This window comes from Fischerella thermalis PCC 7521 (assembly GCF_000317225.1).
Lineage (GTDB): Bacteria > Cyanobacteriota > Cyanobacteriia > Cyanobacteriales > Nostocaceae > Fischerella > Fischerella thermalis.
Map to the genome: position 1 here is coordinate 57,672 of NZ_AJLL01000036.1, position 46,231 is coordinate 103,902.

General features: G+C 41.6%; 37 protein-coding genes (1 of these 37 running past the window's edge). 16 read left to right on the forward strand and 21 right to left on the reverse strand.

Annotation, left to right across the window (positions count from 1 at the left end):
• Nucleotides 1-1,166, reverse strand: the 5' portion of a protein-coding gene (locus UYK_RS0108775) for a dihydrolipoamide acetyltransferase family protein (protein WP_009456160.1). Its footprint begins 118 nt before the window's first position; 1,166 of the gene's 1,284 nt are visible here — the first part of the coding sequence; it begins with the start codon at nt 1,164-1,166; its stop codon lies off the left edge, out of view.
• A 239-nt stretch (nt 1,167-1,405) separates the two neighbouring features.
• On the opposite strand from UYK_RS0108775, the gene UYK_RS0108780 reads away from it, so the two are divergent.
• Nucleotides 1,406-1,927: a hypothetical protein gene (locus tag UYK_RS0108780; RefSeq protein ID WP_009456158.1), complete on the forward strand. Its 522-nt coding sequence runs from the start codon at nt 1,406-1,408 to the stop codon at nt 1,925-1,927.
• Between the two features lie 160 nt (nt 1,928-2,087).
• Here UYK_RS0108780 and UYK_RS0108785 read toward each other — a convergent pair whose 3' ends face one another.
• From UYK_RS0108785 to recQ, 3 genes are all read right to left on the reverse strand, one after another.
• The gene (locus tag UYK_RS0108785; protein WP_009456156.1) at nt 2,088-2,537 is read right to left on the reverse strand and encodes a YlqD family protein; all 450 of its coding nucleotides are present in this window, start codon (nt 2,535-2,537) and stop codon (nt 2,088-2,090) included.
• A gap of 36 nt (nt 2,538-2,573) precedes the next feature.
• Nucleotides 2,574-4,553: an AMP-dependent synthetase/ligase gene (locus UYK_RS0108790; protein WP_009456154.1), complete on the reverse strand. Its 1,980-nt coding sequence runs from the start codon at nt 4,551-4,553 to the stop codon at nt 2,574-2,576.
• Nucleotides 4,554-6,038: 1,485 nt separating this feature from the next.
• Nucleotides 6,039-8,198 (reverse strand): DNA helicase RecQ, encoded by a 2,160-nt coding sequence (recQ, locus tag UYK_RS0108795; protein ID WP_009456152.1) that lies wholly within the window; start codon nt 8,196-8,198, stop codon nt 6,039-6,041.
• A 182-nt stretch (nt 8,199-8,380) separates the two neighbouring features.
• On the opposite strand from recQ, the gene UYK_RS0108800 reads away from it, so the two are divergent.
• The 3 genes from UYK_RS0108800 to UYK_RS0108810 all read left to right on the forward strand — a co-directional run bounded on the left by UYK_RS0108800 (nt 8,381) and on the right by UYK_RS0108810 (nt 11,609).
• Nucleotides 8,381-9,580: a Coenzyme F420 hydrogenase/dehydrogenase, beta subunit C-terminal domain gene (locus tag UYK_RS0108800; RefSeq protein ID WP_009456151.1), complete on the forward strand. Its 1,200-nt coding sequence runs from the start codon at nt 8,381-8,383 to the stop codon at nt 9,578-9,580.
• Nucleotides 9,581-9,843: 263 nt separating this feature from the next.
• Nucleotides 9,844-10,608, forward strand: a complete 765-nt coding sequence (locus UYK_RS0108805; RefSeq protein ID WP_009456147.1) for an SDR family NAD(P)-dependent oxidoreductase — start codon at nt 9,844-9,846, stop codon at nt 10,606-10,608.
• 398 nt (nt 10,609-11,006) lie between these two features.
• Nucleotides 11,007-11,609, forward strand: a complete 603-nt coding sequence (locus UYK_RS0108810; protein WP_016871273.1) for a hypothetical protein — start codon at nt 11,007-11,009, stop codon at nt 11,607-11,609.
• Between the two features lie 178 nt (nt 11,610-11,787).
• Here the strand turns inward: UYK_RS0108810 and UYK_RS0108815 are convergent, their stop codons facing one another.
• Together UYK_RS0108815 and UYK_RS0108820 are read right to left on the reverse strand one after the other, a co-directional pair.
• Nucleotides 11,788-14,145, reverse strand: a complete 2,358-nt coding sequence (locus UYK_RS0108815; protein WP_016871274.1) for a glycoside hydrolase family 31 protein — start codon at nt 14,143-14,145, stop codon at nt 11,788-11,790.
• A gap of 143 nt (nt 14,146-14,288) precedes the next feature.
• Nucleotides 14,289-15,851, reverse strand: coding sequence for a Na+/H+ antiporter (locus tag UYK_RS0108820; protein WP_009456140.1), 1,563 nt, complete (start codon nt 15,849-15,851; stop codon nt 14,289-14,291).
• Between the two features lie 193 nt (nt 15,852-16,044).
• Here UYK_RS0108820 and UYK_RS0108825 point away from each other — a divergent pair, with 193 nt between their 5' ends.
• From UYK_RS0108825 to UYK_RS0108835, 3 genes are all read left to right on the forward strand, one after another.
• Nucleotides 16,045-17,118, forward strand: coding sequence for a hypothetical protein (locus UYK_RS0108825; RefSeq protein ID WP_026086409.1), 1,074 nt, complete (start codon nt 16,045-16,047; stop codon nt 17,116-17,118).
• Between the two features lie 163 nt (nt 17,119-17,281).
• On the forward strand, nt 17,282-17,842 hold the full coding sequence (locus UYK_RS0108830; protein WP_016871276.1) for a hypothetical protein: 561 nt from the start codon (nt 17,282-17,284) through the stop codon (nt 17,840-17,842).
• Nucleotides 17,843-18,167: 325 nt separating this feature from the next.
• Nucleotides 18,168-18,428 (forward strand): hypothetical protein, encoded by a 261-nt coding sequence (locus tag UYK_RS0108835; RefSeq protein WP_016871277.1) that lies wholly within the window; start codon nt 18,168-18,170, stop codon nt 18,426-18,428.
• A gap of 61 nt (nt 18,429-18,489) precedes the next feature.
• On the opposite strand, the gene lpxB is transcribed toward UYK_RS0108835, so the two are convergent.
• The 6 genes from lpxB to purC form a co-directional block, all read right to left on the reverse strand.
• On the reverse strand, nt 18,490-19,644 hold the full coding sequence (lpxB, locus tag UYK_RS0108840; RefSeq protein ID WP_009456136.1) for a lipid-A-disaccharide synthase: 1,155 nt from the start codon (nt 19,642-19,644) through the stop codon (nt 18,490-18,492).
• Nucleotides 19,645-19,787: 143 nt separating this feature from the next.
• The gene (lpxA, locus tag UYK_RS0108850) at nt 19,788-20,609 is read right to left on the reverse strand and encodes an acyl-ACP--UDP-N-acetylglucosamine O-acyltransferase (RefSeq protein WP_009456135.1); all 822 of its coding nucleotides are present in this window, start codon (nt 20,607-20,609) and stop codon (nt 19,788-19,790) included.
• A gap of 219 nt (nt 20,610-20,828) precedes the next feature.
• Nucleotides 20,829-21,359, reverse strand: coding sequence for a 3-hydroxyacyl-ACP dehydratase FabZ (gene fabZ / locus UYK_RS0108855; RefSeq protein WP_009456134.1), 531 nt, complete (start codon nt 21,357-21,359; stop codon nt 20,829-20,831).
• A gap of 108 nt (nt 21,360-21,467) precedes the next feature.
• Nucleotides 21,468-22,313 (reverse strand): UDP-3-O-acyl-N-acetylglucosamine deacetylase, encoded by an 846-nt coding sequence (lpxC, locus tag UYK_RS0108860; protein ID WP_009456133.1) that lies wholly within the window; start codon nt 22,311-22,313, stop codon nt 21,468-21,470.
• 49 nt (nt 22,314-22,362) lie between these two features.
• Entirely contained in the window at nt 22,363-24,798 is a 2,436-nt protein-coding gene (locus UYK_RS0108865) for a BamA/TamA family outer membrane protein (protein WP_026086410.1), read from the reverse strand.
• A 135-nt stretch (nt 24,799-24,933) separates the two neighbouring features.
• Nucleotides 24,934-25,671 carry a phosphoribosylaminoimidazolesuccinocarboxamide synthase gene (gene purC / locus UYK_RS0108870; protein WP_026086411.1) on the reverse strand — a complete coding sequence of 246 codons (738 nt, stop codon included), beginning with the start codon at nt 25,669-25,671 and terminating at the stop codon, nt 24,934-24,936.
• Between the two features lie 502 nt (nt 25,672-26,173).
• Between purC and UYK_RS0108875 the strand changes: the two genes are divergently transcribed.
• Nucleotides 26,174-26,440 carry a DUF7219 family protein gene (locus UYK_RS0108875; RefSeq protein WP_009456124.1) on the forward strand — a complete coding sequence of 89 codons (267 nt, stop codon included), beginning with the start codon at nt 26,174-26,176 and terminating at the stop codon, nt 26,438-26,440.
• Nucleotides 26,441-26,502: 62 nt separating this feature from the next.
• On the opposite strand, the gene UYK_RS0108880 is transcribed toward UYK_RS0108875, so the two are convergent.
• The 5 genes from UYK_RS0108880 to UYK_RS0108900 form a co-directional block, all read right to left on the reverse strand.
• On the reverse strand, nt 26,503-29,061 hold the full coding sequence (locus UYK_RS0108880; protein WP_009456122.1) for a GAF domain-containing protein: 2,559 nt from the start codon (nt 29,059-29,061) through the stop codon (nt 26,503-26,505).
• A 278-nt stretch (nt 29,062-29,339) separates the two neighbouring features.
• Nucleotides 29,340-30,473, reverse strand: a complete 1,134-nt coding sequence (locus UYK_RS0108885; protein ID WP_009456118.1) for a glycosyltransferase family 4 protein — start codon at nt 30,471-30,473, stop codon at nt 29,340-29,342.
• A 334-nt stretch (nt 30,474-30,807) separates the two neighbouring features.
• Nucleotides 30,808-31,035: a hypothetical protein gene (locus UYK_RS0108890; protein WP_009456117.1), complete on the reverse strand. Its 228-nt coding sequence runs from the start codon at nt 31,033-31,035 to the stop codon at nt 30,808-30,810.
• Nucleotides 31,036-31,047: 12 nt separating this feature from the next.
• Nucleotides 31,048-32,202 (reverse strand): NAD-dependent epimerase/dehydratase family protein, encoded by a 1,155-nt coding sequence (locus tag UYK_RS0108895; protein ID WP_009456116.1) that lies wholly within the window; start codon nt 32,200-32,202, stop codon nt 31,048-31,050.
• Nucleotides 32,203-32,365: 163 nt separating this feature from the next.
• Nucleotides 32,366-32,923, reverse strand: coding sequence for a hypothetical protein (locus tag UYK_RS0108900; RefSeq protein ID WP_009456115.1), 558 nt, complete (start codon nt 32,921-32,923; stop codon nt 32,366-32,368).
• Nucleotides 32,924-33,141: 218 nt separating this feature from the next.
• Between UYK_RS0108900 and UYK_RS0108905 the strand changes: the two genes are divergently transcribed.
• From UYK_RS0108905 to UYK_RS0108930, 6 genes are all read left to right on the forward strand, one after another.
• A complete protein-coding gene (locus tag UYK_RS0108905; protein ID WP_009456114.1) occupies nt 33,142-33,486 on the forward strand; it encodes a slr0373 family blue light stress response protein in 345 nt (114 codons plus the stop codon).
• A gap of 106 nt (nt 33,487-33,592) precedes the next feature.
• A complete protein-coding gene (ycf46, locus tag UYK_RS0108910) occupies nt 33,593-35,104 on the forward strand; it encodes a stress-responsive protein Ycf46 (protein ID WP_009456113.1) in 1,512 nt (503 codons plus the stop codon).
• Between the two features lie 147 nt (nt 35,105-35,251).
• Nucleotides 35,252-35,602: a DUF1257 domain-containing protein gene (locus UYK_RS0108915; protein WP_009456112.1), complete on the forward strand. Its 351-nt coding sequence runs from the start codon at nt 35,252-35,254 to the stop codon at nt 35,600-35,602.
• A gap of 424 nt (nt 35,603-36,026) precedes the next feature.
• Complete coding sequence (gene thrB, locus UYK_RS0108920; RefSeq protein ID WP_009456111.1) at nt 36,027-37,025, forward strand: homoserine kinase; 999 nt, start codon at nt 36,027-36,029, stop codon at nt 37,023-37,025.
• A 76-nt stretch (nt 37,026-37,101) separates the two neighbouring features.
• Nucleotides 37,102-37,614: a hypothetical protein gene (locus tag UYK_RS0108925; RefSeq protein ID WP_009456109.1), complete on the forward strand. Its 513-nt coding sequence runs from the start codon at nt 37,102-37,104 to the stop codon at nt 37,612-37,614.
• 279 nt (nt 37,615-37,893) lie between these two features.
• Nucleotides 37,894-39,504 carry an NAD(P)H-quinone oxidoreductase subunit 4 gene (locus UYK_RS0108930; protein WP_016871282.1) on the forward strand — a complete coding sequence of 537 codons (1,611 nt, stop codon included), beginning with the start codon at nt 37,894-37,896 and terminating at the stop codon, nt 39,502-39,504.
• Between the two features lie 196 nt (nt 39,505-39,700).
• Here the strand turns inward: UYK_RS0108930 and UYK_RS0108935 are convergent, their stop codons facing one another.
• The 3 genes from UYK_RS0108935 to thrS all read right to left on the reverse strand — a co-directional run bounded on the left by UYK_RS0108935 (nt 39,701) and on the right by thrS (nt 42,089).
• Complete coding sequence (locus UYK_RS0108935; protein WP_009456105.1) at nt 39,701-40,000, reverse strand: type II toxin-antitoxin system RelE/ParE family toxin; 300 nt, start codon at nt 39,998-40,000, stop codon at nt 39,701-39,703.
• Complete coding sequence (locus UYK_RS27660; RefSeq protein WP_009456103.1) at nt 39,985-40,173, reverse strand: hypothetical protein; 189 nt, start codon at nt 40,171-40,173, stop codon at nt 39,985-39,987. Before UYK_RS27660 ends, UYK_RS0108935 begins: the two co-directional genes overlap by 16 nt.
• A 65-nt stretch (nt 40,174-40,238) precedes the next feature.
• Nucleotides 40,239-42,089, reverse strand: coding sequence for a threonine--tRNA ligase (gene thrS / locus UYK_RS0108945; protein ID WP_016871284.1), 1,851 nt, complete (start codon nt 42,087-42,089; stop codon nt 40,239-40,241).
• Nucleotides 42,090-42,540: 451 nt separating this feature from the next.
• Between thrS and UYK_RS0108950 the strand changes: the two genes are divergently transcribed.
• Both UYK_RS0108950 and UYK_RS0108955 read left to right on the forward strand, forming a co-directional pair.
• Nucleotides 42,541-42,879: a DUF2605 domain-containing protein gene (locus UYK_RS0108950; protein ID WP_009456099.1), complete on the forward strand. Its 339-nt coding sequence runs from the start codon at nt 42,541-42,543 to the stop codon at nt 42,877-42,879.
• Between the two features lie 211 nt (nt 42,880-43,090).
• The gene (locus UYK_RS0108955) at nt 43,091-43,420 is read left to right on the forward strand and encodes a DUF2973 domain-containing protein (RefSeq protein ID WP_009456096.1); all 330 of its coding nucleotides are present in this window, start codon (nt 43,091-43,093) and stop codon (nt 43,418-43,420) included.
• A gap of 141 nt (nt 43,421-43,561) precedes the next feature.
• Here UYK_RS0108955 and UYK_RS0108960 read toward each other — a convergent pair whose 3' ends face one another.
• A complete protein-coding gene (locus tag UYK_RS0108960; RefSeq protein WP_009456094.1) occupies nt 43,562-45,859 on the reverse strand; it encodes an amylo-alpha-1,6-glucosidase in 2,298 nt (765 codons plus the stop codon).
• Nucleotides 45,860-46,231 lie beyond the last annotated feature (372 nt).

Below are 46,231 nucleotides of genomic sequence, written 5' to 3' on the forward strand. Positions count from 1 at the left end.
TGCTTGATGCCAAACATGCCATCGGCTGTAGCAACGACTTGGGGGCGGGATGCACCGATCGCTAATATTGAACCCTGTCCGGGTGGTAAGATTGCATCAAATCTATCGACGCCAAACATGCCTAAGTTAGACAATGTAAATGTACCGGTGCTGTATTCTTCTGGTTGCAGCTTTTTAACTCTTGCCCTTTCTACCAAAGACTTCCAAGTCCGAGATAAAGAATAGATATCCAGCTGATCGGCGTTTTGCAACACTGGTGTAATTAATCCACCATCATCCATAGCTACTGCTACAGCTACGTTGATGCTAGCAGGATAAACAATGCCTTGATCTGAGTAATTGGCGTTAATCAATGGATGTTTTTGCAGTGTCACCGCTACGGCTTTGGCTAGTAGGGCGGTCATTGTCACACCCTTAGATTTAATTTGTTTATATAATTTGTCCAACGCATCAGTGGTGATTGTGTAACCTACATGGATCACAGGCACTGATAAGCTAGCGACCATATTCCGTGCCACAGCACTTTGTAAGGTATTCAAAGGTACTACTTGACCGGGAACTGCGGCAACTGCTGGTGTGGTTGCAACCGCAGTAACCACTGGTGCTGGGGTGATAGGAGCAGCGCTAGCGGGTGGCTGGCTGGTTTTGCCGATCACGGCTTGCACATCTTCGGCAACAATACGACCGTAAGGACCACTACCAGAGATGTTACTCAAATCCACTTTGAGTTCTTTAGCTAATTTGCGGGCGCGGGGTGAAGCTACAACCCTTCCAGAGCGGTGGTTAGAGCCGTTGTGAGTCGCCAAGGCAGGCTTTTCGGACGCAGCTGTGTCTGCGGTTTTTGTGGGAGCAGCAGTAGCAGTAGTTTCCTGTTTTGCAGCGCCAGCGCCTTGGGCTTGAGACTTGGCTGTTTCAATTTCGGCTTCAGTTTCTGCCAAGAGGGCGATCGCAGCTCCCACTGGTGCGGTTTCACCAGCTTGCACAATAATATGAGCCAGATATCCTTCATAAAAGGATTCCACATCCATATCTGCCTTATCCGACTCGACAACCACCACTGTTTCGCCTTTTTCCACTTTATCCCCAGGCGATTTTTCCCAGGAGACAATTTTTCCTTCAGTCATAGTGGAACTAAGTGCGGGCATGAATACTTCGTAAATGCTCATAGGGGGTTTGGCGAATCGATAAATTTATAGACTTTAACAAAATTAATGCCAGATCGAATTGTATCCTGAGGACCGACGAGAGGAACTATTCTATTACCTACTGGTCTACTAATTTGTATTTCTTATCATGGCTGCTTACATCAGAACAATTACTCAAAAGTCAGAGGAACTTGAGTAATCTCTCAATCTAAAATGCAAAAGTGATAAATAAACAGTTTGAAAGCGCTTTTTAAGTTTATATGTCGGCAAAGTTGAAAATTTTGGTAATTCTGGTACTAAGTATCTTTGCCACCGCTGTTGCTGGAGTATATTTAACTAATCGCCAGCAACATGCTCTGACTGCCAATAGCACCAGATCACAGCAGCACTCTTCTGCGGTAGCCTCGGCTCAAGAGATTGTCACCAATCCAGAACGGGCTAATTACAAAACAGTACCTTTAGACAGTATTAAATCTGTTCTCCAAGGTACTGATCCAGCTGCTTTGGCTCTTGATGCTTTTGACTCTTATCAACTAGAGCAAGGGACACGTAAGGTAGAGGTATATTATCCACACCCCAATCAGGCGTTAGTCACAATCACCCAAACTAACCAAGGAAAGAAAGCAGCTAAAGCCGTCAAATACCGAGTTGAATTGGCAAGCTTTGGGCGATCGCTACTGGCGAGTTCACCTCCTCTGTGGCAAATTGTTTGGGCTGGTTCCCAAGAGAAATGTTTTTCCAACCAAGATCAGGAAAATTTGGTCAAGGTGATTTGCCAGTAGATGCTTACAAGATAATAGGAACTCTCAACAACAGGAGCAAGCAGTAAGGAGAGACTAAGTGTGGTGTGAGGAGTTTACAGTCGTCAGCTAGCAGTTATTAGTTATTAGATTTGTGAGCTCACTGATCACTGTTCACTGTTAACTGAAGTTAGCATCGAGCTTATACATCGCCACGAATTTCTTCTACAACACCATCACGCAACACAACTTCGACCTGCATTTTGCTAATTAAATTATCCCCTGGTTCCACACGGAAAAAACCTTCCATCTGAAATTGATTAACTTCTTGGTCTAAGTCTAAAAGCTGCACTTGCTGGAGGTTTTGCAGACTTTGATTTTTTTGCTCTAGCAGCTCACTTTTCTTTTGATTGACCTGGTATTGAATGCTTTCAATTTGTTGGAGGGTTTGGGGACCAGGCGGTTGCAGATTTTGTTTTTGTACTTCTGCGATCGCCCTTTGTCCTTGGATGTCCAACTGTTGCAATTGCTGGTCAATTTGATTGATTTGCGCTTGTAGTTGCTGCTGCACTTCCTCTTTCCACAAGGGAGTGACAATGGCTTTAATGTTGACGACACGCTTTAAAAGCAGTTGAGGTTTGGAGACATCCATAAAAGAGTTCACGTTTGTTGAGAGTTTGCAGTGGACTTATGAGGCAAACATGCCGTTAATAATATCGTGATAGTGTTGCATCACGACATGCCGCTTGATTTTCAGTGTTTGGGTCATCATGCCATTTTCAATCGAAAATGGCTCGAGAATTAACTTGAACGGGCCAATGCGGTCATCTGGCCGATAGCCTGGACGGTTTTGCACTTCCCGATTCAGTTCTTGCCGAAATAAATCCTGGATTATTTTACTCTCCAGGTTTATTTTTTGACTGGTAGCCGCAGTAACATTTTCATCCTCTATAGTTAGTTGGAGATTCCCAGAAGCTGCCCATTTTTCTAAGGCTTCTAAATTCGGAACAATTAAAGCACCCAGAGATTTACGATCTTGCCCAACCAACATAATCTGATCTATGTAGGGCGATCGCAAACAAGCATCCTCTATCGGTTGTGGTTCGATATTTTCCCCATTCGTTAATACAATCGTATCTTTTGCCCGTCCGGTCAGAATTAAGTCATTTTGGGGTGTTACCCAACCCAAATCACCGCTATCAAACCAACCTTCAGGGTCAATAGCTTTGGCTGTGGCTTCGGGATTTTGGTAATAACCTTGCATAATTTGTGGCCCCCGCAGCAACACTAACCCCCGTTCTCCTGTTGGTAGCTCTTTTTTAGTCTCTGGATCAACTATTTTAGTTTCTGTACCTGGGATTGGTTGCCCAGCTGCACCGCGTAAGTTCCGCCAGTGACGTCGTGCATGGGTGACAGGGGAAGTTTCTGTCAAGCCATAACCCACCAAAATCTCGACACCAAGAATTTCAAAAAAGTCATCTACATGCTTCGGAAGCGCACCACCGCCGCTAATCATTTGCTTGACTCTACCGCCTGTCGCTTCCCTGACTTTGCTATAAACTAGTTTTTCTCCCAAGGCATACAAAGGTGATAAAGCAGCAACTTGTAAACTAGCTGTTAAGCGATCGCCCATACTAGGGTTGAGATTTTCTAAATTCAAACCCGTCAAAGTCCGGCGCGCTTTTATATATTTCTCGCCTATCTCGAAAAAGAAGTTAATTAAGCGTTGTCGAGAAGCTGGCTGTTCACGAAACTGTTTTTGTGCTCCTTCATAAATAGATTCTAAAAGGCGTGGGACTGCTACCATGTAATGAGGTTGATATTCTTTCAAATCTCGTTTGATAGAGCGGAGGTTGGTATAAACCTGAGTACAACCTTGAGAAAGGAGAAAATATTCGCAACTACGTTCATAGCTGTGCCAGGTAGGGAGAATACTCAAAACTATATCTCCAGGACGGGGTTGCACAACTACCGGGATAGCTACGATTTGGTGCATCAAATTGCGATGAGTCAGCATTACTCCTTTCGGTTTTCCCGTAGTGCCAGAGGTATAAATTAGGGTAGCCAAATCACTAAGGTTGCGTTTGACTGGTTGTAGGGAATGCTGAGCGCCAATTTCCATCAACTGGCTGAATGTATACAACTTTAGAGTTTCCGCTTCCGGTAATGCTTCGTTGCTGAGTACAATCACAAATTGAATGGGCAAATCATTCAGGCTACCGCGTAGTTTATTGAGTGTTTTTAAATCTTCCACTACTAGCGCTGTGCTGCCACTGTTAGCCACAATGAAAAGTAATTCTTCTTTGTCGGCTTGGGAACTCCGCACCGCATCCACCCCTCCCGCAGTCATAATTCCCTGATCAGCAATCAACCAACGAGGACTGTTGTCAGCAATCAGGGAAATGCGATCGCCTGCTTGTACACCCAAAGCCTGTAAGCCAGCTGCAAATCGTTGAATTTGCTGACATAATTCAGTATAAGTTAACACTACTTCGGGTTTAGCATGAGGATCGCGCAGAGCAACAATATTACCAAATTTTTGTGCAGCTAAAGGCCAAATTTCTGGTAGCGACTCCACACTAGAATAATCAGCCGAATTCTTGATTGCTTCACGTTCATGGGCAGTGATATTAGCAAGAAAAGCATTTTCTACAAAAGTTTTTGACATAACACTATAGCCTAAGTAATCAACAGTTTATTTTTCCAGCTTATGCTGCAATCAGGATAAAATACCCAATCTCGATAGACACTATTTATTTTGTCTAAAAAATTTTTGAGGATTTGATGTACATATATATAAAAATCTATATTAAAATTAAAGAGTATAAACAAAAAGTAATACCAACTTTGGTTTTTAGTTGGTTTAAATTATTTGTTTGACCAACTAAAAACAGTAGACACCTGTTATCAAGGTTGGGTGACGTGAAAACCTGATTTTTTAAAAGTGATGGATGAAATGGCGCGTCACCCGGTGATGGGTAATCGGTAATTGGTAAGAAATTGTTCTAATTTTTCCAATTACCAATTGACAATTACCAATTACCAGGACAACCCCGCAAATAAATATTGGGTTCCTAATTTTATGCGGCGGTATCCGCTCAACCAAAGCTAATGAAAAGAGAAAAGGTGATTACCTATGGATCGCATAGATGTTACATTGCTGACTTTAATTAGTACAATTGCTTGCCTAACATTTCCCAAGCTTTTAAGTATCATTACCGATCCAAAAATCAAACCTACCAGACTCTTGCAGAAAGTTTCTACTCCAAGGAACACTCAACAGGGAATTACTAGCTTCCCATTCTGTACGTCTTATGCATTAACAGGTAGCCCATCATGTAAATTTAGTCCTCGTTTTTGTGGGAGATGTTCCCCAAATTAATGTTGCATTTGAGTATCAAAATAGATAACTTTTAGTAAAAATTTCAGGGGCATTAATTCTTATTCTCAACTTTAAATTATTAAACCAGACCTTTCAAGGTGACTCGAAAAATCTCTTTTTTCTCTATGCGACCTCTGTGTCTCTGCGACTTAAAAGCAATTAAATTAACCGCAGAGGAACGGAGAGCACAGAGGCAAGAAGTTCAAGAGAGATTGTTTGACTAAAATTTTTATCCACGTTGAAAGGGCTGGCATATTAAATTTTAATATTGCTTTTTTTTAAGTTCGTGAAATACTAAAAGCAACGGCTCTTCAAATTTACACTATTTCATCAGTTTTTACAATCCCCATAGATAGAGTTAGTATCTAAACAAAACTTAAAATTAAAAATAGCTTATACAAATTAGAAGAAATTTCTAACAATCTGCTCTATCAATTTTAGAAATTTAGTTTCAAAATATAGTACGTAGATACAGATAAAAAAAGGGGGATTCTCTATGGGTTTGATGGATGGTTTATTCCTGACTTTGATTAGTACTGTGATTTGTGTTGTCTTCCCCAAAGTTTTATATATAGTTTTGGCAAGAAAGAACAAACCCACCGCATCATCGCCAAGGATTACAAAGACACAGGAGATTCACACAGAAGTGGCGAGTTCTTTGTAATTAGCTCAAAATAAACACAGAGTTTCGCGAGGTTTTCCCATTGCCAATTACCCATTACCAATTACCGACCCCAACAAGTGTCTTTGTGGTTAATTATCCCTATTGAGCTAGCTTTTGTGACTCTTTTTGCGCCACTGACTTCTAACTAAACGAATCTCTTCAAAGCTATAATTATCACCAAGATATTCTTTAATGGGGGTAAGGGCAATATCTCCAAGAATTTCTAATACTTGCAAAATTTTTTGCTGTTTTTCTAGTGGTACTAAGTGATTTATGTCTATAGGTTGATTTTTCTCAATCAAATCGCAGAGGTGGCTAAAAATAGTTGTTGGACGTAGGTTGCGTTTTTCAGCAATTTCGGAAACGCTCAAGCCTTGTTGATATAGCAGCAAAGTTTGTAATGCTGTAGCAGAAACTGAAGTCAGGGAAGATGTAGGATTGAGTTTCGGTTCTTGAGCATTATGTTCTTGACAATAAGCACGGATTTCGGCAATAAATTTATCGCCGTATTGATTTAGTTTATGGCTACCTACCCCGGAAAGTCGGCTAAATGCGTCCTTGGTTTGGGGTTTAACTTGAGCCATTAATTTGAGAGTAGAGTCGGCGAAGATAACATAAGGTGGAACAGATTGTTCATCTGCAAGTTGTTTACGTAGCGATCGCAACCTCTGCAATAGCATTTCTGCTTCTACAGTTTTAGCGTTATCCTCTTTCCAAGTAAGCTTTTGGGTGACAGTGACAGGAATAGAAACGGTACGCTGTCGCCGCATGACTTCCCAACTTAGGGCGTTAAGTTTTAAAACAGCGTAACCATCGGTGCTTTGTTCTATTAAACCTTGATGTAATAAGGAACGTCCCAGCATCCGCCATTCTTCCACACTTTTATCTTTACCGATACCGTAGGTGGATAGTTTGTCGTGTTCGTATTGAGCAATTTTTTGGGTTTTTGCTCCCCGTAGAACATCTATAATGTGTCCCATGCCAAACTTTTCTTTGCAACGGGCGACACAAGATAAAAATTTCATTGCTTCCACTGTCCAATCTTGCACTGGTTTAGGATAGCGACAGTTATCACAATTATCACAATTCCCCAGAAAACGTTCGCCAAAATAACTGAGTTGAATTGTGCGGCGACAGTCTGTACCTTCGGCGTAATCTATCATCTGTCGCAATTGTTGTTTGGCTATTAACTGTTCTTGTGGTTCGCTTTTTTGATTGATGAGAAATTCGATGATTTTGACATCAGCGTAACTGAAAAAAAGTGTACAACGTGAAGCTTCCCCATCTCTACCCGCCCTACCTGATTCTTGATAGTAACTTTCTAAGTTACGGGGTATATCAAAGTGAATCACAAACCGCACATCTGGTTTATTGATACCCATACCAAAGGCGATTGTCGCTACCATAACTCGCACATCATCACGAATAAAGCGAGTTTGATTTTGAGTCCGTTCTTCGTCTGTTAAACCAGCATGGTAGGGGAGAGCAGATACTTGATCATGTTGCAGTTTAAAGGTGATTTCGTCAACTTTTTTGCGAGTTAAACAGTAAATAATTCCCGAACCTTCAGAATCGCGGATCAGTTCTAGGAGTTCGGCGTAAGCATTCTTTTTTTTAGGACGAACTTCGTAGTAAAGATTTTGGCGGTTGAAGCTGGCGATGTGGATGCTAGGGTTTTGTAACCCCAATTGTTGAATGATATCATTACGGACGCGATCAGTAGCGGTAGCTGTAAATGCCCAAGTCGGCACATCAGCGTAACGTTTTCGCAGTAAGATTAACTGGCGATATTCTGGGCGGAAGTCGTGTCCCCACTCAGAAACACAGTGCGCTTCATCAATAGCAAAGGCGGAAATACCAACTTGATGATGGATTAGATCTAGAAATGGGAGAAATCTATCACTGACAAGGCGTTCTGGAGCGACGTAGAGTAACTTAACTTTACCTTGGAGAATGTATTGTTCACGCGATCGCGTTTGGTAAGAGTTCAGACTGCTGTTGAGAAATGTGGCTGCTACACCGTTTTTTCGCAGTGCTTCCACTTGATCTTGCATCAAAGCAATTAAAGGTGAGACTACCACAGTCAAGCCTTTTTTGATCAGTGCTGGTAGTTGAAAGCACAGCGACTTACCACCGCCTGTAGGCATAATAATCAGCAAATCCCGATTAGAAAGCGCATCTTCAACAATTTCTCTTTGTCCGGGGCGAAAATTATCATAACCGAAGTGATATTTCAGCGCTTTTTCTAATTGAGAGTACTGAGACATAGCGATCGCTTTTTTAGGCTTTCTGGGTAGGTAGTGATGAAGATACCAGGATTTTAACAATCCCCCGGCTGGAAGTTGCAATAATCATGATTATTGATTTTGATGTTCTTTGGCACTCGTTTGGTACTAATCTCTGAGATAGTGTGAAATAAAGAATCTGAGTTTTTAAAGAAGAAATTTTAATGACCTCAGTAGATTTTCCCAAACACAAAAAAGCCAAAGCCCTCAAACCCGGTAGCCGTCGCCCTGCTAAAGAACTGTGCAGCGAATGTGGATTGTGTGATACATACTATATTCATTATGTCAAGGAAGCCTGTGCTTTTATTAATCAACAGGTAGACGAACTCGAAGCACAGACACACACTCGTTCTCGCGATTTAGATAATGCTGATGAACTTTATTTTGGTGTTCATCAAAGTATGATGGCGGCGCGGAAACAGCAGCCGATTCCTGGTGCACAATGGACGGGAATTGTGAGTACGATCGCCATTGAAATGCTGAATCGGGGAATGGTAGAAGGCGTGGTCTGTGTGCAAAATACCAAAGAAGACCGCTTCGGACCTATGCCTGTGATTGCCCGGACTCCAGAAGAAATACTAGCAGCGCGGGTAAATAAACCGACACTTTCACCAAATCTTTCTGTTTTGGAACAAGTAGAAAAATCAGGAATGAAGCGGCTGTTGGTGATTGGTGTTGGTTGCCAAATCCAAGCTTTGCGGACTGTGGAAAAGCAATTGGGTCTGGAAAAGCTTTATGTCTTAGGTACACCCTGTGTAGATAATGTGACTCGTGCTGGACTGCAAAAATTCTTGGAAACCACAAGTAGATCGCCTGATACCGTTGTGCATTACGAGTTTATGCAGGACTTCCGGGTTCACTTTAAGCACGAAGATGGATCAACAGAAACAGTTCCTTTTTTTGGCTTGAAAACAAATCAACTCAAGGATGTGTTTGCCCCTTCCTGTATGAGTTGTTTTGACTACGTCAATTCCCTAGCTGATTTGGTAGTTGGATATATGGGCGCACCCTTCGGCTGGCAATGGATTGTAGTCAGAAATGAACGCGGTCGGGAAATGCTGGAATTGGTCAAAGACCAGTTAGAAACTCAGCCAGTCATGTCCAAAGGCGATCGCACAGCAGCAGTCCAACAAAGTATACCAGCTTACGATAAAGGTGTTACCCTACCGATGTGGGCAGCAAAACTTATGGGTGTAGTAATTGAAAAAATCGGCCCCAAAGGTTTGGAATACGCCCGTTTCTCGATAGATTCCCACTTCACCCGCAATTATCTCTATGTCAAACGGAATCATCCTGAGAAATTAGAGGAACATGTTCCAGAGTATGCCAAGCGTATTGTAGGGCAGTATAAATTGCCGGAATAATGTTGTTGGTTGTTGGTTGTTTGTTGGTTGGAACTGAGATATTGCAGCCCACTCCATCGCCCAGAACTAAAGTTCCGGGCTTATAGCTGAAGTCCATTTAAATGGACTGAGGAAAATTTTATTAGTAGCAATTTAGTCCTCTTCAGAGGACTTGCGCTATCAGCCAAGGATTTTAATCCCTGGTTATTGTTGGAATTGATGCAAGATATTAGTTGAAACAAACAACAATCAATAACCAACCACCAACAACCATCACATAAAGCATGTTTACTCATACCAACTCATGTAATGCCTTAATTGTCGGTGCTAGTCAAGGTATCGGTTTAGGATTTGTAAAGAAACTACTACAATTGCAGGGTATTAATAGGGTTTATGCTACCTATCGTCAACCAAAATCAGCTGTTGAGTTAATAGCGTTGTCAGACCAATATCCTGAGAAACTAATTTGTCTGGCGATAGATATTACAGATGAGGCACAAATTTCTCAAGGTGTACAACTCCTGCGAGCAGAGATAGATAAACTACATTTAGTTGTTAACTGTGTTGGGGTTCTCCATGAAGGAACCCTGCAACCGGAAAAAAGCCTCAAACAGATTAACTCTGAGAATTTAATGCGCTATTTTCAGGTTAACAGTATTGGTGCAGTGCTGCTTGCTAAACATCTGTTACCGCTATTTCGTCATAGCGATCGCAGTGTTTTTGCGAGTATTTCTGCCAAAATCGGAAGTATAGGTGATAACCAGCTTGGCGGGTGGTATGGCTATCGCGCTTCTAAAGCAGCGTTGAATATGTTGATGCGAAACGTGGCAATAGAGTATGGCAGAACCAGTCCAAAAACTATAGTTGTAACATTGCATCCCGGTACAACTGATACTCGTCTTTCTAAACCTTTTCAAAAGAATGTACCTCCAGAAAAACTCTTCTCGGTAGAACTTACCGTCAACCAATTGCTTGCTGTTATCGACCAGCTACAGATAGAGGATAGCGGCCAGTTTTTTTCCTGGGATGGTAGTCGTTTACCTTGGTAGGGGTGAGAAATGTAAGGGGTGGGGAGGTGGGGAGTAAGTAGTTTAAAGAATGGGTAACCACTAACCACCAACAACCAACCACCAACAAACAACCAATTCAATAAATCTCTCTAGAGGTAATTTTTTTTGGAAATGATAACCTTTAAGATAATTTTAGATTTACAATCCAGCAAAAAAAACAGCTTGTTTACTTTTATTTTGAGGTGTAAAGTTTTTACCTATATGGATTACGTATAGCCTCTTCGTTGCAGTACATAAAGTGCTTTATAGTGTATGTGGCACTTTGTGCTGTGAATATTAAATTTTTTCTAAACAAGCTTGTTGACATCTTGGCTTTTTTGAATAATTAAAATATTGTCTTACTTAAAGATTAAAGATGCGCTGCCAGAGCAAAATTTATGAATAACACAGTAAAAACATCAAATAATTTAACAAAAGTTTTGGCAGAAAACAATAAAGAAGAAGAACTGATGCAAGAAGTTTTTCTGATTATTGAATATTTGACCAATAAAGAAGAAGCTACTGTCAAGCTCATCTTTGATCGTCTTTATGATGTAGGTTCAGTTCATCTAATTAACAAAAAGTTTCGCTCTCGACCTGTCAAGAAAATATTAAAATTTATAGCGAGAATGTCCAAACCAGCATTTAGAATCTTTGCTTGGCATTGGGTGAAAAAAAACTGTCCTCTATTGATTACTAACTGGTTGCACCAACAAGTTACTTTTAGTAATAAAGTTGTAAAAAATGCAGAAAATATTATTGAGCAAAAACTCCCTCCAGCCGATTATATTTCAGAACTGGATGAGCAGACTAGAGAAGTTAAATTTTTGCGTTCTCAGGTAAAATTGCTGACAAGTGTTTTAATTGGAGTGGTGACTATATTTATTGGTAGTTTAATGTGGCTTAGTCATAACCTCACACCAGGGCGATCGCCACTACAAAATGTAGAACAATTACAGCGAGTTACCACACAAGAAGCTAGCACAGCTACACAAAAGTAGTAAATAGTGGGGAGTCAAATTCTGGCAGAAGTGTTAGAGGAAGTAGTTCGAGATGGCGATCTTACTGTTCTAGTGCTGTTTTGCGGGAAAACGCTATTTCTCTTTATGGAAATAAAGCGAACACAGATGCACACAGATAAACACAGATGAGATGTCGGTGTGGATCTGTGGTCATCGATCAAGAAAAAGTTAGGCGACGTGCAGAACCGTCATCTGGAAATTCTTGTTCTCCTTTACCTACAACCTCAACAATGACGTTGCGTGGGTGGGGAGTCCACTGTCCTTGCCTAGCTTGAATTTCCACTACTACTTGTGTATCTTCTAAGTACACTCGATAGGTTGTAGTTGAGCAAGCGCCATCACGGTAGGCAAAGGAATGTCCGTCATCTTCGTACAGTGTCCACTCGCCTATACCTGGGGTAACTCGCAACCGCAGTTGATTGAAGGGTGACTCGCCTACATACTGCATGACCGGACCAAGGGGAATTATTGATCCAGCACGGATGTACATGGGCATTTTTTCTATCGGTGCATCGGCAAGAATATAGGTTGTACCTTGGTAAGATTCTCCCGTCCACCAGTCATACCAAGTTCCTGCTGGTAGGTAAACCAGACGTTTTTCTACCCCCGGTCGGTAGACGGGCGCTGCCATGAGGGATGAGCCTAAAAGTACTTGGTCGTATAATTCGTAGGTTTTGGGATCCTCTGGATAATGATAAAGCAGAGGTCGCAGAATTGGTGCACCTGTGGTAGCTGCTTCCCAGAACAGAGTGTATATATAAGGTAGTAATCGGTAGCGCAATTCAATGTATTGACGGCAGATTGCTTCGACTTGCGGCCCAAATTCCCAAGGTTCATGGCGCTTGGTGTTAATCATCGAGTGGGCGCGCATAAAAGGATACAACATTCCTGCCTGCATCCAACGGGCAAATAATTCTGGCGTAGCATCACCCGCAAATCCCCCAATATCTGCCCCGACAAATGCTACACCAGATAAACCTAAATTACAGAGCATCGGCAGGGACATTTCTAGGTATTCCCACAGAGAGTGATTATCTCCTGTCCATACCGCCGACCATTTCTGTACACCCGCGTAACCAGAACGGGTCAAGACAAAAGTACGCGATCGCTCTCGCAATTTTTCCACTGCTTGGCGACAAGCACGAGCCATCATTAAGCCGTAGAGGTTATGAGTTTCGGCGTAGGTTGTACGCTCATCGTCAGGGCCACTCGGTGCATCCATCGGGAAAAATATTTTTTGTCCGCCCTCATCTCCAAAGGGGCGATCGTTCATGGCTGGCTCATTCATATCATTCCAAATGCCAGCCACACCAACATCAGTCAGACTACGGTGCAAGTCTCCCCACCACTGACGCACCTCCGGGCGCAGAAAGTCCGGGAAAACAGCCCGACCAGGCCAGACATAACCATGAAAAACCTTACCGTCAGCCCTGCGGATAAAGTAATCCTTTTCTAAACCTTGAGCGTAGACGGTGTAATCTGCTTGGGGTTCAAATTTTACTCCCGGATCGACGATAGTAACTACTTTGATCCCATCCTCTGCTAAGTCACTGAGCAATTTCTGGGGGTCTGGAAACCGCCGGGGATTCCACGTAAACACCCGGTAGCCAAACATATAATCAATATCTAAATGAATGACATCACAGGGAATACGGCGCTGACGCAATTGCTGTACTAATTGCCGGACTTCTGATTCTGAGTCGTAACTCCAACGGCATTGATGATAACCCAAAGCCCACTGTGGCGGTAGTGACATTCGCCCTGTTAATTGGGTGTAAGTCTGAACTATCTCTGCGGGTTCGGGACTGTAAATAATGTAGTAGTCCAGTTCTCCACCAAGGGTTTCTAATCGTAAAATATCTGGTTGGTCAACCCCAACATCAAAACGGCTCCAAAAGGTAGTGTTAAAAAACAAACCATAGCCTACCCCCTGACGCAGCGCCAGAAAAAACGGAATGGCTTGATACATTGCGTCTGTCAGCATTGTGTAATCTAAGCTATCCGTTGTCCAGTTTGTAAAACGCTTACCTTTTTGATTCAGTAATCCTGCCCGTTCCCCAAAGCCATAATAATTTTCTTCTGTCTCGATTCGCTTCCAGCAAGCAACTTGGGATTTATCTGTTCCCAGTTGTCGCCAACCTATACCCAAACCTGTATCTTGGGCAAAGGGACGACCTGCTTTGTCAAAAAACTGGACTCGACAAGGATGACGCTGAACGCATACCCGTATTTTGTCGGTTTCTATTGTTACCTCATTTGCTGTTTCCTGGATATCAAAAGCTACAATAGGCCATTCCTCATCTTTCGGCGTGACAGCCCAGGAACGTCTGGGTCTAAACTCTCCTGTAGGTGAAAAGCGTACACGGATAAGGTTAGGAGCAACTATGTAGAGAGACAGGCGAGCAACACCAATGTTAAAATATATACCTCTATTTTGGCGTTGGATCTGCTCAACAGATGCGATCGCATTCCAAACTGGTTCACGGATGGGTAATTCTCCGGCAAATTCTGGCATATTTAATCAATTTGGCTCTAGATGCGGGCAAGTATAATTATTGGCGTCAGCCACAATTTCATTACCCTAAATAAAAGTAGGTAATTTTTGCATCAACCACGGGAAGTATAAAAAAACTTCCCTTATCCCTTAGTCATTTCTTCTTATTGCCCTTCTTCTAAAACATCCTCAAGCAAAGGCGCAAGTTCTTGATTTAACCGACCTGATCGCACAAATTCTGCATAGGTGTCTGCTTCTACCGAAAGTAATTCCATTCGCAACTGTTCGGCTGTGAAGTCTCGCAGATTAGGATATTCATTATGTAATTTATCAATTTGTTCTTCTAAACGCTGAAGTTCGCCTTTGATTAAAGTCTCTTGATAGCGGTAAAATTCTGGCTCAAGTCCTGGACGTTCTTCTACTTTCCCCAAGTATTCTAATACACGTTTGAGCGCAGTTTGACGAGCAATGAATTCTAAATATTGCTGTCGCAATGGCTGTTCACCCAGAAGTTGGAGCTTTTCTAACAAAGGCTTGGTAGTTAATCCCTGCACTAACAAAGTAAACAAAACAACTCCAAATACGGTGTTGATCAGGTCTTCTCGTTCACTCAGGATACTCGGTACACTCAACGCTAGGGCGATAGAGACAGATCCTCGCAGACCTCCCCACCAGAGTATAGTTTGTTCTGGTAAAGGAATATTGGAATTAGCAAGGCGATTACTGAGAAACCCTAAACCGTAGACTGCGATCGCTCGTGCTAAAACCATTCCCACAATAGTCACGGCTATGATTGTCAGATTTTCTGCCAAGTCAACGAATCTAACTTGATCACCAATCAACAGAAAGACTATTGAATTCACAAAAAAAGCTAAAAATTCCCAAAATTCACTGACTATTATCCGTGTTCGTGGGTTCATGCCAATTCGGGAACCGAAATTTCCCAAAATCAAGCCAATAGTCACAACTGCTATCACACCCGAGCCACCCAAATCTTCGGCAATGATATAAGTTCCGTAAGCAGAAACAAGAGTCAAAGATTGTTCCACCAATGGTAAATCAAATCTTTGGGTGAGATAGGAAATACCAAACCCAATCAAACCACCTACGGCTAAACCAACGCCGACAACCGTAAATAGTTGCACTACCACAGGCTGAATTCCCAGTTGTGCTTTTCCCAAAGATAATGCAACTAAAAAACTGAAGGCAACAACTGCCATACCATCATTAAATAAACTCTCGCCCTCCATCAATGTTGTCAGACGTTTATCTACCCCCAGTTCTCTAAACAAAGCTGTAACTGAAACAGGATCAGTAGCCGATAAACTTGCTCCCACTAACAATGCTGTTGTTAAGGGTATTCCTGCCACGAAATTCAAACCCAGTGCTACACCCGCAATAGAAATTAATACTCCTATGACTGCATACAGACAGATAGGAATAAAATCTTGCTTCAAGTTAGACCACTTTAAATTCCAGGCGGCTTCAAATAATAAAGGTGGCAGAAAAATCGCCAAAATTAATTCTGGAGAAAGATTGACTAATCGTACATCTACTAGGGCTAATCCCAACCCAGCTATCACCAAAAGTAATGTGTAAGGAATATGGCGAAACCAGCTAAATACTTGCGGTAAAGTCGCCACAGTTAGGGAAACCGAGAGTACCAGGAGAAATTGCTTTAAATTTTGTTCGATTGCGACTTCGCCGACAGCAGATTCCAGTTCCATGTCAATATTTCTTTATTTCTGTTTAAGTTAAGATTTTTCCTTACTTTACCGAAGAAAGGCAAAGGGCAGAGGATAAAAGGATTGTTGTATCATCTCATCAAACGAAAAATTTTTGCCTTACTAGCATATAGGTAAACATTTTGGCAATAAAGATGTTAAAGTTACAGCCTATAAGCGTTTATTTCGTCTTTGTATGAACAAGTTCAGATTATGGAAATGGTTACCCCACCCTAATGCATGGCTGAACGCTCTAATCCTATCTGTGCTGATGATTGGGTTTGTAACCATGATCCGGCGCGATCATGACTTATGGCTAAACTTCGCAAAATGGTCAGAAAAACCTGAGTCAGCTACACTATTGGCAATCTTTGTACTGATATTACCCATACCAGCGATCGCTTTTGCGCATCACTTTTTTTTCAGTCGCTTTATTCCTGCTGTTCCAGGAGAAAAAATTAATGTAATTCAAGGGTTTTTCCCGGGATTGATTAGTTGGAGAGAAAGTTTATATGGCTGGTTGGTACTTGTTTTATCTACACTGACGGCTATTTTAATTTGTACCCCTCTTTTACCTTTATTTCAGTTGAACTATAGTCAGGTCATCGCTGAATCTGGTCAACATTACAGTAAACTCAAAGCTGTGTTTGCTGTGATCTGGCTGATTAGTGCTGCGGCTTTTTACCAAATTGAGTATTTATTTAAGTGTCGTTTAGTTTTTGGTAATAATGTTAGTTTTGAAGCTGAAAGTGTAAATACCCCAAGATCAGCAGATACACTCCCAATTAATAACCCACAACCAGAAGCTGATGTCACCGAAATACCAAGAACTGAAGAAGTAACTAAAAAGAAATCAGGCTTATTTAGCTTTAAGAATAAATCTTGCAAAATATCTAGACAAATCTTTACATTTGTTTTGATTCCCTTAGTCGCTTTATGGGTATATTCATTTGCTAAATTACCAGAATTTAGGCAAAGTATCTCAGCAAATGTCTCTGCTCAAAATTCATCAACACTCACCGCGAATGAAGTCCAACCAAAGGACAATTATCTCAAGGCAATTAATCAAGCTAGGCGTACAACAAAACTGGCAAAGTTAGCACAATCTGAAGATGAGTGGAAGATAGTGGTCGAAAATTGGGACGAAGCGATCGCTCTCTTAAAAACTGTACCATACACTAGCTCTAACTATGGCATGGCTCAGCAAAAAATTATACAATACCAAATTCATCGAGAATTTGCTCAGCAATATGCTACGGGTAGTAATTAAAGCATTTATAAAGTTTGTAGAAACTAAAAAAAGTAAATTCAACTATCTGCCTTATATCATCTTTGTATCTAAGTTCTTGGTAAAAACACTGAGGAAATAATTTTAGATATAAGGTTATATTTTATGCAACTGGTATGTTTTTAGCTCTTCACTACAATCATTTATGACACAAGTAAAAATTTTTGAACTTGCAAAACAAGGCGACGTTCAAGCCATTACGTCCTTGATGAACAGCCAACTACAGCTAAAAAATGTCACAGCAAAAGTTAGCATTAAGAATGGTTATTTACGGGTGAGATTGGAATCTAATCAAATACCAGATAAACAAAACTTGGTCAAGTACGTACGTCAAGAAATCATTGGTTTAAAGTCTGAATCTATTAAAAAAGTTAAAGTTGATGGTTTTCAACAAGGAAAAAGTTTTCCTTGTTGGAGTCAAGTACTAAATTTAGAATTACAACAGAAATATACTCCCGCATCTTTAGGTAAGCAACCGACAAGTAATGTTTTATTAGAAACAAAACAACTTAATAATATTAGCCTTAATAAATCTAATTTTAAACAAATGTTATCTTTTTTTCAAACAGAATTTAGTCTAAAATTTATAATTATACCTTTAGTTTTCATTAGTATTTATCTGATTGTAGAAAACTATCTATTTAAAAAAGAAGGATGTGTTGCTCAAAGCAATTTGCAAGATAAAAAAATAAATTATTGTAAATAAGAAGATTGATATAGTCAGGCTTTTTATATATTCAAAATCATCTTATTAACATTTTTTTCACATCATATTTTGATAATGGCAGAAACACAGCTATCATACCGAGTGAAGACAAAAGCCCAAGACAAGGGCTTTTTTAATTTTTGAACCCATGTATTCTCTTTTGCTATAAATATATAATGCTTCTATAGATAGATGAATTTAATATATTAGAGTGTAGTTTTTAATTAATACAAAGATAATAATTGACATCTGGCAGCAATCTTAATAAATTTTTCGAGATTAAACCAATGGAACAATACAAATACTAAATTAAAGAATAATGATTATGAATATTTATAATCAAAAATCACCCTATAACAACTCAAATTATTTAGGACAAAAAACTTTAGAAACCCCGCTACCAAATAGTCAGCAGCAAGATCCACTGATTGCAAAAGGTTTGCAAAAAGAACAGTATATTGGTATTCTTAGCCTTGCGATCGCTGTGATTGCAGCTGTCGGAATAATCAGTCGCCGAGTCGAATATGCTATTTTGTTTGCTATTTTTCTCAGCCTTATTCTTATTGCTGTATTTTTAGTGATATGAAACAAATAAATATCAAACACCCCTCTCCTTACCAAGGAGAGGAGAAAGGGGTGAGGTTTATTCATAGCATTTGCAAAATTTCTTTAGCGGCGCGATCGCACACTCCCAATTCTCCTATAGACCGTTGCATTTGTTGATAATCTGCTTGGATTTGCTGTTTACGTTCCTGGTTGAGCAAAAATTCCATTGCTGCTTCAATAATATTCTCTGGTGACGCTTGTTCTTGGATAAATTCTGGTACGATTCCCTTCATCACCATCAGGTTAACTGGCGAGGCAAAGGGAAAAGTTATTTTGAGGATATGACGAGCAACCCAGTAAGTAAAAGGACTGAGGCGATAAACAACCACCTGTGGCACTTTTAACAGGGCAAGTTCTAAATTTACAGTCCCGCATTTAGTAATTGCTAAATCAGCAGCAGCGAGTACTTCTTGTTGTTGACCAGAAATTACAGTGGCTTGTAAACCATATCGTTGTATTTGTTTTTCTATTCTTTCTCGGTATATTTCTAGAGATAAGGGAATCCAGAAATGTACTTGCGGCAGTTTAGCTTGCATTATTTGTGCCGCTTGGAACATTACAGGTAAAAGATACTTGAGTTCTTGATGACGGGAGGCAGGTAAAAGTGCCACAGCGATCGCATCATCGGCAATTCCCAACTGTCTGCGTGCTGCTTCTCGGCTAGGAAATTGTTCTATTCTGTCTACAAGAGGATGACCTACCCAAGTAACTTTTGCACCTTTGTCTTGAAAGTAACGTGCTTCTTCAGGAAAAATAGCTAATAATTTATCACAAACATGAATAATTCGCTCTGTATTACCAAGAGTAATTGAAGAAACCCAAACTTGGGGAGCAATATAATATACAATCGGGACTTGCGGCATTTGGCGGCGAAGATAATTGCCGATACCAAGATTTGGCCCCATGTAGTCAATCAACACTACCAAATCAGGCGGGTTTTGCTTGAGATAGGCGATCGCCCGGCGCTGGACTTGCAGAGTTGGCAGTACAAAAGGTAGAGATTCTAACAGACCAAAAGAACCAATTTCGCTGGTGTTACCCAGTAAAATTGCTCCTGCTGCTGCCATTTTGTCACCTCCAAGGGCTACAATTTCTAGTTCCAACCCAGCAGCAATCGCTTGCTTTCGCAATGCTGCTACTAATAGCGACCCCTGCAAATCGCCGGACACTTCACCAGTACTAATAAATATTTGCATTTTGGAATTGGGTATGGGGGGAGTGTGGGGTGATGGGGTGATGTAGAGACGCGCTGTTTGAAGCGTCTGGGAGTGGGGGAGGTAAAAATCTCCCTTTGTCTCCTTTGTCCTCCTTATCTTCCCCAGTCCCCACTCCCTTATTTTCAAGACTCATCATCTCTACTGTTTGCTTTTCCTTTTCCAGGAATTAAACCGCGTCTTCCTGGCATTTGCGAAAGTAGGAGAAAACGACGCAAGTGCTGTAAATGTTCTGTATCTCCCAACAGTTCTAGTTCTTCTAAGGCATCTTTGAAAAGTAAATCTGAACGGTAGAGAATACGGAAGGCTTTTTTCAAGATTTGTAAGTCAGTAGCAGACAAACCAGCGCGTTTGAGTCCTACAAGGTTGAGCGATCGCACTCGCGTGGGATTTCCCTCGACCAACATATATGGAGGGACATCCCGGTCAATACGGCTCATTCCTCCTACCATTGCGTGCTTACCAATATGCACAAATTGATGGATACCCAGAACTCCACTGATTGTTGCTCGTGACTCAATATGAACATGACCTGCGATCGCTACCGCATTGGAAATAGTCACAGAGTCTTCAATCACACAGTTATGTGCCACATGGACGTAAGCCATCAGCAGATTACCGTTACCAATCATCGTGGCTTCACCTAAACCAGTAGCACGGTTAATGGTCACGTATTCGCGAATGCGATTGTCGTCACCAATTTTGACCCAGCTAGTTTCACCAGTGTATTTTCGGTCTTGGGGTTCCATACCAATGGCAGCCCCCGGAAAAATTTGATTTCGCGCTCCGATTTCCACAGGCCCGTCCAGCACTACATGAGCGCCAATTGTAGTGTCAGGACCTACTTTCACATGCCCACCAATCACAGCATAGGCACCGACTTCCACTGTCGGGTGCAGCTCCGCGTTAGGATGAATTACAGCAGTTGGATGAATAAGCGTCTTCAAGGGTGCATCTCCAGAACAGTAAGCGTGCTAAGTTTTTTGCCAGACGCGCCATAAAGCGTCTGAGTTCAGTAGCCGAAAGCATCAAATTGGTACAGGTGTGAGGGCAGTGAATATGTGGAAATCAGACTGTAACAGTTGTTGTTTATTGTTGCTGATATCCCTAATACAAAATTTTGTAGAGGCGCTTCACGGTAATGCCTCTACCACGAGAATAAATTTTTAGCTTGCGAGGGAAAACATTAATTCACCTTCAGCAACTAACTGACCGTCAACCTCGGCGCGAGCTTGCATCTTACCGAAACGACGTTGTTTTATCCATAACAGTTCCACAGTCATGAGCAGTTGATCACCGGGAACAACTTGGCGACGGAAACGGACTTTATCTATACCAGCGAATAGAAAGAGTCCGCCTTCCAATTGTGGCACTTGTGTCATTACGACACCACCAACCTGGGCCATTGCTTCTACGATCAGCACACCTGGCATAATTGGACGTCCCGGAAAATGCCCTTGAAAATGGGGTTCGTTAATTGTGACGTTTTTAATGCCAACAGCTCGTTTCCCGGGTGTGTAGTCAATAATTTTGTCTACAAGTGCAAAGGGATAGCGATGTGGTAGAAGTTTTTGAATTTCTTCCGCTGTGAATGAAACTTTTGTTTCACAGTTACTTGTAGTGGAATGAACTGGCTGCTCCTGGGTAGGTGCTGATGTGGGGTTATCGGTAGAATTTACTTCGGTGACAGTAGCCATTGATGGGTGGGGTTGATTTTTAGTTGTGGTCTTGTAGGTAATTGAATTTAATTTAGTTGTTAGTTATTGGTTGTCCAAACAACCACCAACTTTCAACAAAGAACAAAATTAACGCAATTCCCAAATTTTCTGTGCCAGTTGCACGTGTAAATTGTGGCTGGCTTTGTACGCCAAAAAATGAGCATGGGGGAAAGGCCCTATTAAACTCAAATCTCCTACTAGATCCAAAATTTTATGACGTACTGGCTCATTTGCAAATCTTAATGGTGGATTTAGCCAACCATCAGGCCCACACACAAGAGCATTTTCTAAGCTTCCACCCTTAATTAACCCGGATTTTCGCAGGTATTCAATTTGATGTAGTAAACCGAAGGTACGGGCAGGGGCAATTTCTGTGATGAAGCTAGCATCAGACTTTCCTGGTTCAAAACTTGGAGACCAACTGTGCCATTGATTACCAATAGCAGGAAGTTCAAAATCAATGCCGTAGGTAAAGCGAGTACTTGGTGCAGGGAAAGCGCAAACGAAAGCATCATCCTGACGTACCCATATCGGCTCATTGATGAACAAAGCCTGAGATTTTTTAGTAGAGGTTTGCGGTATTAATCCCACTTGGGTAATACTTTCTACCCATACCTTTGCCGAACCATCCAACAGTGGTACTTCTGGACCGTCAATTTCAATACGGGCGTTATCTACACCCACACCCGCCAATGCAGCCAATAAATGCTCTACTGTCCGAACACTTTTCTCATCTTTACCTAGCTGAGTTGACAGAACTGTTTGAGTAACAGCAGGTACTTGGGCTGGAATAATTGGAGTGTTGGGCAAATCTACTCGTACAAAGTAACGTCCACTGTCTACCCCGGCTGGTAGTATCCGTACTTGGGTAGTTACACCACTATGCAGTCCCACTCCGGTGAGAGTAATTTCAGATGCGAGGGTTTGTTGCATAAAATTAGGTCAAGGGTCAATTGTCTGAGAAATCTGGACTATTGACTACTTAGAATCTTTCCCCAATACCAAAATTGATACGGCTATCTCCTTGATCGTTGAAGCCGTAGTCTATGCGGATGGGGCCAAGTGGTGACTGCACACGCACACCAAGACCATAGCCGTAGCCACTACCGCTTTTATCGAGTAAATCTCCAGCCTCTGTTTCCGTTCCCAAGTCAGTAGCAGCATCAAAAAATAGAGCGCCGCTAACTACGGAGAAAACAGGGAAGCGATACTCAACTGTGGCTTGCAAGAAACTACTACTACTAGCTAATGCACCCTCTTCATAGCCCCGAACAGAGTTACTTCCACCCAAAGTAAAAGCTTCGTAGGGAGGTACATCACCAAGTATGGTTCCTCCTTGGACATTGAAAGCAATAGTTTGTGCGCCTTTGGTAAAGTTAGTGAATCTTACGGGAAGATAGTAGCTATAGCTACCCCGTACCTTACTCATGAAGATATTACCTAGTCCTACTGGTACGGACTGTTCCAAGCCTAAGCGGAAGAAGGAACCTCTAGTTGGTTGCAAAGCATTGTCACGTTTGTCGCGCACTGCTGCTAATTGCAATGTCAGCAAGTCATCTTGACCAGTTCCAGATTCGGTCAGTTCAATGATTTTTGTAGGCTGGTCATTTTCATATATTGTTCCTTCCTCTCTGATATTACCGTCAGAATCACGAGTGGAAACTCGTTGATATCTTATACCAGCTGAAGCTGTCCATTCTGCACGTTCATAAGGATTTTTAGACAAAGGACGGCTAAAGTTGATACCACCACCTAAACGTAAAATCCGAGGTGTATCACCATCGTCTTCACCTGGTTGAAAGGTTTCGATGTTATCGTCTTTTCCTTCAAAAATCAATGAAATGGAGCGACTACGGAAAAGGTTTGCCGTATAAGAAGTTCGATATGGGTCTCCAGCTATCCAAGGATCTGTAAAGCGGACATCAAACAGCAATTCCCGTTGACCAACTTCTAACTCAGCCCCCAATTTTTGGTTTCTACCATTCAGGTTTTGCTCTTGATAGCTGATAGTACCAAACAATCCACTCGCAGAACTAATACCTGCACCGGCGGCGATGGAACCGCTGTTACGTTCCACTACGTTGACTTGGACATCCACTTGGCTGGGGTTAGTACCAGGGTTGAGGGAAACATTTACATCTTCAAACAGTCCTAGACCGTAGACCCGTTGTAAGTCTCTTTGTATGATGTTGCGGTTAAATACTTGTCCGGGCTTCAATTGTATTTCCCGTGTAACAATATACGGCTGCGTCCGTCCTCTAATCGGTTTTCCGTCTTTGTCTGTTTCTTGACCTTCTTTATTACGATATTGGACACTAATATCTTCTACGACCCCTTCTGCAACAGTGAGGGTGACAACTCCATCAGGTGATACCTGTGGTGAACCAACTACTTGTGCTAATACGTAGCCTTGGTCTTGATATACCTTAAGTAACTGTTTAATGCCTTCTTGTAACTCACGTAAGTTCAAGATTCTTCCATACTGGTTGCTAAAGATTTGATTAACAGTATTTGGAGGTAGTACGGAAGGTACATTTGTACCAGGATTAGCGTCAATTCTGACTTGACTGAGGGTGGGATTTAACTGAACTAAAAATGTGACTCGTACCCCTAATGGTGTATCTTCTGGCACTGCTTGTACATTGGAGAAAAAGCCAGTAGCAAAGACGGAATTAATATCTTCTTGCAGTTGCGATCGCGTTGTCGTCCGTCCTGGTTGAGTCCGAATTACCCCGTAAACTTGGTTTTCCTGTTCTGCTGGTAGTGGTTGTCCAGTCTCCGTCCTAATCACAACCTCTGATACTAATACGCGAGGTTCTGCTTCTGTTGTTGGTTGTTGTTGGTTGTTGGTTGGTGGTTGATTCGTTGGTGATTGTTGATTCTGGGAAGGTGGTTTTTGATTGTTTGGCGGTTGAGTGTTTTGAGGAATAATCGTGGGAGAATTCTGTGCAGTTTTTGGGGTTGTTGATGTTATGGTCTGGGGTGTTGTTTTTAGTGCTGACGCCCCGGGAGTGCTAACAGAAACTTGTTGATTGGTTGTCTGTGTTCTAAGTGTTGTTGGCTTTGTTTTTGGAGATAATTGTATATTTTTTGACTGATTTTTAGTTAATCTTGTTAACTCTAGTGTCGTCTCTTTTGCTGAAAATACTTCAAAAACTTCTTGTTCTGGACTTGCTGTTGATGTTGTATCTTGAACAGTTTGTGTAGTATTTGGAATAGTAAAAGTTGGGATTGTTACCTCTTGTGTTGTATCAGTAGTTGGCAATCCCGCAACAACTTCTTGGTCTTGATTCGTTGTCGGTACAACAACATCTGCTGTTTTTTTTGAATTATTTGCGGTTTGCGCGTTAGCATGAAGCGAACCGCCCAGAGGTGTGGCGATCGCCACCATTGTCATCAAAACTGGAGATAAGCGCATTTTATTTTGATTTTTCTTCACTTCCACGCACCATCAAAGAAAGATTTTGCTTTATGTCAAAGTTGGTTGTTGGTCAGTAGTTAGTGGTTAGTTGTTCACAACTCCTCACATTCCCCCACCTCCCCACCTCCTCAATTACCCTTTTTCCACTGCTTCTAGCACTCTTGTTAAAACCTCCTGGTAAGCATCCTCAACATTACCTAAGTCCCGACGAAAGCGGTCTTTATCTAGTACACGACGGTTAGGGTCATCCCCTGCGGATACGTCCCATAAACGACAAGTATCGGGACTAATCTCATCTGCTAATAGCAACTGCTGTTGTGAGTCCAAACCAAATTCTAGTTTGAAATCCACTAAGGTAATGCCACACCCCTGGAAAAACTCTTTGAGAAATTCGTTAATTTGCAATGCAAGATGGATTATACTGTCAACTTGTTCCGGAGTTGCTAATTCCATCAGCAGTATGCGATCGCGAGTCAACAGAGGATCTCCCAATTGGTCATTTTTGTAATAAAATTCCACCAATGGCATCTTGAGTACAGTTCCCAGTGGTAACCCTGTTTGTTGACAAAGGCTACCCGCAGCAATGTTCCTGACAACCACTTCCAATGGCAATATTTTTACTGCCTTGATCCGCATTTGGTTGGGAGCAGGACTTTCAATAAAGTGAGTCTTGACGCCCCGGGCTTCTAGCTGTTGAAATATTTTACTAGAGATGATATTGTTTACGGTTCCTTTATTTTGGATACTACCGCGTTTTTGAGCGTTAAATGCTGTCGCATCATCTTTAAAAACAGCCAGTAAGATTTCCGGGTTATCCGTAGGGTAGATAATTTTGGCTTTACCTTCGTAGAGCTTGGTTTGGGCAGTCATGGCAGGTAGTAAATTTAGGTTCAATGGCTGGCTTGTGTGCATTTAAGCTTAACCATTTTATCTTTTGTTTTTAGCCATTAGTCATCAGTGCAATACCTAAGTAAAACTGTTGACCCAAGATAGATGCACAAATTAAGGGCGGGAATTTAACATAGATTATGTGTTGTTTATATTCCCAGAAGTCGTAGCTATTTGTCACAAAAAAATAAATAAACTAAATGTATAAATTAATACAAAAAACTAGACTATTAATTCAAAGTTCAATACTATTGTTATTTAGCAGAAATTGTGAAAGTTCGGCAAACTTACTCAAAACTAAATAATGAATCTTTGCCAAAATTGACATTGGCAAGTATTTAGATAAAGTTTAAACAGTAAAGAAAAAAAGAATCCTCATTAACCTTTCTCCTTTACCCGTTCCCAGATTTTGAGATCGATATAAGGATTGTAAATTGTTAGTTTGTGATTAAAAGCAATGAAGAAGGTAAAAATTGGATAAAAAATGCCTAACAAAGATGATTTTCTTTATCCCCGGGGTCGCTACTACGGTCAGGTCAAGCCAGAAAATTTGGTATTTAATGCTAATCTACAGGAATTTGCCCAAAAAGTCAGTTATATCTGCAATCTGGAGACAGCCGGTAAGATATCTCCTGATGAGGCTTATGAGAATATCAAGGAGCTTTGGAAAAATTTGAAACAAGCGAAAAAACAGTTAAGAATTGGTGAAAACCCTTTCCGAATGGATGATGATGGTAATCAACCAGAGTAGTTAATTAGTCATGAGTTGTTAGTTAGTCACTGCGCTACCGTGTCCCCCGTCTCTCAATTTCCTTATTTATTCATCATTGTCCAAACTCCATCCCAAGAGTTTGGTAGACTTTGCTTGAGGTAATTACGAGCGCGTTCCAAATGAATACCAACGACCTGATCTATTGGTCGGATTCTTTTTGCTGCTTCAAAGTAGACGATCGCACTCTCAAAATTACGGTTGAGATAGGCGTTCCGTCCAGCATGGTAGAAAGAGAGGAATTCGTGGGTTGTGGCGTCTAGAGGGGTAGCGCGATCGCCTATTAATTCATAAATATTTACAGCTTGGTGTTTACCTTTAACCCGAATTTTATCTAATTCGCGCACCCAAATGCGATCGCGGCACAATTGGTAAGTAAATTCACTGATAATAATATCACAACCATATTCTTTTGTGATCGCTTCTAAACGCGAGCTGAGATTGACGCCATCACCGATGACTGTATAATCCATGCGTTTGTGAGAACCGATATTACCGGAAACTACTTCTCCGGAGCTAATTCCAATACCAATATGAATTTTTGGCTGTTCTTGAATCACGCGTCGTTGGTTAAATTCTTCTAATCGCTGTCGCATTTCCAAAGCAGCTTGCACAGCTTTCCAAGCATGATTTTCTGTAAGCGGGAGTGGCGCACCAAACACCGCCATTAAAGCGTCGCCAATAAATTTATCGAGAGTACCTTCGTGGTTAAATACCGCCTCTACCATCGTTTCAAAATACTGGTTTAGCAGCGATACCACCTCAGCCGCACCGAGATTTTCTGTCAGAGTGGTGTAACCTCTAATATCAGAAAACAAAACGGTGACTTCTTTGCGTTCACCCACCATTAAAGCATCTTCTCCCAATGCCATAACTTGTTCAGCGACACGAGGAGTTAGGTAGCGGTACATAGTATTTTTCATCCGCTTTTCCCGGCTGATATCTTCTAAAACTACCAAACCACCCCGCACTCCTCCTTCTGGGTTTGTCAGGGGGTTAACAGTTAAATTGATGCTACGTTCAATTTGATTGACACTATCAGCACTGACTAACTTCGATTGGGGAGTTAAAGATTGGTTCCAGGGGATAAAAAGATCAGTTTGAGTGCGATCGCGAATTGCTAAAATGTAATTTTTTGTATCTTTATCTGTAGTATCTAAATATAATCCCACCGTCAAACTTTGCTCCGGTACATAATGTCTTGCACCTGTTTTTAAACTATCTTGCAGCCGCATCTGTAAATTATCAATTGGTACAACCTCCCACACAAAGCGACCAATTAAATTTTGTTCCCAGGAAAGCTTATTATGTTTAGCATTTCCATCTATTAATGGACAACCCAGCAATTCTAAAGCTGCATCATTAATAGTCACGATGCAACCTGCCATATCTGTAGAAATTACTGCATCAGAAAGACTTTGGAGAATATCTTTCTGATATTGTTTTTCTAATAGTACATTTTCAAATAAACGGGCATTTTCTAAAGCAATTCCGGCTTGAATATTAAAAGCCCGCATAAATTCTTCATCCGAAGTACTAAAACTGCCTTGTTGTTTATTAATTAATTGTGTCACGCCAATTAATTCATTAGCAGAATTAAATACTGGTAAACATAAAATATTGCGAGTTACATACCCAGTTTTTTTATCTGTACTGGGGTCAAAACGGGGGTCTTTATAAGCATCAGGAATATTCAGCGCTTCACCAGTAGAAGCTACATAGCCAACAATTCCACGGTTAGCGGGAATGCGAATTTCCATCATTTTTTTGCCATCAGCCGCTGCTATTTTTGTCCAAAGTTCTCCCATTTCCTTACGATATAAAAATAGCGTACTGCGATCCGCTTGCATTAAAATTCTTGCTTGTTCCATCACTATTTGCAAAGTCGCTTCTAAGTCTAGACTTTGTCCTAGTGTTTGAGTTGCCCGCAAAAGCGCCGTTGCACCCCTTTGATTGCGCGCTGCGACATAGAAAGATTGGCAACTTTCTAAGATAATACCTATAGCAGAAGCAAAATCCCGAAATCGTTCTTCATCTTCACTGTCAAAAGGAATATTTCCAGCTTTGTTTGCCAGTTGTACTACGGCAACAACTTGATTTTTACTGCTTAAAACTGGCATACATAGAAGATTATCAATCTTATAGCCCATTTGTTTTTCTAAATCTGAGCTAAACAGAGAATGAGTAGCAGTATCAGATATATTTAAACATTCACCTGTACTAGCAACATAACCAGGAATACCAACATTAATCGGGATACGAATTTCTAAAGGCTTATAAATATTATCTTGAATAATTTTTGTCCAAAGTTGACCTTTATCGTTGTCTACTAAAAAAATAGTAGTATGTTCAGCTTGGAGAATTTGACCTATTTTTAATGTAATCGCCTCTAAAACTTTCTCCAGCATTGTTTCTAGGGCTTCGTTATTGATCAGCTCAATTGCCCGCAGAAATTGCTGGAATTCCGCAGTAATAAAATCTAGTAAGCAAACAAATTCATTAACAGAAAGGTCTTTAACACGACGTAATAAAGCGTGAGTGCGATTAACTTGAGTCAGTTCAGTTAATGTAGCTAGGACGCTACCAGTATTAAGGAGTGACATGAAATTTTAGATTTTAGATTTTGCGAAAAGTTTGTAGACAAGGAGTGGCTTCCCGTTAGGTTGCTAGGGCTTGGGGCGTACTCTACGAGAAGCCGCCCTACGGGCGTCTACAAAGCAGCGTCCTGGAGGGAACTTCAAAGCTTTTCAAGACGGATTTTAGACTTTAGATTTAGATTTTGGACTAGTAACTAGGTTATAGTTAACGGTTTAGAGTAATCAAAAATCAACAATTAACTACTACATGAATCCCAATCCAAAATCCAAAATCTAAAATCGGATTACGCTGCTTTGGGTAATTCAGAATAAATTACCTTTTGATAGTAATCTTGCAACTGACGAGTGGCAGCTGCCCATCCCCAGCGTTCGGCTTCTCGGCGGGCATTTTGACGAATAGATTCTCGTTCTTGTTTCATTTCTAGTAAGCGCAGAGTAGCAGCGATCGCACCTTCATCACCTGCATCAGGAGCAAATAGGTATCCATTGACACCATCTGTTACAATATCAGGAATGCCGCCAGAACGGGCTGCTACTACTGGACATCCTGCTGCCATTGCTTCTAGGAGTACTAGACCCAATGTTTCTGTGCGAGAAGGGAAAATAAAGGCATCAGCGCTAGCAAAAGCTGAAGCTAATTCTTTGCCAACCAGGTAGCCAACAAAATGAGTGTTTGTGTTGGCAAAGTGCTTTTCTAAGGCTTGGCGGTGGGGTCCATCTCCCACCAGTGCGAGTCTGGCTGCGGGGATAGCTTCTAGTATGGGTTTGATCCGCTCAATTTCTTTTTCAGCAGAAAGACGTCCAACGTATAATAACAAGGGACTATCTGGGTGATTTTGGGACAGACGCGATCGCATTTCCTCAGAGACTAAGCTAGGATGAAATGTTTCTGTATCTACTCCCCGTTGCCACAAGTTTACTCTTTCAATTCCGTGGGCTGTCAGTTCCTCCATCATTGCTGTAGAGGTACACAAATTTAAAGCAGCTTGATTGTGTCCCGCTTTGAGCAATTCCCACAATAACCCCTCAAGCATTCCTAAACCGTAATGCTGGAGATATTGAGGCAAGTGGGTATGATAAGAAGCAACTAAGGGAATATCAAGCACCTTGCTGTAGAATATACCAGCTAATCCCAAAACAGCTGGATTGACCACATGAATAATGTCTGGCTGAAACTGTTCCAAAATGTAACCAATGGCTGGGCGGGGTAGTGCCATTTTTAACTCAGGATACAGAGGTAGTGGAAAGCCAGAGACACCATATATTTTGGCTCCTTTATATTCTGTAATACCACCATCCGGGCAAATTACTAGTACTTCGTCGCCACTGCGTTGTAAATGTTCAATAGTATGACGTAGGCGTGTGACAATGCCGTCAACCTTGGGCAGAAAGGTTTCGGTAAATAGAGCAATCCTCATAAAATATCATTCACTACAGGCAGGGTGTTCAGATAATTCCAGCTTCTGGGCAATTTCAGCACTACTTACAGCGCAAACTGTTGCATAAACAACAGATTGGTCGTCATACTGTGCAAGAATATGACGACCAGTTTTCGGTCAGCAACTAACTTGAGTTAAATAGGGTTGTCTAACCAGCCTCATTCAGGTTTTACCCTGTGTTTTAAGTATGATTGAAGTTAATCAATTTTGGATTTTAGATTGACTCATCCAAAATCTAAAATTGGCATGGTTAAGATGTCTTGTTAGGCAGGGTGCAAATGCCATGAATGCCAATGGCTGCGATCGCCACACCTCACAAAACTCCAACTCCTTGAGCAAAGCAATTGATTCTGTGTCTGTTTTCTGCGGCTTGGGCAATAAGTAAGTCACCCACCTTTGCAGATGGAGACTTTGCCACTTGTTGATAATTTTTATGGGCTGCATCCTGTGTTGTCCATTCAGCAAGCAGATAGTAAACACTAATGCTACTAAATGCCACACCAGGCAATACAACAAACACAAACAGAACAAGCGATCGCATGTTCATGCTTTGCTATTTACGATGCCAAGTAACTTTTGGCAGAATTTGGTTTTTATCGACTCGATTTTGATATTTGACAGCAAAGTTCAATAGGGAATCAAGCAGGGAATCAGAGAGATAGTGAGGTTGTAAACCTAGATCCAACAGTTTGGTGTTTTTGGCATTAAAGTAGTGTTCTTCTTTTTCGATTCTGGGGTTATCTAGGTTATTAACTTCTACATTTAGCCCCATTGCATTCCCGGCTTTTTTCACCATCATCGCCAAGTCACCGACACTGAATTGTTCAGTAAATTGGTTAAATACACGGAACTCTCCAGATTCAGCAGGGTTAGCGATCGCCAGTTCAATACATCGCACTGTATCCCGAATATCCAAAAATCCCCGCGTTTGTCCACCTTTACCATAAACAGTCAGGGGGTGTCCAATTGCAGCTTGGATACAGAAACGGTTCAACGCTGTTCCAAACACACCATCGTAATCTAGGCGGTTAATTAACAGTTCGTCCATACCGGTTTCTTCAGTGAGGACGCCATAAACCACACCTTGATTTAAGTCTGTTGCCCTTAGTCCCCAAATCCGACAAGCAAAGTGGATATTGTGACTATCGTGGACTTTGCTTAAGTGGTACATTGAACCAGGTTGCTTGGGATAAGGCAAGGTATCTTTGCGTCCGTTGTGTTCAATGGTGATATAGCCTTCTTCTATATCTATGTTGGGTGTACCGTATTCACCCATTGTTCCCAATTTCACCAAATGGCACTCTGGGAAATCTTCTTTCATCGCGTACAACAAATTCAGCGTACCCACAACGTTATTGACTTGCGTCATAACAGCATGTTCGCGATCAATCATCGAAAACGGTGCAGAACGTTGTTCGCCAAAATGCACGATCGCATTTGGTTCAAATTTATGCAGGGCTTTTTGGAGAAACTCGTAATTAGTGATATCACCAACAAACAAATCGATGGTTTTACCAGTTAAGTCTTTCCAGCGTTGAGTGCGTTGGTGAATTGGTGCGATCGGGGTTAAAGTTTCTACACCCAATTCATTATCCCAGTGCCGCCGCACCAAGCTGTCTAAAATACCAACTTCGTAACCTCGATTGGAAAGATAAAGCGCGGTTGCCCAACCGCAATAGCCATCGCCACCAATAACCAGGACTTTCATTTTCACCTGTTTTTACTCGCTGATAGCTAAATCTACCAGGTTTGTGTCACCTCTAGACCATGAAGATTGGGGATTGGGTATCGGGGACAGGAAGACCAGGGAGAAAACAAATAACTAACTACTAACCAATGTACGGACGTGCCATGGCACGTCTGTACAACCACTAACTCTTTATCCTTGACTGTTGACTAATTTTATAGCTACTAGCGATGTAATCAAAAAAGCGGTAGTAGCTACTAAATTCTTGGCTGGGTGCTTTTCCCTGCCAGTAGTACTTCAGTTCTCCTTGGGCTAATTGCAGTGTCATTACACTTTCTTGTTGCCTAACTTCTACCGTCAGTACTCCGGTTACTCCTTGGGCAGTTGTAAAGTTGGGGTTTATTGATGTTTTGCCCTTTTCGTCTTGGTTTATATCTTTTGGCAGTTGCATTCCTGCCCAACTGCGAATCTCTACAGCTTTATTTCTTGGAGAAATAAAAACGATGCCGTCGGCGTTGTCTGATGGCAAAGACTTCCAAGTGCTGGGATAAGGAAATTCAAAGCCGTATCGGTTATTTCTATAGATTTTCCAAGTGTGATTGGAGCTGTGGAAAGCAGTTATTTTTGTACAGCCTCCCAGAATTACAGATAAAGCGATCGCGTAAATAATGTGTCTTGCACTCCTCTGGAAGCGGGATCTGGCAGATAGAAGACAAAATATGCTAGGAGTAAAGGCTTTCATTGATTAGCTGGAAGAGGGAATTTATGGGTATCTCACTAAATACTCTTGAGATATTGTTGCTTTTTTACCACTACCTATTTTTAGGGTGCAAAACCTTACGTTATTTCATGTGTAAATAAATATTACAATATTGACATCAAAGCGTCTTGCTGTCTTGACAAGCCAAAGACGAGTAGATATCGTAAGATACATACCCGGGTAAGACCGTTAACAGAGTTATGCAAGCTAATAAGCAAAAAGTTACTTTGTATTTGTCGCCAGAACTGCACAGAAAACTGAAAATACGTTCAGCTATTGATTCAGAGCCAATGTCGGATCTTGCCGAACGCGCCCTCGTTTTCTACCTGGCAAATTCGGAGCTAGTTGATGAAGTAGCTGTCTACGGAAAAACTCATAGAGTTTACACCTGTCCTAATTGTGAAAGCTCATTAGTTATACGTGATGGTGAATTGGTTGGTTTGGGCAAACAACCGGGAGTAATTAGTAGCAATCAAGAACATCTGCCAGTGGAAGAGATGGAGCAAGCCCATCCCAAAGGCGAGGAAGAATTAGTTCCTTGCTAAGCTCAGAATTGTGAATACATAACTTGTTATGAATTCTCAAAATTCTGCCATCTTTGCCAACTGCGATGTCTAGAGTTTCTGTAAAAGGTCTCAAGTAGGTCGATTTATGAAAGAAGAGCTCAACATCCTCATTCAAGCTCAATACCCTTTAATCTACCTTGTGACCTCCGAGGAAGAGCGGGCTGAGCAGGCAATCTTTACAATCGCTCAATCGTCAAAACCACAACGGCGAGTGTACGTTTGGACAGTAACTCACGGCATCGTGGAGTATGGTCAACCCCGGAATGTAGGTCAGCATAATACTATTTCACCAGAAGCGGCGATTGATTGGATTATCCGGCAAAGAGAACCAGGTATATTTATTCTTAAAGATTTACATCCTTTTATAGATGCGCCTGCGACAACAAGGTCTTTACGGGATGCGATCGCAAGCTTCAAAGGCATGCAAAAGAACATCATCTTGATGTCACCAATGCAGCAAGTACCCATTGAACTGGAAAAGGAAGTTGTCGTTTTAGACTTTCCCCTTCCAGATATGGGTGAGTTGAATAAAGTTTTGACTCACCATATAGAAAATCATCGTGGGCGACGGCTAGCAACAGAAGCACGGGAAAAACTTCTCAGAGCTGCCTTAGGATTAACAAAGGACGAAGCGGAAAAAGTATATCGTAAAGCCCAAGTTACAACTGGACGCTTAACAGAAGAAGAAGTTGATATAGTTTTATCAGAGAAAAAGCAATTAATCCGACGCAACGGTATATTAGAATACATAGAAGAAGACGCAACCATTGATGCTGTTGGTGGCTTGGAAGAATTGAAAAAGTGGCTAAAACAGCGTTCCAATGCATTTACAGAAAGGGCGCGGGAATATGGTTTGCCTCAACCAAAAGGAATGTTAATTCTTGGTGTTCCGGGTTGCGGTAAGTCGTTGATTGCTAAAACCACATCTCGGCTTTGGGGTTTGCCACTGTTGCGGTTAGATATGGGGCGAGTCTATGATGGCTCAATGGTAGGACGTTCAGAAGCAAACTTACGTAACGCCCTTAAAACCGCCGAATCTATTTCCCCTGCAATATTATTTATCGATGAATTAGATAAATCCTTTGCTGGTAGTACAGGGTCTTCTGATTCTGATGGTGGTACTTCTAGCAGGATATTTGGCTCTTTCCTCACCTGGATGCAAGAGAAAAAATCCCCGGTATTTGTCATGGCAACTGCCAACCGAGTGGAAAGATTACCAGGAGAATTTTTAAGGAAAGGTCGTTTTGATGAAATTTTCTTTGTGGATCTGCCCACACCAGAAGAAAGGCAAGATATATTTAAGATCCACCTGCATAAGCGCCGGGAAGACATCTCCAGGTTTGACCTAGAACAGTTATCTAAAATGTCTGATGGTTTCTCTGGAGCCGAAATTGAACAGGCGATCGTGGCAGCGATGTACGAAGCTTTCGCCCAAGATCGTGAGTTCACCCAATTAGATATTATTGCTGCACTGAAAGCGACACTGCCGCTGTCTCGGACGATGCAAGAACAGGTTACAGCCCTCAGAGATTGGGCTAGACAGCGTGCGCGACCCGCAGCAGCTTCCATTGCTGAATATCAGCGAATGGAATTCTAAAAGCTTTCCCCTGGCAATACAGGGGGGAAGAGCTAGTCCTAAAGGCTAGCTGTTAATAAAAAAAACCGCGTTCTGCTAAACGCGGCTTACTCTCAAAACAAACCAAACTGTTGTCCTTTTTCTCTACTCTCTTTGGAGGAAACCCAAATGTCTCATTTTAGCACTCTGCGTACCAAAATTACCGACGCTGAAATCCTCAAGCAGTCCCTGCGCGACCTTGGTATTAGCGTAAAGACCGAAGCTGATGTTCGCGGTTACAACGGTCAGCGTGTTCGTGCTGACATTGTAGCAGTATTAGAAGGCGAATATGACCTCGGTTGGTCTCGCAACAGCGACGGTTCTTTTGACCTAATCGCAGACCTGTGGGGTGTTGCTAAAAAGCATAATCAGACCGAACTGATTAACTCTATCAACCAGAAGTATGCTGTTAACAAGACCTTGACAGAAGTGAAACAGCGCGGCTTGCAAAATGCCAACGTTAAGTTGGTATTGCAATAGTAATTTCTCTGCGCGTTCCCAAAGCTGCACGGGTTAACCATGTTAATAGCGGTTAGCCCGCTTTTTTATCGGCTGGATTCACTTCCAGTCTTTATTTTTGCAGCAACTTCTTTAGTTTGGTTGAATAGATTCAGTTTACTATTTTTAAATCCAACATTTCTAACTTAACATTTTTTAATAACGAAATTTAGTTGCTTATAATCAAAACTGAGTTGCTAAGAAGTTACCAGGTTTACAAATTCCTTTCAAGCCTTGATCACAGGAAATTGCACCTCTGTGATATAAGACTCATTATCCTGTTCATTGCCCTCCTGTAAGGGCAGAGTCAACCCATTTCGGATTTTGTAAAAAACCTAATCCAAAATCCAAAATCTAAAATCCAAAATCGTGAGATGCTGGTTGATTGATTAGTTAAATTTTTTCAATGACTGCTGTTGATTCTGTATCTGTTATAGTTCCCGCAACTACCGCAAATTTAGGGCCAGGTTTTGATTGTATTGGTGCTGCTTTAACGCTGTACAACGAGTTTACGTTTACCCGTGTTGACTTACCCCCTTATCAAGGAGGGGAAACAGCAAAGGTGATTATATCTGTCACTGGCGCAGAAGCTGAACGAGTGCAAACTGACGAGAGTAATTTGCTCTATCAGGCGTTTGTAAAGTTATATCAACACTTGGGGCAAACTCCGCCACCTGTAGAAATTGAGATCAAGCTGGGTGTACCGCTAGCAAGGGGTTTGGGTAGTTCGGCAACGGCTATCGTTGGAGGTTTAGTAGGTGCGAATGTGTTGGCGGGTGAGCCTCTAAGCCAATCGCAGGTGATGGAGTTGGCGATCGCTATGGAAGGACACCCAGATAATGTAGTGCCGGCGTTGTTGGGGGGTTGTCGTTTGGCGGCTACGGGGGTAGAAGTTGAACCACCAAGACGCCATAGACGCGCAGCGGCTTCCGGAACGGTAGAACGGCAAGAGTGGGAGATTTGTGAGGTTCCTTGGTGTGAGAATATTGTGCCTGTGGTGGCGATTCCTGATTTTGAGCTTTCTACAAAGGAGGCTAGGCAGGTGTTACCTTCTCAGGTGAGTCGAGCAGATGCGATTTTTAATACGGCGCATTTGGGGTTGTTGTTGCGTGGTTTGGAGACTGGTAACGGGGATTGGTTAAGGGCGGCTTTGCAAGATAAGTTACATCAGCCTTACCGGAAAGCATTGATTAAAGGATACGATGTTGTCAATGCCGCTGCTATTAATGCGGGTGCTTACGGTATGGTGATTAGTGGTGCTGGGCCAACATTGCTGGTTTTAACAGATACAATAAATGCGGAAGCGGTGGCGGCGGCGATGTCAGCGGCTTGGCGATCGCAAGGAATTTCGCCAATAGTGCGATCGCTTGGGATTGATACGCAAGGGGCAAGAAGTTTTTATTAGTTGTTAGTTGGTGTTTGGTAGTTGTTTGAAAAAACAAACAAACTATAACCAACAACAAACAACAAACAACAAAAAAATGACTATAGAGCAAATTCTGGCAGAAGTTGCAGCACTTCGCTCTCAAATTGAGGTTCTGCGTGAGGAACGTGCTTCTTTGACTGTTACTGTCACACCTCCCGAAAATGATTCACCCCAAGCAATCACTGAAGCTTATCGTCGTTATGCTCGCGAAAATGCCCAATTGGTTGCGGAACTCAAGGGCATAGATGATGCGATCGCTGCTTTGGAAGATCAATTGGTACAAAAACAAGCCCAATTACAGCAATGGCAAATTCAAGCTAAACAACTTTCTCTACAGGAACAACTAGATGAGGCAAGAAAGATTGCTCAGGTTCACGCGCAACGGATTAATGAACTGGCTGCGGAACTTGCCATAGAAATACGCAGTCTGAAGGCTTGTGCTGATGAACTCAGTCCACTGTACTGGCAAGTCTATTACAAGCCGTTTATTACTGGGTTCAAGACAATCTCGGTTCCCCATGTCCGTTCTGACGGAGATGTCTGGACAATTGTTAACCGCATTGTTTGAATTACATGGATCTCCGATTTCTCTAAGAAGTTGGGGATCTTGTTTTTGAAATATCATTCTTAAGACAGTTGATATTAAGATTTATAACGGTGGTTAGAGCCACTGTTTTTTATTGACTTAGCAAAAATTTACATATAGGATAAATTTGGTAAAAAATCTAAGTATTTATTACTAAATTTATTAAAGATTTAGGAATCATAGGGATAAATATCGTTTACAAAACTATGAATTGCTTAATATAATGTAATTAAAAGTAAAAACGAAAAACGATTTTCAGTGATGATTGCTCAATTTCCTTGGTTAACAACCATAATTATCTTGCCACTGGTGGCTGCCTTAGCCATTCCTCTCATCCCAGATAAAGAAGGCAAAACTGCTCGTTGGTATGGTCTGGGAGTAGCGCTAACAGACTTCGCTTTAATGATTTATGCCTTTTGGCAAAACTACGATTTTCAAAGTTCAGCATTTCAGCTGGTAGAAAAATATCCTTGGATTCCGCAGTTGGGCTTGAACTGGTCTGTTGCAGTAGATGGATTGTCAATGCCTTTAGTACTGCTGACAGGCTTAATTAACACCCTCGCAATCTTCGCGGCTTGGAAAGTAACCAACAAGCCGCGTTTATTTTATGGTCTAATGCTGATGTTATACAGCGCTCAGCTTGGCGTATTTGTCGCCCAAGATTTGCTGCTGTTCTTCTTAATGTGGGAAATCGAATTAGTACCCGTCTACCTATTGATTTCCATTTGGGGAGGACAAAAGCGCCGTTATGCAGCTACTAAATTTATTCTTTATACCGCCCTTGCTTCTATATTTATCCTGGTAGCAGCCTTTGCAATGGCATTTTCGGGAGATACCGTCAGCTTCGATATGGTAACTCTGGGAATGAAGCAATATCCTAGAGCCTTTGAGTTACTGGTTTATGCAGGTTTCTTGATTGCTTTTGGTGTCAAACTACCAATATTCCCACTCCACACTTGGCTACCTGATGCTCACGGTGAAGCTTCTGCACCCGGTTCAATGATTTTGGCTGGTGTGTTGTTAAAGATGGGTGGTTATGCGCTCATTCGCATCAACATGGAGATGTTAACCAATGCTCATGTTTACTTCGCTCCAGTTCTGGCAATTTTAGGTGTAGTCAATATTATCTACGGTGCCTGTTGTGCCTTTGCTCAAACCAATCTCAAGCGTCGCTTAGCTTATTCTTCGATCGCCCATATGGGATTTGTGCTAGTTGGTATCGCTTCCTATACAGAAATTGGGATAAGCGGTGCTGTACTGCAAATGATTTCTCACGGTTTGATTGCTGCTAGTTTGTTCTTCCTCTCTGGCGTTACATACGAACGCACCCACACTTTGATGATGGATCAAATGGGTGGTATCGCCAAAGTAATGCCTAAAACCTTCGCTCTATTTACTGCTGGTGCAATGGCTTCTCTAGCATTACCAGGAATGAGCGGCTTTGTCGGTGAGTTGATGGTATTCCTGGGTATTGCTACCAGCGATGTTTACAGTTCTAGTTTCAAAGTTGTAGTTGTACTACTTTCTGCTGTAGGCGTGATTCTCACTCCGATTTATCTATTGTCGATGCTACGTCAAGTCTTCTACGGTAAGCAGAATACAGAGTTGCATCTGGATGCAGTAGTACCCGATGTCAAACCCCGCGAATTGTTCATCACTGCTTGTCTGTTGCTTCCAATCATCGGTATCGGTTTTTATCCCAAATTGGCAACCCAAACCTATGATGTCAAAACTGTAGAAGTAGCAGCTCACGCTCGCCAGTTTCTACCAGTAGTGGCTAAACAACAACCATCAAGTTTATATTCAACTATTATTACCGCGCCAACATTGGCTAATTCACAACTTCCAAGTTTGGTTAATATTGCTGATTAACTATTTCACAAGGGCTGGTGCTACTAAATAAGTTTAGAAAGACAAAGTGGGGGTGATTTTGCGATCGCCCCCACAACGCAAGCAAATACCGGATAAATACAGATGGGTTTTTTGTCTGTATTTACCCGGTTGCATTTTTGCTTGAGTGTGAAAAATTCTCTTGGGTTTGTTTGATTTAACTCATAGGCAATGCTATTCAATCCATTTCAAATTTATCCAGTAACTTCTTTCCGTAAATCACTGCGGCAACAGTAACAATATCTCCCTGAATGCGATAGATGATTCTGTAGCTATATGCCGGATATTCTCTGATATTATCGTTGCCAAACTCTGGTACAATGCGACCAGAAAAAGGTTCTTTGCTTAAGTTGACGCTTGTGTCAAGTATTTTCTTGACAACTGTCGCAGCATAGGAAGCCGAGTCACGAGCTATATATATGGCAATTGCTTCTACATCATCTAACGCTTTGGGAGACCATTCTACTTGATAAGCCATTTGTTCAATCGTTCTTCGGCCTCATTTTGGGTTCTGGTTGCTTGATGTTCGGCCACTTCTAAACCGCGCCGGACTTTTTCAATGACGTACAAATGATATTGAACATCTTCTATAGAACAATTATCAGGTAATTGGTTCAAAAGAGATTGTATCTTTTGTTTTGTAGAACTCATAATGTAATTTCTAGTTAATTTATATTGCAATATAATCAGGTGGGCAATACCCACCTAATACATTGTTAAAAATTCTCGAAGTTTGCGATAGCTTCCTTAATCTTATCTAAAACTTCGTCCACAGGCATAGTCCCTAATTCCCCATTTGCACGAGTGCGGATACTCAAAGAATTAGTTTCTACTTCTTTAGCACCGATCACAGCCATGATGGGGATCTTTTCTTTTTCGGCATTGCGAATGAGTTTACCCAGGCGATCGCCACTAGTATCTACTTCCGCCCGAATACCTAATGCTCTCATTTTTGCTGCAACTTCTTTGGCAAAATCAAGTTGCACTTCACTCACTGGTAGTAATCTTGCTTGTACTGGCGCTAACCACAAAGGGAAATCTCCAGCATATTCTTCGATTAAGATGCCAATAAGTCTTTCTAAAGAACCAAAAGGCGCACGGTGAATCATCACTGGACGTTTACGAGAACCATCTTCAGCGACATACTCTAAATCAAATCTTTCTGGCAAGTTGTAATCGACTTGCACCGTTCCCAACTGCCATTCCCTCTCCAGAGCATCACGGACGATAAAATCTAGTTTGGGTCCGTAGAAAGCAGCCTCACCAATGCCTTCAAAGTGATCCATTCCCAAACTTTCTACAGCACGACGTATGGCACTTTCAGCTTTGTCCCAAGCTTCATCAGAGCCAATGTACTTATCACTGGCTGGATCGCGAAAACTCAGTCGTGCTTTGAAATTCTGATCAAGTTTAAGAGTTTTAATCACTGACAAGATCAAGTCAACCACGTTAAGGAATTCGCTGTCTAGCTGCTCTGGAGTCACAAATATGTGAGCATCGTCCTGAGTAAAGCCCCGCACTCGCGTTAAACCGCCCAATTCTCCAGATTGCTCAAAGCGGTAGACAGTGCCAAATTCCGCCAACCGTATCGGTAATTCACGATAAGAACGCAATTCGCTTTTATATATTTGGATGTGAAAAGGACAATTCATGGCTTTGAGAACAAAGCCTTGCTCATGGGCAGCTGCATCTTCGTTTTCTGCCATCATCGGGAATAAGTCTTCTTTATACTTCTGCCAATGGCCAGAGGTTTTAAATAAATCGACTCTACCGATGTGAGGAGTGACGACTGGTTGATAGCCACGTTTTATTTGTTCTTGTTTGAGGAAGTCTTCTAAAAGGCTCCGCAGTAAGGTTCCTTTGGGTGTCCATAATGGCAATCCTGGCCCCACTAAGTCGGAAAAAATAAATAACCCCAGTTCCTTGCCCAGTTTACGGTGATCTCGTCTTAGTGCTTCTTCTTTACGCCGCTTGTACTCTGCTAGTTGTTCTGGGTTCTCCCATGCTGTACCGTAGATGCGTTGTAGCTGTGCTTTGGTTTCGTCTCCACGCCAGTAAGCACCAGCAACACTTTCTAATTCAATGGCTTTTGGATTTAATTCCTTGGTGTTTTCTAGATGTGGTCCGGCGCACAAATCCCACCATTCATTGCCTAAGTGATAGATGGTAATTGGTTCTTCTTTAATATCCGCCAGAATTTCTAGCTTATAAGGTTCGTTAATTTCCTTAATTCGCCGTTCAGCTTCTTCTCGACTAACTTCTTCCCGAATGACTGGCAGTTTACGATTGATAATTTTATCCATCTCTTTTTTGATGGCTTTGAGATCCTTATCGGTAAAAGGCTCCGGATTATCAAAATCGTAGTAAAAGCCGTTTTCAATCCACGGACCAATGGTAACTTGCGCCTTGGGAAACAGCTTTTGCACCGCCATCGCCATCACATGGGATGTGGTATGACGAATTTTTTTTAAGTTTTCTGATTCACTTGTACGCGGCAAATAAATTTTTTTCTCTGGCTGTTGTGATGGACTAAATTGTTCAGAAGGCGACATCGGCTGCTGATCCATTAGCGAAGTGATGATTTATTAGTAATTTGCAACTGACATATATATTAGCGACCATAAGAGGATCGGGGATCGGGGAATTAATTGGGGGTCAGGGATTAGGGAATTAAGAAAAATAATAATTAATCAATTCCCGAACACCCATACCTTATCCCCGATCCCTTATCCCCTATTCACAGATGATTTTTGATATAAATTTTGGAGGTTTTATGTTTTTGATCGTTATTACTTAATATTATTTCTATTTTCCCTAAAGACTTAAGAAATGTTTAAATACTTTGCTTGAATCTGCCTTGAGGATAGGTACAAATAACATTGGATATATATATAATGTTAATAAGTAGCACAAAATACATTTTTTTGAAAGTTTATGGTATATGGCGTATATTTTGAATGTTAAGAATCGTAAATAGCGTTAATATTAGTAAGAAACTTAGAAATATGCTTGTCAATTATGCGAGACTCAAACTTATCAGAGCCTGAGTTGCTCAAGACAATTTTGCAACCACTACTGGATGATTTTCAGTATTGGTTTGCGCGATCGCGTAATTTTCTGGAAACAGAGCAACTTAATTTTATGAGCAGCCAGGAGCAATCTGCCTTGCTAGAGCGAGTCAAGCAAGCCCAGGAAGAGGTGAACACAGCCAAGATGCTGTTTACTGCAACAGAGGGACAAGTTGGAATTGATATGGCAACCTTAATGCCTTGGCATCAATTGTTATCACAATGCTGGAAGGTAGCGATGTATTTCCGCACTGAAAACCCAAGCTCACAACAGCAAGACGGCAGATAAATTCTGGAAGCGAATAAAACTCTTGACAGCATTTATTACTTAAGTCAGCCATGTGATTGATTATACACTTGTTTTGATTCCCAGATTCAAACCGCAAATATAGGCCTAGGAACAAAGTTTTTGCTATTTGCCATAGTTTTCAATTCAAACTAGGCAGAACAAATCATTGTTATAAATTCTTTTAAAAATTTTGCCTCTGGAGGAAAATCCGATGTTACATCTACTTTACATTCTGGCTTTTACAATTCTTGCTTGTATAGCTGTTGCGAACTTAATTCGCAATTTAATCATGTTCAGCTTTGATAGAGACCGGAGTTATCCAGCCAGGTACTCGTCAATGGCAAATCAAGGTAACTATCCCTATGTAGCATCTAGAAGAGCGTTCACACCTCATCCAGAATTACTAGATGATTCTGGCAACATCATCAAAGAACCATTGTTAGTAATGCGTTCGATCAATGTCGATGATGCGCGTCAACAACTTGATGCTCTTTATGAATCTTCACCAGGACAAAAAAGCGAAACCCAGGAAGAAGGCTAAAGGATGAAGCATGAAGGCTAAAGGATGAAGGACAAAACCTTTACTTTAGCTCATAGTTCATCGTAACCTACGGCAAGCAGCCCTAACGGGCTTCTACACATTTCATACTTCATCCTTCATACTTCACACTTCATCCTTCAATTAAGCTTCAATTACTACTCGGAGGTTTCCGCGTTTTTTGGCAACACGGCAAGCTGTGGTATTTCCAGAACGCTCGAATTCTAAATCAAGGATAGTGGGACCGACTCGCAGATTATGCAGCGAGAGGCGATTGATTGACTCTGGCAAAGCGGGGTCGATAATCCGTAAGCAGTTATTGGGTGCATCTGGGACTAGATTCACCATCATATGCAGCATCTGAAAAATACTACCAGTAGCCCACGCTTGGGGTGTACAAGCAACAGGATACTGTACAGGAGAACTATCATCACTGATACGCTCGAAACCGCAAAATAACTCTGGAGGGCGATAATAGGACTGCTTTTTAGTCATGTCGAATAAACCCTCAAAAAGTTCCAAGGCTTGATCGACTAAACCGAGCGATCGCAATCCCATAGCGATCAAAGAATTATCATGGGGCCATACAGAACCGGTGTGATATCCCATCGGATTGTAAGCAGGTGACAAACTGCTGAGGGTGCGAATACCCCAACCATTAAACATATCAGGGGCGCGCAATCGCTCTGCCACACTATAAGCTTTTTCTGGTGTAAAAATACCCAAGTGCAGACAGTGACCAGGATTTGAAGTAATACTGTCTACTTGTTTACCATCTCCATCTAAAGCTAAAGCACAGAAATCTTGGTCTTCCATCCAAAAATCTCTGTTAAACCGCAGCTTTAGATTTCTGGCTTCTTCCTGCCAACGATCTGATAAATCCAGCCGCTTTTTCATTCTAGCAATTTCTGCCAAGCGCATTTTAGCGGCATAGACGTAACCTTGGACTTCACAAAGAGCGATCGCTCCGTTAGCTAATTCGCCTTTACGGTTGACAATACAATCACCAGAATCTTTCCAACCTTGGTTAACTAAACCACCTTTGGATTTACGTTGATAGCTGAGGTAGCCAGTGGCTTTCATGTTGCGATCAATCCACTCCATCGCCGCCAATGCATTCGGCCACAGATTTTCTAGAGTTTCTGTATCATGTGTCCATGCATAGTACTCGGTGTATAGCATCAGCCACAAAGGAGTAGCATCAACAGTACCGTAGTAAGGAGTATGGGGAATTTCCTGACACCTAGCTAATTCTCCTAACCGGAGTTCGTGCAGAATTTTACCTGGTTCCTCTTCGCGCCACTCATCCTCGACTTTACCTTGGTATTGAGACAGAAGAATCAGAGTTTCTTTAGCAATTTGGGGATTTAACATCAAGGTTTGGGAAGCTGTAATGATAGAATCCCGCCCGAAGAGTGCTGAAAACCAAGGTACTCCCGCCGAAACAGTCTTATATTTGCCAAAAGATTGACGCAACAAATACATATCTTCCTCAGCACGTTCAATCACACGATTCACAGCACCTTTTTCGTCTGCGCGAATACGTGTAATTTCTTGCACCCAGTTTTGCTCTTCCATTGTCTCAGCAGCTTTTGCTTGACTCAAGGTTACAGGAGCGCTGACAGTAGAAGTGGGCTTGTTATTGGTGAGCATATTCACCCGATAGCCCAATTTTTGTTTTTCATGGGATGCTAACTCTAACTGCCAAATTGCCGTGTAACCTTTGAAGTAATCTGGTAGCCGATGCTGAAAATTGATGCGAGATTCCATCACCAAACCATCTACACCCTGGTAAGCGAGTGTTAAAGATTTGTCGGTGGGTATTGCAGGATGAAGTTTGGGAGGCGAAGCACCATCCAGAGAAACTACCGTGTCTTCTACAAATGTCGGCTCGATCAGACGCAAAAGCTTACCTTGCTTTTCTCTGCCAAAGCCTCTAACTTCAAATAAATCTACAAAATCAGCATCAAAGCTAATACTCAGTTCAAAATTGATTGTACTTGTGCTATAGTTAGACACTTCTAATTCTTCAAAAAGTGCGCCATTTAGCACAATTTCTCGACGAATACCCACTGTATCAGCTTGGAGGCGATCATCAACTCTCGGATTAGTACATAAGACTGACAGTGAAAAACCTTTATCAGCAGTACTACTTAATAACACAGGCGATCGCCCATCAATCTGCAACTCTAAGCGGCTCAAAAATCTGGTATCAGCACAAAATAGCCCCATACTAGGGTTGCCATCACCAAGAGAACAGGCAGAAAGATTACCTAGAGTATCTGTAACTAAAAATAAGTCGTCATCTTTAATCGTGAGCGTTAACTGCGGTCTTTCACTAATTACACAAGGCCATTCAGGTATAGGTAGTAACTCTGCGGGGACAAAAGTTTTTCCGTCCAGGAAAATCCTCTCCGGCGTCATCAATATATCCGGTGTCATCAGCCAGTATTCCGTGTACAAATCTATATTTTTTCAGGTCAGTTCAGCGTTAACAGGAAGAAAAACGCTCTAGCAAAACTTTGTGAGCTTTGTTACAAAGATAAATGATAATCACATTTAGCCAGTGGGCAGAAACACATCAAAGTTAGATTATTAAATCTTTATAATTCTAAAGTGAATTCAAAATTTGCGTAGATAAACACAAAAAACAGGAACATTTTTCTTGTTCCTTTGATTTGTTTTTTGAGTTTCTAAGCGGTCAACCTTAAAGGTAATAGGTAATGGGTAATTAGTAATAGGGGTATTACCCAGCAATTGCCATGGTCAAAGACCTCTCCTTCGGAGCATGGCAATGGAAGTATAAATATAAAG

Excerpts from the sequence above, each read along its gene's own strand:
- UYK_RS0108780 (WP_009456158.1), top strand. The coding sequence starts at position 1,406 with ATGTCGGCAAAGTTGAAAATTTTGGTAATTCTGGTACTAAGTATCTTT.
- UYK_RS0108785 (WP_009456156.1), bottom strand. The coding sequence starts at position 2,537 with ATGGATGTCTCCAAACCTCAACTGCTTTTAAAGCGTGTCGTCAACATT.
- UYK_RS0108790 (WP_009456154.1), bottom strand. The coding sequence starts at position 4,553 with ATGTCAAAAACTTTTGTAGAAAATGCTTTTCTTGCTAATATCACTGCC.
- recQ (WP_009456152.1), bottom strand. The coding sequence starts at position 8,198 with ATGTCTCAGTACTCTCAATTAGAAAAAGCGCTGAAATATCACTTCGGT.
- UYK_RS0108800 (WP_009456151.1), top strand. The coding sequence starts at position 8,381 with ATGACCTCAGTAGATTTTCCCAAACACAAAAAAGCCAAAGCCCTCAAA.
- UYK_RS0108805 (WP_009456147.1), top strand. The coding sequence starts at position 9,844 with ATGTTTACTCATACCAACTCATGTAATGCCTTAATTGTCGGTGCTAGT.
- UYK_RS0108810 (WP_016871273.1), top strand. The coding sequence starts at position 11,007 with ATGAATAACACAGTAAAAACATCAAATAATTTAACAAAAGTTTTGGCA.
- UYK_RS0108815 (WP_016871274.1), bottom strand. The coding sequence starts at position 14,145 with ATGCCAGAATTTGCCGGAGAATTACCCATCCGTGAACCAGTTTGGAAT.
- UYK_RS0108820 (WP_009456140.1), bottom strand. The coding sequence starts at position 15,851 with ATGGAACTGGAATCTGCTGTCGGCGAAGTCGCAATCGAACAAAATTTA.
- UYK_RS0108825 (WP_026086409.1), top strand. The coding sequence starts at position 16,045 with ATGAACAAGTTCAGATTATGGAAATGGTTACCCCACCCTAATGCATGG.
- UYK_RS0108830 (WP_016871276.1), top strand. The coding sequence starts at position 17,282 with ATGACACAAGTAAAAATTTTTGAACTTGCAAAACAAGGCGACGTTCAA.
- UYK_RS0108835 (WP_016871277.1), top strand. The coding sequence starts at position 18,168 with ATGAATATTTATAATCAAAAATCACCCTATAACAACTCAAATTATTTA.
- lpxB (WP_009456136.1), bottom strand. The coding sequence starts at position 19,644 with ATGCAAATATTTATTAGTACTGGTGAAGTGTCCGGCGATTTGCAGGGG.
- fabZ (WP_009456134.1), bottom strand. The coding sequence starts at position 21,359 with ATGGCTACTGTCACCGAAGTAAATTCTACCGATAACCCCACATCAGCA.
- lpxC (WP_009456133.1), bottom strand. The coding sequence starts at position 22,313 with ATGCAACAAACCCTCGCATCTGAAATTACTCTCACCGGAGTGGGACTG.
- UYK_RS0108865 (WP_026086410.1), bottom strand. The coding sequence starts at position 24,798 with ATGCGCTTATCTCCAGTTTTGATGACAATGGTGGCGATCGCCACACCT.
- purC (WP_026086411.1), bottom strand. The coding sequence starts at position 25,671 with ATGACTGCCCAAACCAAGCTCTACGAAGGTAAAGCCAAAATTATCTAC.
- UYK_RS0108875 (WP_009456124.1), top strand. The coding sequence starts at position 26,174 with ATGCCTAACAAAGATGATTTTCTTTATCCCCGGGGTCGCTACTACGGT.
- UYK_RS0108880 (WP_009456122.1), bottom strand. The coding sequence starts at position 29,061 with ATGTCACTCCTTAATACTGGTAGCGTCCTAGCTACATTAACTGAACTG.
- UYK_RS0108885 (WP_009456118.1), bottom strand. The coding sequence starts at position 30,473 with ATGAGGATTGCTCTATTTACCGAAACCTTTCTGCCCAAGGTTGACGGC.
- UYK_RS0108890 (WP_009456117.1), bottom strand. The coding sequence starts at position 31,035 with ATGCGATCGCTTGTTCTGTTTGTGTTTGTTGTATTGCCTGGTGTGGCA.
- UYK_RS0108895 (WP_009456116.1), bottom strand. The coding sequence starts at position 32,202 with ATGAAAGTCCTGGTTATTGGTGGCGATGGCTATTGCGGTTGGGCAACC.
- UYK_RS0108900 (WP_009456115.1), bottom strand. The coding sequence starts at position 32,923 with ATGAAAGCCTTTACTCCTAGCATATTTTGTCTTCTATCTGCCAGATCC.
- UYK_RS0108905 (WP_009456114.1), top strand. The coding sequence starts at position 33,142 with ATGCAAGCTAATAAGCAAAAAGTTACTTTGTATTTGTCGCCAGAACTG.
- ycf46 (WP_009456113.1), top strand. The coding sequence starts at position 33,593 with ATGAAAGAAGAGCTCAACATCCTCATTCAAGCTCAATACCCTTTAATC.
- UYK_RS0108915 (WP_009456112.1), top strand. The coding sequence starts at position 35,252 with ATGTCTCATTTTAGCACTCTGCGTACCAAAATTACCGACGCTGAAATC.
- thrB (WP_009456111.1), top strand. The coding sequence starts at position 36,027 with ATGACTGCTGTTGATTCTGTATCTGTTATAGTTCCCGCAACTACCGCA.
- UYK_RS0108925 (WP_009456109.1), top strand. The coding sequence starts at position 37,102 with ATGACTATAGAGCAAATTCTGGCAGAAGTTGCAGCACTTCGCTCTCAA.
- UYK_RS0108930 (WP_016871282.1), top strand. The coding sequence starts at position 37,894 with ATGATTGCTCAATTTCCTTGGTTAACAACCATAATTATCTTGCCACTG.
- UYK_RS0108935 (WP_009456105.1), bottom strand. The coding sequence starts at position 40,000 with ATGGCTTATCAAGTAGAATGGTCTCCCAAAGCGTTAGATGATGTAGAA.
- UYK_RS27660 (WP_009456103.1), bottom strand. The coding sequence starts at position 40,173 with ATGAGTTCTACAAAACAAAAGATACAATCTCTTTTGAACCAATTACCT.
- thrS (WP_016871284.1), bottom strand. The coding sequence starts at position 42,089 with ATGGATCAGCAGCCGATGTCGCCTTCTGAACAATTTAGTCCATCACAA.
- UYK_RS0108950 (WP_009456099.1), top strand. The coding sequence starts at position 42,541 with ATGCGAGACTCAAACTTATCAGAGCCTGAGTTGCTCAAGACAATTTTG.
- UYK_RS0108955 (WP_009456096.1), top strand. The coding sequence starts at position 43,091 with ATGTTACATCTACTTTACATTCTGGCTTTTACAATTCTTGCTTGTATA.
- UYK_RS0108960 (WP_009456094.1), bottom strand. The coding sequence starts at position 45,859 with ATGACACCGGATATATTGATGACGCCGGAGAGGATTTTCCTGGACGGA.